Source organism: Pseudomonas sp. C1C7 (genome assembly GCF_013359595.1).
GTDB lineage: Bacteria > Pseudomonadota > Gammaproteobacteria > Pseudomonadales > Pseudomonadaceae > Aquipseudomonas.
In genome coordinates this window covers 112,630-168,373 of record NZ_JABFMP010000009.1, presented here as the reverse complement: position 1 = coordinate 168,373, position 55,744 = coordinate 112,630, and the positions used below count along the sequence as shown (strand labels likewise).

Below are 55,744 nucleotides of genomic sequence, written 5' to 3'. Positions count from 1 at the left end.
GTAAAGAGGCACAAAACCATGAGCAAAATGAGAGCAATCGAAGCCGCCGTTCTGGTGATGCGCCGTGAAGGGGTTGATACCGCTTTTGGCATCCCTGGTGCCGCCATCAACCCGCTGTACTCCGCCCTGCAGAAGGTCGGCGGCATCGATCACGTCCTCGCTCGCCACGTTGAAGGCGCGTCGCACATGGCCGAGGGCTACACCCGCACCAAGGCCGGCAACATCGGCGTGTGCATCGGCACCTCCGGCCCTGCCGGCACCGACATGGTCACCGGGCTCTACAGCGCCTCGGCCGACTCGATCCCTATCCTTTGCATTACCGGCCAGGCACCCCGCGCCCGTCTGCACAAGGAAGATTTCCAGGCTGTCGACATCACCAGCATCGTCAAGCCAGTCACCAAGTGGGCGACCACTGTTCTGGAGCCGGGCCAGGTGCCTTACGCGTTCCAGAAAGCTTTCCATGAAATGCGCTCCGGCCGTCCGGGCCCGGTGCTGATCGACCTGCCGTTCGACGTACAGATGGCGGAAATCGAATTCGATATCGACGCCTACCAGCCGCTGCCACTGGCCAAGCCGAGCGCGACCCGCGTTCAGGTGGAAAAGGCCCTGGCGATGCTCGATCAGGCCGAACGTCCATTGCTGGTGGCCGGTGGCGGCATCATCAATGCCGATGCCAGCGAACTGCTGGTCGAGTTCGCCGAGCTGACCGGTATTCCAGTGATCCCGACCCTGATGGGCTGGGGCACCATTCCAGACGATCACCCGCAAATGGTCGGCATGGTCGGTCTGCAGACTTCGCACCGTTACGGCAACGCCACGATGCTCAAATCCGACGTCGTGCTGGGCATTGGTAACCGTTGGGCCAACCGTCACACCGGTTCGGTCGATGTCTACACCGAAGGCCGCAAGTTCATTCACGTCGACATCGAACCGACCCAGATCGGCCGCGTGTTCACCCCGGACCTGGGCATCGTTTCCGACGCCGCTGCCGCGCTGACCGTGTTCATCGAAGTCGCCCGCGAATGGCAAGCCGCCGGCAAGCTGAAGAACCGCAGCGCCTGGCTGCAGGATTGCCAGCAGCGCAAGTCCAGCCTGCAGCGCAAGACTCACTTCGACAACGTGCCGGTCAAGCCGCAGCGCGTTTATGAAGAGATGAACCAGGTGTTCGGCAAGGACACCTGCTACGTCAGCACCATCGGTCTGTCGCAGATTGCCGGCGCGCAGTTCCTGCACGTCTACAAGCCGCGTCACTGGATCAACTGCGGTCAGGCAGGCCCACTGGGCTGGACCATTCCGGCAGCGCTGGGCGTGGTCAAGGCCGATCCGAGCCGCAAGGTCGTCGCACTGTCGGGCGACTATGACTTCCAGTTCATGATCGAAGAGCTGGCAGTGGGCGCGCAGTTCAAGCTGCCGTACATCCACGTGGTGGTGAACAACTCGTACCTGGGTCTGATCCGTCAGGCGCAGCGCGGTTTTGAAATGGATTACTGCGTACAACTGTCCTTCGATAACCTGAACGCGCCGGAACTCAACGGTTATGGCGTTGACCACATTGCGGTCGCCGAAGGCCTGGGCTGCAAGGCACTGCGCGTGTTCGAGCCCTCTGAAATCGCCCCTGCCCTGCGCAAGGCCGAGCAGATGATCGAAGAGTTCAAGGTTCCGGTGATCGTCGAGGTTATTCTGGAGCGCGTGACCAACATTTCCATGGGCACCGAGATCAACGCCGTCAACGAATTCGAAGACCTGGCGCTGGTCGGCAACGACGCACCGACTGCGATTTCGTTGCTTGATTGATCTGCCAAGATTGATGGTTCGGGTTTGACCCTGTAGGAGCTGACGAAGGCTGCGATCTTTTGATCTTTGTTTTTGAAGATCAAGATCAAAAGATCGCAGCCTTCGGCAGCTCCTACACAGAGCCATCATCACTAATTCGCAACAGGAGACCACCATGCCGCGTTTCGCAGCCAACCTGTCCATGCTGTTCACCGAGCAGGATTTCCTCGCCCGTTTCGAAGCGGCCGCCAAGGCCGGCTTCAGTGGTGTCGAATACCTGTTCCCCTACGACTTCAGCTCGGCCGAAATCAAGGCCAAGCTCGATGCCAACGGTCTGACCCAAGTGCTGTTCAACCTGCCGGCCGGTGACTGGGCCAAGGGCGAGCGCGGCATTGCCTGCCTGCCGGACCGTGTCGAAGAGTTCCGCGCCGGTGTCGATCTGGCGATCGCCTACGCGCAAGTGCTGGGCAACACCCAGGTCAACTGCCTGGCCGGTATCCGTCCACAGGGCGTGGACGATGCCACCGTGGAAAAAACTTTCGTCGCCAACCTCAAGTACGCGGCCGACAAGCTGCAGGCGGCGGGCATCAAGCTGGTGATGGAAGCGATCAACACCCGCGACATCCCGGGCTTCTACCTGAACAACACGGCGCAAGCCCTGTCGATTCGCGAGCAGGTCGGCAGCGCCAACCTGTTCCTGCAATACGACATCTATCACATGCAAATCATGGAGGGCGACCTGGCCCGCACCATGGCTGCGCACCTGGGCGAGATCAACCATATCCAGTTGGCCGACAACCCTGGGCGCAACGAACCGGGCACCGGTGAAATCAACTACCGCTTCCTGTTCGAACACTTGGATCGCATCGGTTATCAGGGTTGGGTCGGCTGCGAATACAAGCCACTGACCACCACCGAAGCGGGTCTGGGCTGGCTGAAGACCCATAACGCGATCTGATCAGGCACCGCGTGATCGTTTTTCGCGGGCAAGCCTCGCTCCCACAGGGGCCGGGTTGTCTGTAGGAGCGAGGCTTGCCCGCGAAGGCATCCTCGCTGACACCCCAAGAATTTTGCGAACAGAGCAATAAAAACAAGAGGATTTTCTCATGGCTAAAATCGGATTCATCGGCACCGGCATCATGGGCCACCCAATGGCGGCGAACCTGCAGAAAGCCGGTCACAGCCTGTTCCTGTCCGCCCATCACGACGCGGCCCCTGCCGATCTGGTCGCCGCTGGCGCCGTCGCCCTGGCGAACCCGAAAGAAGTGGCGCAGGAAGCCGAATTCATCATCGTCATGGTCCCGGATACCCCGCAGGTCGATGACGTTCTGTTCCGCGCCGACGGCGTTGCCGCCGGTATCGGCAAAGGCAAAGTGGTGATCGACATGAGCTCGATCTCGCCCACCGCGACCAAAGCATTCGCCGCGAAAATCAATGAAAAAGGCGCCCAGTACCTCGACGCGCCAGTGTCCGGCGGCGAAGTTGGTGCCAAGGCCGCGACCCTGAGCATCATGGTCGGCGGCGATGCCGATGCCTTCGAACGCGCCCTGCCGCTGTTCCAGGCCATGGGCAAGAACATCACCCTGGTCGGTGGCAACGGCGACGGTCAGACCGCGAAAGTGGCCAACCAGATCATTGTGGCGCTGAACATCCAGGCCGTGGCCGAAGCCCTGCTGTTCGCTTCGAAAAACGGTGCTGATCCGGCCAAGGTGCGTGAAGCACTGATGGGCGGTTTCGCTTCGTCGAAGATCCTTGAAGTACACGGCGAGCGCATGATCAAGGGCACCTTCGATCCAGGCTTCCGCATCAGCCTGCACCAGAAGGACCTGAACCTGGCCCTGCAAGGCGCCAAGGAACTGAACATCAACCTGCCCAACACCGCCAACGCCCAGCAAGTGTTCAGCACCTGCGCGGCCATCGGTGGCAGCAACTGGGACCACTCGGCGCTGATCAAGGGCCTGGAACACATGGCGAACTTCTCGATTCGCGGGTAGGAGCTGCCGAAGGCTGCGATCTTTTGATTTTGATCTTGCCTGAACTCCATCCGTACACCGTGTTGTCCGCTAAAAGATCGCAGCCTGCGGCAGCTCCTACAGAATCGGGGTCATCCTTTCTAACAGGGTGAATCCTGAAGAGCTGTCGCAGGCGGCGTTCCCCCAATAACAAGAATCCCGGGAGCCCGCCATGTCGGTCGATCCGCAACAATTCCTGCGCGAGCTGTTCGCCACAGCCATCGACGCGGCCCATCCGCAGCAAGTCCTCGAAGCCCATCTGCCTGCCGACCGCACCGGTCGAGTGATCGTCATCGGCGCCGGCAAGGCCGCGGCCGCCATGGCCCAGGTGGTCGAGCGCTGCTGGCAGGGTGAAGTGTCCGGTCTGGTGGTGACCCGTTACGGTCACGGCGCGCCCTGCGAAAAAATCGAAGTGGTCGAGGCCGCGCACCCAGTGCCCGACGCCGCAGGCCAGACCGTTGCCAAGCGTGTGTTCGAGCTGGTCAGCGGCCTGAGCGAAAGCGACCGCGTGATCTTCCTGCTGTCCGGTGGCGGTTCGGCATTGCTGGCGCTTCCGGCGGCCGGCATCACCCTGGCCGACAAGCAGTCGATCAACAAAGCCCTGCTCAAATCCGGCGCCACCATCGGCGAGATGAACTGCGTGCGCAAGCACCTCTCGGCGATCAAGGGCGGACGCCTGGGCAAGGCCTGCTGGCCTGCCACTGTTTATACCTACGCGATTTCCGATGTGCCGGGCGACCTCGCCACGGTCATCGCCTCCGGTCCCACCGTGGCCGACCCGAGCACCTCGGCCGAGGCGCTGGCGATCCTCAAGCGCTACAACATCGAAGTGCCGGCCTCCGTACGCACCTGGCTGCAGAGCCCGGAATCGGAAACCGTCAAACCCGGCGATCCGAGCCTGGCCCGCAGTCACTTCCAGTTGATCGCCCGCCCGCAGCAGTCGCTGGAAGCGGCCGCGGTGAAATGCCGCCAGGCCGGGTTCAGCCCACTGATCCTCGGCGATCTGGAAGGCGAATCCCGCGAGGTGGCGAAAGTCCACGCCGGCATCGCCCGTCAGGTGGTGCAGCACGGTCAGCCACTGGCGGCGCCGTGCGTGATCCTTTCCGGTGGCGAAACCACCGTGACCGTGCGCGGCAACGGCCGTGGCGGGCGCAACGCGGAGTTTCTGCTGAGCCTGACCGACAGCCTCAAGGGCCTGCCCGGCGTCTACGCGCTGGCCGGTGACACCGATGGCATCGACGGTTCCGAAGACAACGCCGGCGCCATCATGACCCCGGACAGCTACGCCCGCGCCGCCGCCCTGGGCCTGAGCGCCAGCGACGAGTTGGACAACAACAATGGCTACGGCTACTTCCAGGCGCTGGACGCGCTGATCGTCACCGAGCCGACCCGCACCAACGTCAACGACTTCCGTGCCATCCTGATTCTCGAGAGCACCCAACATGACGCCTGACAAGAAGGTAAAAATCCTCGCCACCCTGGGGCCGGCCATCGACGGCATCGACGATATCCGTGAGCTGGTGCAGGCCGGGGTCAACATCTTTCGCCTGAACTTCAGCCACGGCGATCACGCCGACCACGCCAAGCGCTACCAGTGGATTCGTGAAGTCGAGCGCCAGCTGAACTATCCGCTGGGCATCCTGATGGACCTGCAAGGCCCGAAACTGCGGGTCGGCAAGTTCGCCGAAGGCAAAGTGCAACTGGTGCGCGGCCAGGCCCTGCGCCTGGACCTCGACACCACGCCGGGCGATGAGCGCCGGGTCAACCTGCCGCACCCGGAAATCATCGCCGCCCTGGAGCCGGGCATGGACCTGCTGCTGGACGACGGCAAGCTGCGTCTGCGGGTGGTCAGCAAGTACGACGACGCCATCGACACCACGGTGCTCAACGGCGGTGAACTGTCGGACCGCAAGGGCGTGAATGTGCCGCAAGCGGTGCTCGACTTGAGCCCGCTGACCGCCAAGGACCGCCGCGACCTGAGTTTCGGCCTGGAACTGGGTGTGGACTGGGTGGCGCTGTCGTTCGTGCAGCGTCCGGAAGATATCCGCGAGGCCCGCGCGCTGATCGGCGACCGGGCGTTTCTGATGGCCAAGATCGAGAAACCGTCGGCGGTGACCCAACTGCGGGAAATCGCCGAACTGAGCGACGCGATCATGGTTGCCCGTGGCGATCTGGGCGTGGAAGTGCCGGCCGAAAGCGTGCCGCAGATCCAGAAGAACATCATCGGCACCTGCCGCCAGCTGGGCAAACCGGTGGTGGTGGCCACGCAGATGCTCGAATCGATGCGCTTCTCTCCGGCGCCGACCCGCGCCGAAGTCACTGACGTGGCCAACGCCGTGGCCGAAGGCGCCGACGCGGTGATGCTGTCGGCGGAAACCGCGTCCGGTGAATACCCGCTGGAAGCCGTGCAGATGATGAGCAAGATCATCCGCCAGGTGGAAAACGGCCCGGATTACCAGGCCCAGCTCGACGTCAGCCGTCCAAAAGCCGAAGCCACTGTGTCCGACGCGATCAGCTGCGCGATCCGCCGCATCAGCAACGTGCTGCCAGTGGCGGTGCTGGTCAATTACAGCGAATCGGGCACGTCGAGTTTGCGCGCCGCGCGGGAACGGCCGACGGTGCCGATCCTCAACCTGACGCCGAATCTTTCGACCGCTCGCCGCCTGACCGTGGCGTGGGGTGTGCATTCGGTGGTCAACGATCGCCTGCGCCAGGTAGATGAGGTGTGTTCGACGGCACTGGAAATTGCCCAGGCCCAAGGCATGGCCGAGCGTGGCGACACGCTATTGATCACGGCGGGTGTGCCCTTTGGGCAGCCGGGGTCGACTAACTCTCTGCGTATCGAGACGTTGATCTAGAACGCCCATACCGGCCTCTTCGCCAGCAAGCCCGCTCCCACATTGGTTTTGTGTCGCTCACAGAACCAAGACTGAACGCAGATTCAGTGTGGGAGCGGGCTTGCTCGCGAAGCAGGCGACACGGTTTAACTGACTTTTAGAACTGCCATGCCTGCCAACCATTTCAACACCCACTGCCCTGACTGGGCCGAGGCTTTGCTCAACGGCTTCAGTCAAATATTCCTCCAGCGCCATCCGCTCTGCGGCCTGCTGTGTCTGTCGGCCATCCTGTTCACTGCGCCCGCGCTACTCGGCGGTGCACTGCTCGGAGGTCTCGCCGGCTTGCTCACCGCACAACGGCGCAACTATGCAAAGGCTGATCGCCAGGCTGGATTGTTCAGCTACAACGGCGTGCTGCTCGGCCTGTTGCTGAGCCTGTATTTCCCCTGGTCGGCCATGATGCCGCCGCTGATTCTGGCGGCCGGCGGCCTGAGTGCGATCATCACAGAGCAGTGGCTCAAGCGCGCCCGGGTCAATCAATGCGTACCCGCCTACACCGCGCCGTTCGTGGGCCTGAGCTGGTTGCTGCTGTGCTTTGCCGAGCCTTCGGCTGCCACCGCCCCGATTGAACTGGACACCGCAAACCTGTTTGCCGCGCTGCTCAAAGGATTCGGCCAGGTGATGTTCCTCGACCATCCGCTGGCCGGGGCGATGATTGCCGCCGGTTTGCTGATCGCCGATCGCCGCGCCTTCTGCTGGGCGCTGCTGGCTTCTGCCATCGGCCTGGGTTCCAGCCTGCTGCATCACGAAACCGGCACGGCCCTGCTGGGTCTGGGCGGTTACAACGCCGTATTGGCCGCCCTCGCCTTCAGTGCGCAACGCGAGCATCCGTGGTTGCCGCTGCTCGGCATCGTCCTGGCGCTGCTGCTGACGCCACTGTTCGCCGCCTTGGGTCTCGCCACCCTCACCGCGCCGTTCATCCTCGCCTGCTGGCTGATCCGCGCCGGCATTCAGATGCTCGGCAAAACCGCTATCGATAACGCGCCTTGCGCTCACGGGGACAATCAACCTAGGCTGCGCTGATCTTCGTTTCAGGCGTTATCCATGGACAGCAGCAAAAACTGGCGTGAACAGCTTTACGTCATGATTTTCCAGACCGACACCAAGGCTGGCAGGCGCTTCGACGGCATCTTGCTGTTGATCATCCTCGCCAGCCTTGTGATCGTGATGCTCGACAGCATCGACACCGTTCACCGCAATTACGCCGATGTGCTGGCGTACATCGAGTGGGGCTTCACGGTGATCTTCCTCGGCGAGTACATCCTGCGCCTGTATTGCTCACCCAAGCCCCTGCGTTATGCCTTCAGCTTTTACGGGCTGGTGGATTTGCTGGCCATCGTGCCCGGCATCATTGCCCTCTACTATTCCGATGCCCAGTACCTGCTGATTATCCGGATCATCCGGATGCTGCGGATTTTCCGCGTGCTCAAGCTCAGCCCGTATCTGAAACAAGCCAACTATTTGATGTCGGCCCTACGCGGCAGCAAGCAGAAAATCGTGGTGTTCCTGGTCAGCGTCTGCACCCTGGTGACGGTATTCGGCACCCTGATGTACGTGATCGAAGGCCCGGAACATGGCTTCACCAGCATCCCCAAGGGCATCTATTGGGCGATCGTGACCCTGACCACCGTGGGCTTTGGCGACATCGTGCCGAAGACTCCGCTGGGCCAGGTGATTTCCTCGCTGGTGATGATCACCGGTTACTCGATCATCGCCGTGCCCACCGGGATTTTCACCGCCGAACTGGCCAACGCCCTGCGCGGCGAGCAACTTCAACATGACTGCCCGGTGTGCCGCAAAAACAGCCACGAACACGACGCCGCGTTCTGCTCGCGTTGTGGCAATGCATTGTTCAAGAAATTGGAATAAGCAAAGTTCTTTTTAATCTTTAAGGGACTATAAAAGCCCCGCTATAGTCGCGAGCCTTGATCCTCCAAAATCCCCTTGTGGGAGCTGCCGAAGGCTGCGATCTTTTCGCTTTCAAAGCGCAAGATCAAAAGATCGCAGCCTTCGGCAGCTTCTACCCATAGATAAGGAATTCGCAGTGAAAAAAATCTTTGGCGCCTCACTCCTGGCCGCTGGCCTGGCTCTGTCCAGCATGGCTCAGGCCGCACCGACCCTGCTCAACGTTTCCTACGACGTGATGCGCGATTTCTACAAGGACTACAACACTGCGTTCCAGAAACACTGGCAGGCCGAGCACAACGAGAACATCACCCTGCAGATGTCCTTCGGCGGCTCCAGCAAACAGGCGCGCTCGGTCATCGACGGCCTGCCCGCCGATGTGATCACCATGAACATGGCCACCGACATCAACGCCCTGGCCGACAACGGCAAACTGGTCCCGGACAACTGGGTCACCCGCCTGCCAAACAACAGCGCGCCATTCACTTCGGCCACCGTGTTCATCGTCCGCAAGGGCAACCCGAAAGCCTTGAAAGACTGGCCGGACCTGCTCAAGGACGGCGTGCAAGTGGTCGTGCCAAACCCGAAAACCTCCGGTAACGGCCGCTACACCTACCTGTCCGCCTGGGGCTACGTGCTGAAAAACGGCGGAGACGAGAACAAGGCCAAGGCATTCGTCGGCAAACTGTTCAAGCAGGCACCGGTGCTCGATACCGGTGGCCGCGCCGCTACCACCACGTTCATGACCAACCAGATCGGCGACGTACTGGTGACCTTCGAAAACGAAGCGGAAATGATTGCCCGCGAGTTCGGTCGCGACCAGTTCGAAGTGATCTACCCAAGCGTCTCCGCCGAAGCCGAGCCGCCGGTGTCGGTGGTCGACAAATCGGTCGACAAGAAAGGCACCCGCGCCGCCGCCGAGGAATACCTGAAGTACCTGTGGTCGCCGGAAGGCCAGGAAATCGCCGCCGCCAACTACCTGCGTCCGCGGGACCCAGCGGTGCTGGCCAAGTACACCGACCGCTTCCCGAAAGTTGACTTCCTGTCGGTGGAGAAGACCTTCGGTGACTGGCGCACCGTGCAGAAGACTCACTTCAATGATGGTGGGGTTTTCGATCAGATCTATACGCAGTAAGACCTGAGCGGTAATGGAAAAGGCGACCTCATGAGGTCGCCTTTTTTGTCGGTACCCATTGCCCCTGCGGCAGCTCCTGCATTGGACCGGGTCCACCGTGTCAGGTCAGGTTTCCGCAGAAGATGGCCTGATGCCCATCCGCCGGGCTTTCCTTCACCACCAGCGCATAGCCACCCGCGCGAAGGGTGTCGTAGGCGACCGGTGCGCTCTTCCAGAAATACTGATACGAGGATTGCGAATAGAACCGCGCATTCGGCCCCTCGTTCATGTCATAGACCGGCTTGGCACCCAGGCTCGAGCAGCTGCCCGGATAGATGTAGGCCATCAAACGACCCGGTAACGCACTGCCCATGCTTTCGCCACTGAGCGCAAACCAGAACACCGTTGAGTTTCCTTCGGACATCATGATGGGCCGGGCGATTTTCCCGGCATTGATTGGCGTAGCGTTCAGGGGAACGTTGGTGACCTGGCGATCAGGCACCGTAGAGCATCCGGAGATCGTCCCAACCGCTACCACCAACGCCAGCGAAGATACGATTTTCATCGTGATACTCCCGCTTGTAAGGACGCGTTGAAGTGATCCCCCCGGTTGATTCTAGTCGTCGGGCAGATCCGGGCTTTTCTTCGGATGGTCGGTCGTCTCGCGCGTGTTACATCGGTGGCGTCACACCGTCCTTGCCCGCCGAGATCGATTGCGCGGTGAGCGTACCGTCGGCACTTTGGGTCACGAAGGTGACGAAGCATCGCCTTCATGGACGTGTCCTCTGCAATGAAACCGGAAAGAGAACATAAGCACGCTATCGAACAAGATGTAAGTGAATGTATCATCGGCCCCATAACTTTCGACGCGACGCCCACCGGCAAATCGTCACTCATTCCGCAACGGAATGACTGCTATCACTCCAATCCCTCTTCTGCCGCACCGGTCGGGCCATTAGCCTGCACGCATTCTCTCAAGCCTAGCGAGACACGTTATGAATCCAGCGACCCAGGTGCCCCACGGCACCGTGACAATGACCCGAGCCATGGTGCTGCTGTTCGCCTTCTGCTGCGGTGCGATCGTGGGCAATCTCTATTACGCGCAGCCGATCATCGGCCTGATCGCGCCGGACCTCGGCCTGAGCGACAGCCTGGCCAGTTTCATCGTTTCGCTGACCCAGATCGGCTATGCCCTGGGCCTGTTCTTCCTGGTGCCGCTGGGCGACCTGCTGGAAAACCGCCGCCTGATGATCATCACCAACCTGGTGGCGATCGCCAGCCTGCTGGGTGCGGCGTTCACCGATCAGCCGAATGTGTTCCTGCTGGTTTCGCTGCTGGTGGGCTTCAGCTCGGTGTCGGTGCAGATCCTGATTCCGCTGGCCGCGCATCTGGCGCCGGAAGAGTCCCGTGGCCGGGTGGTCGGCGGGATCATGGGCGGGCTGCTGCTGGGCATTCTGCTGGCGCGGCCGGTGTCCAGCGTGATCGCCGACCACTTCGGCTGGCGTGCGATGTTTATCGTCGCGGCGCTGTTGATGGTGGCAATCAGCATCGTGGTGGCGGTGACCATTCCCAAGCGCCAGCCTGATCACAGTGCGTCCTATGGCCAATTGCTCGGCTCGCTCTGGACCCTGCTGCGCAAGCAACCGGTACTGCGTCAGCGGGCGTTCTACCAGGGCTGCATGTTCGCCACCTTCAGCCTGTTCTGGACCGTCGTGCCGCTGGAGCTGGCGCGCAACCATGGCTTGTCGCAATCGCAGATCGCGATCTTTGCCCTGGTCGGTGCCATTGGTGCCGTCGCCGCCCCCATCGCAGGGCGCCTGGCGGATGCCGGCCACACCCGCATCGCGTCGTTGCTGGCCCTGCTGTTCGCCAGCCTGAGCTTTCTGCCCGCCTTCATTCATCCGGCCTACAGCGTCATTGGTCTCGCGGTGACCGGCGTGGTACTGGATTTCTGCGTGCAGATGAACATGGTCCTCGGCCAGCGCGCGGTCTATGCCCTCGACGCCAAGAGCCGCAGCCGCCTGAATGCGCTGTACATGACCAGCATCTTCATCGGTGGCGCGTTCGGCTCTTCGGTGGCCAGCGCGGTGTATGAGCATGGCGGCTGGTTGTGGATCGTGGTGGTGGGTAGTGCGTTCCCGCTGGTGGCGTTGGTGCGGTTCTTGAGTGTTTCAGAAAAGCGTTCGCTGGCGACCGCTTAAACCGCCAAATGCATCGCGGGCAAGCCCGCTCCCACAGGGTTAGTGATTACCTGTGGGAGCGGGCTTGCCCGCGATGACGGTGTAACTGACACCACTCAGTTGCGAACCAGCTTCTCCATTGCCGCATCCGCCAAGAACGACGAGCGGCTTTTGACATTGTGCTCGCGCACATACCGGTCGATGCGCTGAATCACATACCCCGGCAGCGTCACGTTGACTTTCTCGGTCTTGCCCAGATAGGGCGAGATATCCAGCTCCAGCATCCCCCACCCCATGTCGGCAAACTCCGGATTGCCACGATGATCGGCTGCGGATGTCGGCATCGGAATCACCGTCCCGTCCGCTGCAATCTCCTGCAGCATGATGTGGGCAATCTCGACCGCCGCGTTATAGGCCTCTTCAAAGGTATCCCCGGCGGTGACCGCGCCAGGAATATCGGGGATCTGGATACCGATGGCGGTGGATTCGTCGCCCCATTCGATACAGATTGGATATTGCATTATGGATCTCCTGTGTAACTGGCTGGCGGGCAATACAGCCCGGCTCGCCTCCTGATGCTCTTGACTGTCCCGATCGGCAGATCCTTTTTCGGATGAGGGACGGGAATCGTGTGTGGGCGATAACGGTGAATAAAGATGTGATGACTGCCAGTGATCCGGTCCAGCGTCCAACCTTCTTCCATCAATTCCTTGATCAGTAGCCTGCTTTGCACCATCAGCCTCCTTGCTCCGGCCCGAATAAAAGTAACCCTAGGGTTATATTTACTCAAGCACAAAAAACCGCAACTCGACGCTCGGTTGTTTTACCGCGTGTGATTGAATACTGCCCTGTCCCCACAATGTCATTTGCAAAAGGACCCACGATGGACCGCCTCGCCGCAATGGAAACCTTCGTCTACGTGGTGGAAACCGGCTCCTTTTCCGCCGCCGCCCGGCGCCTGAACATCGGCCAGCCCGCCGTGTCGAAAACCATCGCCCAGCTCGAATCGCGGCTGGCGGTGCGCCTGTTGTTGCGCTCCACCCGTGGCCTCACGCCCACCGAAGCGGGCCTGGCGTTTTTCGAACGGGCCAAGCGGGCCATCGAGGAAGCCGACGAGGCCGATAACGCGGCGCGGGGATCGGCCAGCGGCCTGACCGGCAACCTGCGCATCTGCACCGCCGTGACCTTCGGCCGGCTACACATCGTCCCGCACCTGGGGCCGTTCCTGGAGCAGAACCCGGAACTGAACATCGACCTGATGCTCGACGATCGCAACGTCAACCTGGTGGAGGAAGGCGTCGACATCGCCCTGCGCATGGGAGCGCTCAGCGACTCCGGCCTCACCGCGCGCAAAATCGCCGAATGTCAGCGCGTGGTGCTGGGCACACCGGCCTACTTCGAAAAGCACGGCGAACCCACCTGCCCCGCCGACCTGAACAAACACCCGGCCATCGTCTACAACCTTGGCGGCGGCGCGCACTGGTCCTTCAGCAAAGACGGTGAGGAGCAATCGGTCATCATCAACGGCCGCATCCGTGTCAACGCCGCCGAAGGCCTGCGCGCAGCGGTCCTCTCCCACCAAGGCCTGACCATGGCCTCAGAGTGGATGTTCGCCCCGGAACTGGCCGACGGTTCGGTCAGGGCCGTGATGACCGATTGGACGCTGCCGATCATGGACCTGTGGGCGGTGTTCCCCACGGGCAGGATGGCGAGCGCCAAGGCACGGGCGTTCGTGGAGTATGTGCAGGGGGTGTTGAGGTAGCGTTGAATCAAGATCAAAAGATCGCAGCCTTCGGCAGCTCCTACAAAAACACACACCCATCAAACCCGACACTGACATTCCCCGGCAGCTCCCCACCATGCTCCATCAGCCACGCATCCAGCGTATGCCCCACATGCGTCAGCACGGCCGCCTTCGGTTGCAGCGCTTCGATGCATTGCAGGGCCAGGTTGAGGTCGTTGTGGTTGCGGGGGGCCTGGGGTTGGGGGGGGATTGAGCAGTCGAGGACCAGTAGGTCCAGAGGTTGGCGTTGCAGGTAGGCGGTGGTGGCGGGTGGCAGGCCGACGGTGTCGGTCAGGTAGGCGATGCGGCGTCCTTCGCCTTGCAGCAGGTAACCGAGGGTCGGTTTGGAGTGCAGCAGCGGCAACGGGGTGACGTTCAGGGTGCCGAAGGTGCGGGTTTCGAAGGGCTCGAACGGCTGGCTGAAATCCAGGATGCCCGGGTGTTTGTAGAGGTCGGCCAGACCCTCCGGGTCCGCCGGGCCGTGAACGGGGACGGTCAGGCCCTGGCCCCAGCGCAGGTGCAGCAAACCCTGGGCGTGATCGGCGTGGTAGTGGGTCTGCAAGATGCCATTGAAACTGCGCGGCGCAAAGCGTTCGGTGAGGTCGGGCAAGCCGCTGTCGATCAGCCAGCGCTGCTCGCCGCATTCGATCAATGCGCAGCAGGGTCGTCGTCGCCAGCGTTCATTGATGCGCGCGCGAGCGCAGGCCTGACATTCGCAACCATAGACCGGCACCTGTCGGGCATCGCCGGTGCCCAGCAGCGTCAGGCGCACAGGGGCGGCTCGTCGATGCAGGCCAGCAGGGCGTCGACGGTGCCTTGCAGCGGTCCGGAGTTGTCGAGCCGAAGCACATCCGGATACTCCGCCAGCAAACGCTCGCCAAAACGCTGGTTACGCGCCAGCCGCTGTTCGATCTCGACCTCCGACTCCCGTCCCCGCGCCAGCAGCCGCTGGCGCAACACCGCCTGATCGACGGTCAGCAGCACCACCCGCGCCTGCGGATAGCGCTGACGGGCCTGGGGCAGATACCCGCGCGATCCATTGACCAGCACGTCCTCCCCCACCGCCAGCCAATGGTCAATCTCCCGCGGGATGCCGTAGGCCAGTCCATTGGCCTGCCAGCTCATGGCAAACGCGCCCTGAGCCTGCATCTCGGTGAACTGCTGCATGCTCACCCCCAGCGCCGCCTCGCCCACCGCTTCCGCCGAACGGGTGATGACCCGCCGCACGATGCGGCAACCACGTTCGGCCAGTCGCGCTCGTGCGGCATCCAGCAGGCTGTCCTTGCCCGAACCTGAAGGCCCGATGAGATAGATCAACCTGCCTGACATCAAAACACCCTCTTCGCTTGTCGCCATACTTGCTGGACCACCGGCAAACCGTCCTGACTGCGCGCCTGCACCAGATCGGCACGCAACCCCTGGGCGATCTGCCCGCGATCGTTCAACCCGGCAGCGCTGGCCGGGGCCAGGCTGACCATGCGCATGGCCTGGGCCAGATCGATGCTCTCGCTCTGCGCCGCCAGGGCGAACGCCGCTTGCAGCAGGCTGGCCGGATAGTAATCGCTGGACAGAATATCCAGCAGCCCCTGCGCCGCCAGCTCGGCGGCCGCCACGTTACCCGAGTGCGATCCACCGCGCACGATGTTCGGTGCGCCCATCAACACTTTCATGTTGCGCTCCTTGCAACCGCGCGCCGCTTCGACCGTGGTCGGGAACTCGGCGATGGTCATGCCGTAGCGCGCCGACTCCTCGACGTGGGCCAGGGTCGCGTCGTCGTGGCTGGCCACCGACAGCCCGCGAGCCAGGCAATGCTCGACGATCGCCGCCCGATAGCGGTCGCTGTACTGGCGGGAGTTGGCCATTTGCAGGGTGATGAATTCGTCCATCTGCGTGGTCGTCAGGTGGTACTTGCCCATGTAGTACTCACGGTACTTGGACTCCAGCACAAATTGGCGCTGACCCGGCGAATGGTCCATCACCGACACCAGCTGCACCAGCGGATGCTCCACCAGATCGCGAAACACGCTCAGGGTGTCCGGGTGGCACAGCTCGCAGCGCAGGTGCAGGCGGTGCTCGGCGCGGGTCAGGCCGGCGTCGGAAGCGCTGGAGATCGCTTCGAGCATCGCCGGCAGTTTCTGCATGCGATTGCCCTTGGGGTTCACGTCGCCTATGGATACCGCGTCGAACACCGTGGTGATGCCCGCCGCGATGATCTGCGCGTCGTGGCTGAGCACCGCCGGGCGCGACGGCCAGTCCACGCCGGGACGCGGGGTCATGTGTTTTTCCAGGTTATCGGTGTGCAGCTCAACCAGGCCCGGCAGCAGGAAATCGCCATTGAGGTCCTGGGCCTGGGGCAAGCGGCTCGGGCCTTCGGCAACGTCGGCGACCAGGCCGTCGCGCAGCAGCACGGTGCCGTAGAACACGCGGTCAGCGGTGACCAGTTGGGCATTGCTGAGGATCTGTTCAACGGGCATCGGCATATTCCTTCTGGCTGGCAGCGGCGGCGGTCATGTCGAGTTGGCTCATGTCGAGATGGCGATCGGCAACCGCCTCGCGGGCGACGCGGTCGTGGAAGATGCCGATCAGCGCGGCACCGGCTTGCTTGGCTTCGTTCATCAGTTCCAGCACCACCTGACGGTTGCTGTCGTCGAGCGACGCCGTCGGTTCGTCGAGCAACATCACTGGCCACGCCACCATGAAGCCGCGGGCGATGTTGACCCGCTGCTGCTCGCCACCGGAAAAGGTCCCGGGGGCCAGCTGCCAGAGGCGTTGCGCAATGTTCAGGCGGGTGAGCAGCAGTTCGGCGCGCGACTGCGCCAGCTGTTTCGACCAACCACGGGCCAGCGCCGGCTCCATCACCACGTCCAGGCAGGCGACACGCGGGATCACCCGCAGGAACTGGCTGACATAACCCAGGGTACGCTGGCGCACCTGCAGGATGTCTCGGGGCTCGGCGCCCACCAGCTCCAGCCACTGGCCGTCATGCTGCACGCGAATGCTGCCGCCGGCCGGCAGGTAGTTGCCGTACAGCGTGCGCAGCAAGGTGCTTTTGCCCGCGCCGGATTGGCCGTGCAGTACGAGGCATTCGCCGCCCGCCACACTGAAATCCACTGCGCGCAACACGTTGAGGACCACGCCGTTCTGCTGGTGCAGGGTGAAGGTTTTCGAGAGGTCACGGACCTCGATCAAGGTATTCATCGCTCGGTTTCCACAGTTGGACGGGACTTCACGGCTGCAACACCGAAGACACCAGCAGTTGCGAATAAGGGTGTTGCGGGTCGTCGAGGATCTGGTCGGTCAGACCGGTCTCCACCACCCGCGAGCGACGCATCACCATCAGGCGGTCGGCCAGCAGCCGCGCCACCGCCAGATCGTGGGTGACGATCACCACCGCCAGGTCCAGCTCACGCACCAGCCCGCGCAACAGGTCGAGCAGGCGCGCCTGCACCGACACATCGAGGCCGCCGGTCGGCTCGTCCATGAACACCAGGCGCGGACTCGACACCAGGTTGCGGGCGATTTGCAGGCGCTGCTGCATGCCGCCGGAAAAGGTCCGGGGCAGATCGTCGATGCGCTGCGGGTCGATCTCCACCTGGTTCAACCAGTCCAGGCCCGCCCCGCGCAGCTGTTGATAGTTGCGAACACCCTGGGCCATCAGTCGCTCGCCGATGTTGGCGCCGGCCGACACGCCCATGCGCAGACCGTCCCGCGGGTTCTGTTCGACAAACCCCCATTCGGTGCGCAGCAAGGTGCGGCGTTCGGCTTCGCTGGCGCTGTACAGGTCCAGCCACCGGTCTTTGCTGTCGCGATAACCGATGCGTCCGCGCTGTGGCGGCAAGCGGCCGCTGAGCAGCGACAGCAGAGTCGACTTGCCCGAGCCGGATTCGCCGACGATCCCCAGCACTTCGCCGGGATACAGGTCGAAGCTGACGTCCTGGCAGCCCTTTTCCGGGCCGTACAGCAGCGACAGGTCACTCACTTGCAACAAGGGCTCGGTGGACACGGACAGATCTTTTTTCAGCGCCTGGTTCATTGGCCCTGCTCCTGCTGGCTGACGCGCTGGGCGCAGTAATAGGTATCGGAACAGACGAAGCGCTGGGTGCCCGCGTCGTCGATGATCAGCTCGTCGAGGAACGAGTCATGGCTGCCGCAGATCGCGCAGTTCTCTTCCCACTTCTGCGCTTCGAAGGGGTGATCCTCGAAGTCGAGACTGGTGACGCGGGTGTACGGCGGTACCGCGTACAGGCGCTTCTCGCGGCCGGCGCCGAACAGCATCAGCGCCGGGCTCATGTCGAGTTTCGGGTTGTCGAATTTCGGAATGGGCGACGGGTCCATCACGTAGCGCTCGTCGACCATCACCGGATACGCATAAGCGGTAGCGATATGCCCGAAGGTGGCGATGTCCTCGTAGAGCTTGACGTGCATCACCCCGTAATCGTTGAGCGCGTGCATGGTCCGGGTCTCGGTTTCCGAGGGCTCGATAAAGCGCAGCGGCTCTGGAATCGGCACCTGATAGACCATGATCTGATCGGCGTGCAACGGGGTTTCCGGGATGCGGTGACGGGTCTGGATCACGGTCGCTTCCGGCGTCGCTTCAGTGGTGGCGACACCGGCGGTGCGGGCGAAGAAGCGGCGGATCGACACGGCGTTGGTGGTGTCGTCCGCACCCTGGTCGATCACCTTGAGCACGTCATCGTCACCGAGAATCGCCGCGGTCAGCTGCATGCCACCGGTGCCCCAACCGTAGGGCAGCGGCATCTCGCGGCCACCGAACGGCACCTGGTAACCGGGGATCGCCACCGCCTTGAGCAAGGCGCGGCGGATCATGCGTTTGGTCTGTTCATCGAGGTAGGCGAAGTTGTACGCGGCATCGCGGGCCGGCACCTGGCTCAAGTCATTCATTGGCGGTTCCCTCGGCAGGCTTGCGCAGTTTGCGGATCAGTTCCAGCTCAGCCTGGAAGTCCACGTAGTGAGGTAATTTGAGGTGCGAGACGAAACCCGACGCCTCGACGTTGTCGCAGTGCATCAGCACGAATTCTTCCTGCTGCGCCGGCGAAACGATCTCTTCGTTGTATTCCTTGGCCCGCAGTGCGCGGTCGACCAGGGCCATGCCCATGGCCTTGCGCTCGGCATGTCCGAAGGCCAGGCCGTAACCGCGGGTGAACTGCGCAAGTTCCGTGGCGGAACCGACGAACTGGTTGACCATCTCGCACTCGGTCACTTCGATGCTGCCCAGGCAGATCGGGAAGCCCAGCTCTTCGGGATCGATCCAGACCTCGACGTCGCCGATGCGGATTTCCCCGGCGAACGGGTGATTGCGGCCGTAACCGCGCTGGGTCGAGTAACCCAGCGCCAGCAGGAAACCTTCATCGCCACGGGCCAGGGCCTGCAGACGTTCGGCGCGGCTGGCCGGCAGCTCGAGCGGGTCGCGGGTGATGTCGGCCACGGTGTCGCCGTTGTCCGATTCGGTCTTGATCAGGCCTTCCTGCGCCAGCAGGCCGAGCACTCGCGGGCAGTCTTCGACGCGGGCGTTCTCGGTGGCTTGCGGCCCCGGGTATTCACCTTCGGCCAGCAGCGCGAAGTCGAGCAGGCGATGGGTGTAGTCAAAGGTCGGGCCCAGCAATTGCCCGCCGGGCAGGTCCTTGAACGTGGCGGAGATACGGCGGCTGAGCTGCATCTTCGCGGTGTCGATCGGCAGGCTCGGGCTCAAGCGCGGCAACGTGGTGCGATAGGCGCGCAGCAGGAAGATCGCCTCCACCAGGTCACCCGCCGCTTGCTTGATCGCCAGCGCCGCGAGTTCTTCGTCGAACAGCGTGCCTTCGCTCATCACACGTGCCACCGCCAGCGGCAGTTGCTGACGGATCTGCTCGACGCTCAGTTCGCTGACCGTGGTATCGCCCCGGCGTTTTTTCGCCAGCAGACGGTGGGCATTGTCGATGGCCTGTTCGCCACCCTTGACGGCTACGTACATCAGGCACGCTCCTGTGTGATGCGAGTGCTGCGTGGCAGGCCGATCAGGTCATGGCCGGCGGTGAAAAACAGGTCCAGTCCGCGGGGGAATTCATTGCGTCGTTCCCGCTCGTCCCAGAAGCCCTCGGCCACCGGCAGCGCGACCCGATGTTGGGTTTCGATCCCCGGTCCCTTCCAGGCCAGCATCGCCCCGTCCTCGAGGTTCGGCAGCTGGACCAACAAAGTGCAGGACTGATCCGGGTAGCGATCGTTGCCGTGATCGAAGCCGCCGAGGTCCAGCAGATCGTCGGCGCCGAGCAGGGCAAAGCGCGCCGCTTCGCGGTCGGTGGTCAGCGGGCAACCGCAGTGGAACGACAGGTTGGCGCGGATCAGCGGGGTGTCGAAGGACGGCGCCAGCCACAGCGGCGTGTCCACATCCAGCAGCGCCAGACACAGCGCGTAAGTCGCCGGCGCCAGGCCGTCGAGGCTCGGTGTGGCGTACAGGGTCTGGATCACACCGGGACCGGCCAGCGCTTTGAGCGCGGCGCGAAAGCCGCGCTGAGAGTCCACCACCGGATCGGCGAAGGCTGGTTGCAACAGCTGTGCGCTCATCAGTTTTCTCCTCGCACGAGGGTGAAGAATTCGACTTTGGTGGCGGCGGTGTCCGCCTCTTTCTGCGCCTGGTGTTCGGCCTGGGCGTTGGCCAGCGGGGTGATGACCTGATCGAGCCAATGGCGCTGCTGCGAGCCTTGCAGATGCGCATCGGCCAGGGCGGCCAGCTCGGCGTGGAGCTTGTCGCGACCGGCCAGGTAGCTGTAACCGGTACGGCCGTCGGCCAGGCGCACCACGCAGCGGGTCATGCTCATTTCGCCAACGTTGAACGGCGCACCGTTGCCGCCCATGCGGCCACGGACCAGGGTCATGCCGATTTCCGGGGCACGGATCAGCTGGTATTCGACGTCGCGCAAGGCGGCTTCGTGGGGCAGCAATTCACTGCGGCGGGCGCGGGCCAGCACGCCGATCCAGTGCTGGCGTTCGGCTTGAGGAACAGGGTTTTGCATCGGGTTCTCCATCAGGTGACGACCTGGTACTGGAAGCGATCGGAACGGCTGGTGGACTGGGCCAGCTCCACCGCGCGGCCATCGCGATCGCGGGAAAGGGTGAACACACTCAGGGCCGGCAGATGCCGGGGCATCATCAGCAGCGCGGCTTCTTCGCGGTTGGGCAAACGGGCGCCGATCAGGCTTTGAGTGCGGGTCAGCGGCAGGTCGCGTTCGCTCAGGTACTGGCGCAGGGAACCGCCGGTGTAGTCCGCCAGCAGGGCCGCGTGGCTGGCGCAGTAGCGATGACGGATCAGGCTGACCGGCTGGCCGTCGAGCTTGCGCAGGGTCTGCAGTTCGATCATCGGCGCCATCTCGGCGATGCCCAGGTGTTCGGCTTCTTCGCGGCTGGCAAAGCAGTAGCGGCGCTTGAGCAGGACCGCCTCGACCCCCAGGCCCTGGGCCGACAACGACTGGCTGTAGGCACTGTCGGCGGCCATCGGGTAGATCAGCGGGCGTTCCAGCACTTGCGTGCCCTTGCCCTGGCGCCGCAACAGGCTGCCTTCGAACACCAGCTCATCGATGGCGCGGCGCAGGGTGTGGCGGTTGACGCCGAAGCGTTCGGCCAGTTGCACTTCGGCCGGCAGGAAATCCCCGGCGCTGTAGCTGGCCAGCTCGCGACGCAGGATGTCGGCGAGTTCGCGGTACACCGGCTCATCTTGTCTAGACAACTGCATGCTTTAAAAAAAGCGCCCGTGGGCACCCCTCCGGGAAGTCAGATGTACTGCTTGCGCAGGCGTTGCGAGAAGATGTCGATCAGGCTGACCACCACGATGATCACCATCAGCACGGCGCAGGTCTGAACGAACTGGAAGGCGCGGATGTTTTCCCAGAGGATCACCCCGATACCGCCGGCACCGACCATCCCCACCACCGTCGCCGAGCGCACGTTGGCCTCGAAGCGGTACAGCGCGTAGGACACCCACAGCGGCATCACTTGCGGGATCACGCCGTAGATCACTTCCTGCAAGGCACTGGCGCCAGTAGCGCGAACCCCTTCGACCGGGCCTGGATCAATCGCTTCCACGGCTTCGGCGAACAGCTTGGCCAGCACACCGGTGGTGCTGATCCACAGCGCCAGGACACCGGCGAAAGGCCCCAGGCCCACGGCCACCACGAACAACATGGCGAAGACCATTTCGTTGATCGAACGGAAGGCATCCATCACCCGGCGCAGCGGCTGGTGAATCCACCAGGGGGTGATGTTTTCCGAGCAGAGAATGCCCAGCGGCACCGAGCAGACAATCGCCAGCACCGTGCCCCAGAGGGCGATTTGTACGGTGATGAGCATTTCCTTGAGGTAGGCGCGCCATTCATGGAAATCAGGCGGGAAAAAGTCCGCGGCGAACGTCGCCATGTTTCCCGAGTCGCGGTACAGCGCCATCGGATTCATCTCGGCGCCGTGCCAGGCCCAGGCCAGCAGGACCAGGAACAGGCCCCAACCGGCGTATTGCGGCCAGGTGCGCTTGCCGACAGCTTCAGCGTGCAGAGTGGTCATGAGTACCTCGAATGTAGACCTGCCCCTGTAGGAGCCGAGCTTGCTCGCGAGGGTGGCCAACGATGACGCTGGCCGCCTGACACCCCGCGGCGTTCTCGGGTTCATCGCGAGCAAGCTCGCTCCTGCAAAGGGTGAGCGTGTGGCTTAGCCGTTAGCGGCAGTCTTCGGTTCCAGTTCGCTGATGCGCTGTTGCAGCTTGGCCAGGTCAGCATCGATCTCGGCCAGCTTCCTGGCCTTGTCGGCCGCTTCCAGCTTGGTGTCGGCGCTGATGGTGGTGCGTTGCTTGAACAGCTCCAGCTGGCGGATCGGCAGCAACTGGTCGTCGCTGGATTTGAGGAACTTGCCCAGCTGCATGCCCTTGAGCACGGCCTTCTCCGAGTCGGTGTCGCCGTAACTGAAGATGAAATCGCGGATCTTCTGCTTCTCGCTGTCGCCCAGGGCCTTGCTCCACACCAGCGGGTCGGCCGGGATCAGTGGCGATTTCCAGATCACCTTGAGCATGGCCGCCTTGTCCGGCTGGGTGACTTCCAGGCGGTCCCAGCTTTCAGTGTTGAAAGTCGCCACGTCCAGTTGCCCTTTGGCCACGCTCAAAGCGTTGACTTCATGGCTGGAGTTGAGCGTGCGTTTGAAGGCAGTGGCAGCGTCGACGTTGTTCTTGGCGAACACGTAATAGCCCGGCACCAGGTAGCCGGAGGTGGAGTTCGGGTCACCGTTGCCAAAGGTCAGGGTCTTGGCGTTTTTCAGCATGTCATCGACGGAGTTGATCGGGCTGTCCTTGCGCGCGATCAACACGCTCCAGTAACCGGCGGCGCCGCTGGCGGCAGCGGTCTGGGCAAAGATTTCGCCGTTGGAACGGTCCACGGCCTCGATGGCGGCCTTGTTGCCCAGCCACGCGACGTCGACCTTGTTGAAGCGCATGCCCTGGATCAGGCCGGCATAGTCGGAGGCGAAGGTGGCGTTGACCTTCAGCCCGGTTTTCTTTTGCATGTCATCGAGGAACGGCTGCCAGATGCTCTTGAGATTCTGCGACGACTCGGTGGACATGATGCCGAAGTTGATGGCTTTTTCTTCGGCCTGGGCGGTGCCCAGTACACAGCTTGCAACCAGGGTTGCACTCGCAAAAACGCGACCGATACGGTTCAACATGGAAAGGCTTCCTGAGGGTGAACGGCTTGGGAATTGGGCAAAGGCTTATGCGCGGGCCATGACCAGCCGGGGGAGTGCTTCGGCGGGGCGAATCTGGTCGGCGCACATCAGGCTGGTGTCGATGTCGGCACCGTACAAATCGTTGAGGAACTGGCTGCTCAGCTCGGCGGCGCGGCCGTCGAAATGAATGCGTCCGCCCTTGAGCGCCACGGCGCGCGGGCAATAGCGGGTGGCGTAGTCCACTTGATGCAGGGTCACGACGACGGTCTTGCCGTCGCGGCGATTGATGTCGGCAAGAATCTCCATGACCTTGCGCGCCGACTCGGGGTCGAGCGAGGCAATCGGTTCATCGGCCAGGATCACTTCGGCCCGCTGGGTCAGCGCCCGGGCAATCGCCACGCGCTGCTGCTGGCCGCCGGACAGGGTCGAGGCGCGCTGCGCCGCCAGATCGGCCAGACCGACGCGGTCCAGGGATTGCAGGGCGAATCGTTTTTCCTCGGCATTGAACAGGCTGAGGTTGCCGCGCCAGCGCGGCATGCGCCCCAGGCAACCGAGCAGCACGTTGTCGAGCACGCTCAGGCGATTGACCAGGTTGAACTGCTGGAAGATGTAGCCGATGTCGGCACGCAGGCGCCGCACCTTGCCATTGAGCCGTCCACTGGCCTGCACCTCCCGCCCCAGCACCTTGACGCTGCCGCCGTTGTTGCGATCGCAACAGGCCAGGCCCGCCAGATGGCGCAACAGGGTGGATTTGCCGGAGCCGGAAGCGCCAATCAGCGCGACCATCTCACCGGCCGCGATAGTCAGTTCGAGGTCAACCAGTGCGGTTTTACGCGCAAAGGTCTTGTTCAGATGATCGACATGGATAGCTGCGTTCATGGGCTTCTCTGTCTGGTTGAACGACCGTCCATGGCCGCATTTGATTTCAACCGACTTTAGGCACGGGCTGTGTCAGCCCTATGACTCGCACATGTCGCTGGATTAACCATTTGATGAAGGTTTTGTGAAAGGTTGAGAAAAGATCTTTTTAAGCCCCCATGCGAACCCGCAATCTCGGCGCCACAAAGTCGAGGAACGCCCGCAGCTTCAACGGCAGCGGAGCCTGCCCCTTGTGCACGAGGCTGACCGGCAATGGCGACGACTCAAAAGGTTCAAGCACCACCTTCAGGGCGTTTTTGCTCAGGGCGTGCGCGACCTGATAGGACAGCACCCGAATCACCCCGACCCCGAGCATCGCCGCGTCGATGGCCGCTTCCGCCGTGTTGACGGCAAATCGTGAATGCACAGGCACGGATAACTCGGATTTGCCCGCCTCGAACACCCAGGCGTCCACGGATGCCAGAACTTCGAAGGTGATGCAGGCATGCCCGGTGAGGTCCAGCGGTGTGGCGGGCACACCATGGCTCGCCAGGTAATCGGGACTCGCACAAACGACCCGGCGCACGGCGCCCACCTGCGTGGCCATGAGCGAACTGTCGGGCAAGTCGCCAATGCGCAACGCGGCATCACAATGCTCTTCCATCAGATGCACGACCCGATCAGTGAGCATCAGGTTGATCTCGATCTCGGGGTAGTGGGCGAGAAATTCGGCCACCACCGGCACCAGATGCAATCGCCCGAACACCACCGGCGCCGTGACCACAAGCTGCCCTTTGGGCGAGGCGTATTCGCCGGTCGCCGCGCGCTCGGCCTCGCCAATCTCTTCGAGAATTCGCCGGCACGCCGCCACATAGGAGGCCCCAGCCTCGGTCAGCGACAGTTGCCGGGTGGTACGGTGCAGCAGGCGTGTCTTGAGGTGGGATTCGAGTTCCGCCACCTTGCGGCTGACGGTGGCAAGCGGCATGCCCAAGTGCCGCGCGGCGGCGGACAGGCTGCCAGCATCCACCACCGCGATCAGCACAGACATGGATTCGAGACGGTTCATGGTGCCCTATCAAATATTGGAAGGATGATTCCCGATCCTAGGGGATTATCCAGATTCAGGCGAGTGCGTAAGGTGGCCCCACATCTCCCGCGCGCGATATCCCATCGCAAATGCCGGAAGCCAACCTCAAAGGAGAGTGCCGTGAGCGCCCTGCCCCTGACCTCAGAAACTGCCTCCGCGCCAGCGGTAGCCTCTCGCGGCAAAATCATCATGATGGCGGTCATCGCCGGCGCGGTGATCACCAACATTTACTGCACCCAGCCGATCCTGCCGTTGATTGCGGCGGACCTGGGCCTCGATTTGACCACGGTCGACCTGGTGGCCGGCGCAGCCCTGCTGGGTTTTGCCACGGGCTTGGCGTTGCTTCTGCCCATGGGTGACCGATTCGACCGGCGCAAGCTGGTACTCGGCCAGATTGCCCTGGCCTTCTGCTTTGCCATAGCGGCGGCCATCTCGCCCAGCGTCGGCACCTTGATCGCCGCGTCGTTCGGCCTCGGCATCGTCAGTTGCGTGCCCCAACAACTGGTGCCGTTCGCCGCCGTCATGTCCAAACCCAGCGAACGTGGACGAAACGTCGGTACGGTGGTCAGCGGCATCATGGTCGGCATCCTGCTCGGGCGAACCATCGCCGGCGTGGTAGGTGATACCTGGGGTTGGCGCGCGGTGTATGGCGTGGAAGCGGCGTTCATGATTCCGGTGTGGATCGCCGCGGCGTCACTGCTGCCGCAAGGCGTGCCGAGCACCAACCTGTCCTACCCGCGCCTGCTCGCTTCGCTGTGGCCGCTGATGCGCGACAACGCGCCGATCCGCCAATCGATGATTGTCCAGGCGCTGCTGTGGGCCTGCTTCAATGCCTTTTGGGTGAATCTGGCGGCGCTGCTGGCCAATGGTCCTTTCCAGTTGGGCAGTGCCTGGGCCGGTGGCTTCGGCATCATCGGCGCGGCCGGTGCGCTCGCGGCCTCCCTCGGTGGCCGGGCCACGGACCGGTTGGGTTCACGCAGCGTGATTGGCGCCAGCATCGGCATTGTCACGCTGGCCTATCTGCTGCTGGCCGGTGCTCAGACGTCGCTGGCGTTGCTGGTGCTCGGGGTGATCGTGCTGGATATCGGCGTGCAGTCGGGGCTGGTGTCGAACCAGACCCGGGCGTTTGCGGTCGACCCGAAGGCGCAGGGGCGGATCAACAGTCTGTACATGACGGCGACCTTCTTCGGTGGCGCGGTGGGTGCGGTGGTCAGTGGCTGGTTGATGACGCGCTATGGCTGGTCCGGGATTGTGGTGTTGGGTGTTGCGCTTGGGTTGTTGGCCCTGTTGATCCATTGGATCGGCAGACCACATAAGACCGCCTGACCCATAAAACTGTAGGAGCCGAGCTTGCTCGCGATGGTCGTGAACGATAACGCGGGGAATCTGATGCCCAGCGGCGTTCTTCAGACCATCGCGAGCAAGCTCGGCTCCTACAGGATCGGGATCGGGGTTACTGGCCGAACTGCCGCCCCAGTCCGCCCGGTACGCCGTGGATATCGGTGTCTTCCCACGGCCCTTTCGGGCTGATCGAGCGGCTCCAGCCGTTGTTCCAGCGGTAGTAGGTGCGCTGGCGGTAGAAGGTGTTGGGCTGATCCTCCAGCACATAGACACCCAGCTTCGGATCCCAATGGCTGTTGCCCCCCGGCGGTGGCGCGAAGCTCGCCGAGGTGCGCGGCAGCGGCTTGGCGGGCTTGGCCGGGGTCGTCGGCGTGGTCGGTTTGCTCGGCACCGTCGAAGGAGCCGGCTTGGTGCCCGGTTGCGATGGCGGGATCGGCGGCGGTGTCGGCTGCTCGGGTCGCTGGACCGCACAAGCGCTCAGCCCGAGAACGACGCTGAGCAGGGTGATACGAGCGATGGCGGTCATGGCGATGCTTCCTGTTGGTTCCCGGGGGTTATTTGTCCGGGCTGTCGATGGTCAGTGTCTGCGGCGCGGTGGTGCTGCTGGCCAGAGGCTGGCTGCGTCCGATCCACTCGCCTGCCGTCGGTTGGCCGGCGCGGGAGATGCGCGCAACCAGTTGGACTTCAGGGAAGTTCGACAGTTTCAACTGCGGCATCATTGCGTCAGCATCGCCCAGCTCGACGGTCGCCGGCAGGTCGGCCACGGTCAGGCGCTTGGCCGCCAGCGGAGCGGGCGGGCCAGAGGTGGCGCGGGCAAAAATGAACACGCTGTCACCCGGCTGCACCTTGCCTTTCAGCTCCGCTGCCAGGTCCACCTGGACCTTGAGCAACGCGCCAGTCTTGGCCACCGCGGCAGGTGCCGGAGCAGGCACCGCAGCTACCTTGCCGCCGCTGGCCTCCAGCTTCTCGGTGGCGCGGGTAATGCCACCCTGCAAGGCGATGCGCGACTTGTCTTCCGGCGGCAACTGCACCATCAGCCGATTCCAGTAATCGATGGCGTCCTGATAACGCTGCGCTTCGAACGCGGCAATGCCCAACAGCCCCAGGCTGGTGACTTCGTCAGGATCAGCTTTGAGCGCTTCATCGGTCAGGGCCTGGATCTGCTCCGACCACTTCTTGCCCTGGGCGAAATACAGGGCCTGGGCCCATTGCCCCAGCAGTTCCGGCTGGCGTCCGGCGAGGTTCACCGTGCGCTCGAAGATCTTCGCCGCATCGGCAGGACGTTCTTCAGTCATGTAGGTACGACCGAGGAAGTACAGCGCTTCGGCGGATTCCGGCTGTGCCGCAACGGCGCGCTCAAGACGCTGGGTCATTTCTTCCATCGATTTAGGTGCGTGGGAGAACTCCCGGGTCAGCTCGACTTTGTCGCTGGCACCGAAATGCAAGTACAAACCCAGGCCCAGCACCGGTACCAGGATCGCCGCCAGCAACGGCGCCGGCTTGCCCAGGCGCGAGGCCCGCGGCGCGGCAGCACCTTCGGTGTCGGCCAGCAGTTCGCGCGCGGCTTCGGCGCGACCGGCTTCCATCTGCGTGGCATCGAGCACGCCTTCATCCTGCTGAGTCTGCAACTCAGCCACGCGCTCCTGATACAGCGCCACGTTCAGGGCGGTACGATCCTCTTCGAGCTGGGCGCGACGGTGGCGCAGGACGGGGATCAGCAGAAAACTCAGGGCTACCAGAAGCAGCAGACCTGCAGCGAGCCAGAAATCAATCATTCTTGGTTTTTATCCAACAGTTGGTCGAGGCGCTTGCGCTCCTCGGCAGAAAGCGAGTCCGGGGTTTCGGTGCGCTGCGCGCGACGGCGGCGGACGATCACGGCGATGACCACCAGACCACCCAGCAACAGGCCGGCGGGGCCGAACCAGAGCAAGGCGGTCTTGGCGTTCAGGGCAGGCTTGTAGCGGACGAAGTCACCGTAGCGGTCGACCATGAAATCGATGATCTGCTGGTTGTCCTTGCCCTCGCCGAGCATGCGGAAAATCTCTTTGCGCAGGTCGGCGGCGATCGGTGCGTTGGAATCGGCGATGTCCTGGTTCTGGCACTTGGGGCAGCGCAGTTCCTTGGTCAGCTCGCGAAAGCGCTCGCGATCCCCTTCCTTGGCGAACTCGTAGGTGTCGATGGCGGCATGGGCCACGCCGGCCATGCTCAAGCCCAGGACCATCGCGGCGAGCCAGCGCTTCATGGCTTGGCCTCATCGACCAGCGCCTGGTACTTGGCCGCCAGTTTTTCGCGCCAGACCTGCTCGTCGATCACCCCGACGAACTTGTCGCGAATGATGCCCTTGGCGTCGATGAAGAAGGTTTCCGGCGCGCCGTACACACCCAGGTTAAGGCCCAGGGTGCCGGCGTCGTCGCGGATGTCCAGCTGATAGGGGTTGTGGAATTCGTTCAGCCACTTCAAGGCGTCGGCGTTGACGTCCTTGTAGTTGATGCCGTAGATCACCACGCCCTTCTCGGCCAGCTTGTTCAGCACCGGGTGCTCGACCCGGCAGGAAATGCACCAGGTGCCCCACACGTTGACCAGCGCCGGTTTACCGACGATATCGGCGCGGGTCAGGGTCTTGTCGCCCTGCACCGTCGGCAGGGAAAACTCCGGGAAAGGCTTGCCGATCATCGCCGAAGGCAACTCGGCCGGGTCCAGGTACAGACCGCGATACAGGAAAACAGCGACCACCAGAAAAATCGCCAGTGGCAACAGCATCAACCAACGTTTCATGCAGTGGCTCCATCCATGCCCAGTACTTCACGCACCCGGCTTTTTACCTTGACCCGATAACGTCGATCCAGCGCCGCCAGCAATCCACCCAAACCTGTGAGCAAACCGCCGAACCAGATCCAGCGTACGAACGGTTTGACGTGTACGCGAACGGCCCAGGCGCCATCGCCCAGCGGTTCGCCCAGCGCGACGTAGAGGTCACGGGTGAAACCGGCGTCGATCCCGGCTTCGGTCATCACCGAGTTCTGTACGGTGTACAGGCGTTTCTCCGGATGCAGCACGCTGATTTCCTTGCCATCGCGAATCACGCGGATGGTGCCCTTGTCGGAAGTGAAGTTCGGGCCTTCGAAGTGCTTGGCACCTTCGAACACGAAGTGGTAACCGGCCAGGTCCATGGACTCGCCCGGCGCCAGGCGCAGGTCGCGCTCGGCACTGTTCTGGCTCGACAGCACCACGCCCAGGGCGCAGACCGCGATGCCCAGGTGCGCCAGTTGCATGCCCCAGTAGCTGCGGGTCAGGGTCGGCAGGCCTTTGATCAGGCCTTTGTGGCGGGTCTTGTCGAAGATGTCGCGCACGCCGGCCAGCAACACCCAGGCCGCAAGCAGGAAGGTCGCGAGCACCGCCCAGTTGAAATCGCCGTAAGCGACGCCGGCCACCACGGCCATGGCGACGCTGCCGAGCAGTACCGGGGTGAGCATGCTCATCAGCCATTTCACCGGGGTGTCCTTCCAGCGCACGATCACGCCGACTGCCATCACCAGCATCAACAAGGCCATCAACGGAATGAACAGCGCGTTGAAATATGGCGGGCCGACCGACAGCTTGGCGCCGGTCATGGCATCGAGAATCAGTGGGTACAGGGTGCCGAGCAGGATCATCGACGCCGCCACCACCAGCACCAGGTTGTTACCCAGCAGCAGGGTTTCCCGGGACCAGAGGTTGAAGCCGACCTGGCTCTTGACCACCGGCGCGCGCAGGGCGAACAGCGTCAGCGAACCGCCGACCACGAACAGCAGGAATATCAGGATGAACACGCCGCGCTCCGGGTCGGAGGCGAACGCGTGAACCGAGGTCAGCACGCCGGAACGCACGAGGAAGGTGCCCAGCAGGCTCAACGAGAACGCGGCGATGGCCAGTAGCACGGTCCAGCTCTTGAACACGCCACGTTTTTCCGTGACCGCCAGCGAGTGAATCAGCGCGGTGCCCACCAGCCAGGGCATGAAGGAGGCGTTTTCCACCGGGTCCCAGAACCACCAGCCGCCCCAGCCGAGTTCGTAGTAGGCCCACCAGGAGCCGAGGGTGATGCCGATGCCGAGGAAGGCCCAGGCGACGATGGTCCATGGCCGCGACCAGCGTGCCCATGCCGCATCCAGGCGACCGCCCAGCAGTGCGGCAATGGCGAAGGCGAAGGCCACGGAGAAACCGACGTAACCCATGTACAGCATCGGTGGATGCACGATCAGGCCGATGTCTTGCAGCAGCGGGTTGAGGTCGCGACCGTCTCCCGGAATCTGCGGCAGGATGCGCGAGAAAGGGTTAGAGGTGAGGATCAGGAACAACAGGAAACCGGTGCTGATCATGCCCATCACCGCCAGCACCCGCGCCAGCATCACCTGCGGCAACTGCCGGGAGAACACCGACACGGCGAAGGTCCAGCCACCGAGGATCAGGGCCCACAACAGCAACGAACCCTCGTGGGCACCCCACACGGCGCTGAACTTGTAGTACCACGGCAGTGCGCTGTTGGAGTTGCTGGCGACATAGGCGACGGAGAAATCGTCGGTCATGAACGCGTAGGTCAGGACACCGAAGGCGAACAGCAGAAAGGCGAACTGGCCCCAAGCGGCGGGCTGGGCCAGGCTCATCCACAAACGGTCACCGCGCCAGGCACCCAGCAGCGGCACCACGGCCTGAACCAGCGCGAAACACAGCGCCAGAATCATCGCCAGATGGCCCAGTTCTGGAATGAAAAGACCGGAAACAAGAAGATCGGAATTCATCAATCAACCCTCCTTCGCTGGAGCAGGAGCGGACTGACCACTGTCTTTGAGCGCCTTGGTCACTTCCGGTGGCATGTACTTCTCGTCGTGCTTGGCCAGCACTTCGTCGGCCACCACCACACCATCGGCGTTGAGCTTGCCCAGGGCAACGATGCCCTGCCCTTCGCGGAACAGATCCGGAAGGATGCCGCGATAGGTGATGGTCACGGATTTGTTGAAGTCGGTGACGACGAATTTCACGTCCAGCGAATCGCTGGAGCGTTGCAGCGAACCCTTCTCGACCATGCCGCCAGCGCGAATGCGCGTGTCATGGGGCGCTTCGCCGTTGGCGATCTGGGTCGGTGTGTAAAACAGATTGATGTTTTGCTGCAGGGCGCTCAGGGCCAGGCCGACAGCAGCGCCGACCCCGACCAGAATCGCGAGAATGATGGTAAGACGCTTTTTACGCAGCGGATTCACTTGCCGTTCTCCCGGCGCAGACGACGCGCCTCTTGTTGCAGATAACGCTTGCGGGCCAGGATCGGCGCCGCCACGTTGAGGGCCAGCACTGCCAGGCAGATGCCATAGGCCGACCAGACATACAGGCCGTGATGGCCCATGGCGAGGAAATCGCCGAATGACGCAAAACTCATCGAACGACCTCCAGGCTGTTTTCCACTTCGGCCTTGACCCAACTGGCCCGCGCCTCGCGCTTGAGCACTTCCAGACGCATGCGCAGCAGCAGGACCGCGCCGAAGAAACAGTAGAAGCCCAGGGCCGTCAGCAGCAGCGGCAGCCACATTTCGGCGGGCATCGCCGGCTTTTCGGTCAGGGTGAAGGTCGCGCCCTGGTGCAGGGTGTTCCACCACTCCACCGAGTACTTGATGATCGGAATGTTGATCACGCCGACAATCGCCAGCACCGCGCAGGCCTTGGCCGCGCTGTCACGATTGCTGATGGCGTTGCCCAGCGCGATGACACCGAAGTACAGAAACAGCAGGATCAGCATGGACGTCAGGCGCGCATCCCAGACCCACCACGAACCCCAGGTCGGCTTGCCCCAGATCGCGCCGGTGACCAGCGCCACCGCAGTCATCCAGGCGCCGATGGGCGCCGCGCATTGCAGGGCGACGTCAGCCAGTTTCATTTTCCATACCAGCCCGACGACGCCGCACACCGCCAGCATCACGTAGATGGACTGCGCCAGCATGGCGGCCGGAACGTGGATATAGATGATGCGAAAGCTGTTGCCCTGCTGATAGTCGGGCGGCGCGAAGGCCAGGCCCCAGACCACGCCAACGCCAATCAGCAGCAACGCTGCGATGCTCAGCCACGGCAGCATTTTGCCGCTGATGCCATAAAACCACTTGGGTGAGCCGAGCTTATGAAACCAGGTCCAGTTCATTACTGTTTCCATCACGGTTGCCGCTCGCTTCCACGAGTCGGTCAAAGGGTCTGCCTTACTTCAAAAGAAGTGATCAAAAATTGATCAGACCTCATTATTATTCGCCGACGCTGATCTTCAGGCCAGCAGCTATTGCAAAGGGTGTCAGGGTTATCGCCAGGGCGGTCAGGCTGCCAAGCCATAACAGATAACCGGTCGCCGGCATGCCCTGCAAGGCCGCCTGCAAGGCGCCACTGCCAAGGATCAGTACCGGGATGTACAACGGCAGAATCAGCAACGCCAGCAACAGGCCACCGCGCTTCAAACCGACGGTCAACGCCGCGCCCACCGCACCGAGCAGGCTCAGCACCGGTGTACCGAGCAACAACGAAAGCAGCAACACCGGCAGACAGGCGGCGGGCAAACCGAGCATCAACGCCAGCAAGGGCGCGAGCAAAACCAGTGCCAGCCCGGAAAAAGCCCAGTGTGCCAGCACCTTTGCCAAAACCAGAAGAGCCAGGGGGTGCGGCGAAAGGACCCACTGTTCCAGCGATCCATCCTCGAAATCACTGCGGAAAAGCCCGTCCAGCGAGAGCAGGACCGATAAAAGCGCCGCCACCCAGACCAGGCCCGGAGACAAGGTTTGCAACAATTGAGACTCGGGGCCGACCGCCAGCGGGAACAGCGATACCACGATCGCGAAGAACACCAGCGGATTGGCCAGCTCCGCCGGACGACGGAACAGCAAACGGGCCTCACGGGCGACCAACAGGCCAAACACACTCATACGGCCCATTTCCCCAGATCGATGTCGCGATAACCGGCCGGCATCCGGCTCAGCGTGTGGTGAGTGGTCAAGACCACCATGCCGCCCCGTTCGCAGTGGCCGGCGAGGTGTTCCTCGAGCTGCGCCACGCCCTGTTTGTCCAGGGCAGTGAACGGCTCGTCGAGAATCCACAGCGGCGGGCTGTCCAGATACAGGCGCGCCAGGGCAACGCGGCGCTGCTGGCCGGCGGACAGGGTATGACAGGGAACGTCTTCGAAACCGCGCAATCCGACCGCCGCCAGGGCTTGCCAGATCGCCTCATGGGAGGCCGGTTGATGCAGGGCGCACAGCCAGCTCAGGTTCTCTTCGGGGGTAAGCAAGTCCTTGATCCCCGCAGCATGGCCGATCCACAACAGATTGCGCGCCAGCTCCGTGCGCTGATCGTGCAGCGGCTGGCCATTGAGCAGCACTTCACCGGCGGTCGGCTGCATCAATCCGGACAGCAGGCGCAACAGGCTGGTCTTGCCGCTGCCGTTGGGGCCGCTGATTTGAATCATTTCGCCACTGGCCAGTCTCAAATCGAGATTTTCAAAAAGCAGCCGAAGGTCTCGCTCGCAGGCAAGGGCAACGGTTTGCAGGACAGGACTGGTCAAGGGTTCACGGGCCTTATACGGTTCAAGTCGGCTCTGACGCGGCCGTTAAAGAGATGCACAATAGTTGAATTGGCGGCCCGGGCGCGCGACCTGAGTCAAATAATTGCAATGTTTCGGGCAGCCTGTATACAACCGCGCGGCATTATACATGCCATTTCCTACTCCAAAGAGCGCATTTTCCCAAGGTTGTGACCGCGTATGACAGGCGAAATGAACATCCTCCCGCTACCGCAACCGACTCCCGCGACCTCGCGTGCGCAGGCGGTCAGCGGCGAGTTGCTCAAACTGCTGACGCCCATCGAGGGCCTGATCAACGCCGGTCAGACCGCCAAGGCCGAAGTGCTGTCGCTCAAGCAGGCGGACCAGACCTTTCAACTGCTGCTCAAGGTCACCCTCGACAGCGGTCGCCAGACCACGGTTTCGGCCACCAGCAACCAGCCGCTGGCCCAGGGCACCAGCATCGCGGTGACCCAGCCTTCGGCCGGCAACCTGGCCATCACCGTGCAACAGGCCATCGCCTCCAGCGTCGCTACCCTCACCCGCCTCGACACCGCGCAACTGCCGGTGGGCACCCTGTTGCAGGGCAAAGTGCTGACCTCCCAGGTGCTGCCGCAAGTGCCGGGGCAACCGACGGTGTTTCGCTCGATGGTGAGCCTGCTCAATACCGCCCTGAGCGGCAGCACCTTGAGCATCGACAGCCCGCAGCCCCTGCGCATCGGCACCCTGCTCAGCGCCCAGGTGCAAGACACCCAGACCCTGAAGTTCGTGCCCTTGAGCAGCCGTCAGGAACAATTGGCGGTGACCCAGCAACTGGTCAGCCAGACCAGCCGCCAGGGTTCGCTGGATGGCTTGCTCAAACTCCTGCAGAACCTGCCACCCTCGAACCAGACCTCCAGCGACCTGCGCGCCGTCGTGGACAAACTGCTGGCCGGTCTGCCGGACGTACAGCAATTGAGTACGCCCAAGGGGCTGCTTCAAGCCCTGGTCGGCAGCGGTGCGTTCCTCGAAACCAAGCTGCTGGCCGGACAGAGCCCGACGCTGGCCCCGGACATGAAAGCCGATCTGCTCAAGCTGATCGCACAGTTGACGCCGAACCTGCCGGCCAGCACCAACCTCAGCGCGATCATCGCCGCCAACACCCTGGCCCAGGCCATGCCAAGCTTCGTGCGCAATGCCTTGGGCATGCTCGGGCAAGTCAGCGCCAAACCGTCGCCCACCACCTTCCCGCTGCCCGAACGCCTGCTGCAAAGCGCCGAAGGCGAAGACGACCTCGAACACCTGCTGCGCCTGGCCGCCGCCGCGGTATCGCGCCTGCAAAGCCATCAGCTGTCGAGCCTGGAGCAGACCGGCGTGACCAGCGACGGTCGACTGGTGAGCACCTGGCAACTGGAAATCCCGATGCGCAACCTGCAGGACATCGTGCCCCTGCAGATCAAATTCCAGCGCGAAGAAGTCCCCGACCGGGAACAGCCCCAGGAACGTCGCGACGAGCGCGAGCCCAAGCAGCAACTGTGGCGCGTCGAACTGGCGTTCGACCTGGAACCCTTGGGACCGATGCAGGTTCAGGCGCAATTGATCCGCGGCAGCCTGTCCAGCCAACTGTGGGCCGAACGCCCCTACACCGCCGAGCTGATCGAAAACAACCTGGCCGCCCTGCGCCAACGCCTGCTGGCTTCGGGCCTGAACGTCAGCGACCTCGACTGCCACCAGGGCAAACCGCCCCAAGGCCCACAAACCCGCCTCGAACAACGCTGGGTCGACGAAACCGCATGAACCACTCCAACGCCCCACGCCAGGCCATCGCCCTCCAATACGACGGCCACCACGCCCCTACCCTCACCGCCAAGGGCGACGAAGAATTGGCGGAAGAAATCCTGCGAATCGCCCGTGAATACGAAGTACCGATCTACGAAAACCCGGAACTGGTCCGATTGCTGGCGAGGATGGAGTTGGGAGACAGCATTCCGGAAGAGCTGTACCGCACGATCGCGGAGATCATCGCGTTTGCCTGGAACCTGAAGGGCAAGTATCCGGCGGGGCAGGATCCGAATGCGACGATGGTGGAGAAGGACATTACTGATCGCGGGGATGATTACTGAGGTTTCGAGGACGCTATTGCGGGCAAGCCCGCTCCCACAGTGATTGATGGTGTACACACAATCCGAGTACGACTCTAAACCCGTGGGAGCGGGCTTGCCCGCGATGATGCGGGCACATTCGACATCAGCGGTGCCTGATACATCGCCATCGCGAGCAGGCTCGCTCCTACAGGGGATTAGCGGTGATCACATATTCAGTGTCCACCCCGATCCTTTGTAGGAGCTAGCCTGCTCGCGATGGCGATTTCAGCCGAACCGCAAAACTCAGTTCTTGTGCAACTTGCTCATCAACTCCGCCTCGGCCTGGGTCAGGCCGCAGGACTGGGTGAGTTCGTCGACGCTGGCACCCATGCCGACCAGTCGGGCCGCCTGGGCGAACGAGAGGCTGGAGGGGTCGCGCTGTTCGACCTGGGCGAGTTTGTCCGGCAGGGGCGCGACGATGGCACGCAGTTCGTGCAGATCCTCGCCCATGCGGACGTTGCCGTTCTGGTAATTATCGACGCGCTTGCCCAGATCCTTGATGCGCTGATCACGCAGCGCATCGCCCTGGGCCTGTTGCGCAGCGATCTGCTTTTGACTGCGTATGTACGCCAGAAACATTGCCAGCGTGCCTGCCCAAAACAGGAACAGGACAATGACCGCTACCTCGAGAATCAATCAGATACTCTCCAGTTCCGACCATTCTTCTTCGCTCATCATCTTGTCCAGTTCGACGAGGATCAGCAGTTCATTGTTCTTGTTGCACACGCCTTGGATGAACTTGGCGGACTCTTCGTTACCGACATTCGGTGCGGTTTCGATTTCCGACTGACGCAGGTAAACCACTTCGGCCACGCTGTCGACCATGATCCCGACGACTTGCTTGTCGGCTTCGATGATGACGATACGGGTGTTGTCGCTGATTTCGGCGTTCATCAGGCCGAAGCGCTGGCGGGTGTCGATCACGGTGACCACGTTGCCGCGCAGGTTGATGATGCCCAGCACGTAGCTTGGCGCACCCGGAACCGGAGCGATTTCGGTGTAGCGCAGGACTTCCTGAACGCGCATCACGTTGATGCCGTAGGTTTCATTGTCCAGCTTGAAGGTCACCCATTGCAGGATCGGATCTTCGGATCCCTTTGCCGCCGTCGCCTTGTCATTCATAGCCTTTCCCCTCGAAAAACCGCTCTGGCGGTATGTGTACGGTGCTGCGGCATTTGAATGCCGTCGCCTGTTTGTCGTGCAGATTTCATTTCAATTTCTGGACCGGTTTGCTGCCGCCCATGTGCTTTGCTCCGCCACTGGCGATCAACGCGGCCAGTTCGGAAACATCCAGCAGCGCGCACATGTGTTCGATCACAGTGCCGGCCAGCCACGGTCGCTGACCGCGATGGCTGCGCCATTTGATTTCGTTCGGGTCCAGGCGCAACGAGCGGCTGACCTGGTGGACCGCCAGCCCCCATTCGTAGCCCTGGACCGAAATCACGTATTGCAGGCCCTGCTTGAAGTCGTCGCGATAGCGGTCCGGCATCACCCAGCGCGCGGTGTCGAGCACCTTCAGGTTGCCGGCCTGGCTCGGCAGGATGCCGAGGAACCATTCCGGCTGACCGAACAATGGCGTCAGGTCGTGACCGGCCAGCGGGTAGATCGAGCCCAGGCAGACCAGAGGCACCGCCAGGGTCAGACCTGCGACGTCGAACAGCAGGCATTCGAAAGGCTCGGCCGCCCAGCTCGGACGTCCATCGGTTTCCACCGGAGGCGGCGTGTTGCTAGGCGGCAGGTGGACTTCGACCACTGGCGGGACGAGGGTCTGCGTCACTTCGATGACCGCTGGCTGCGGCGTCTCGACGACGGGCTCCTGAAGCGGCGGAACCTCGACTGGCGGCGGCACCAGGGCCTTGAGCAACGGGGCGATGGTGGATATCGGGGCCATGACCGGTGGCGCGGCTTCCAGCACTGGAGCCTTGATCGCTGGCGCTACCGGAGCCGGCGCAGCCGTAACCGCAGCAGTGCGGGCATCACGGACCTGCTCTTCGAGTACCGCCGCCTGGAATTCGTCCAGCACGGTTTCAGACGCGGTCTCTTCGGGCAAAACCTCGACAGGCAGCGTCAGTTCCTCGGGCACATCCTCCAGCAAACTGTCCAGATAGGACTGCAAGGCCAGTTGCGGACGCGACGTGATCTTCAACGGCCGATTCATTGGCATGCCCCCAGACGGATCGGGTTCATCTCACGCCACCTGCGAAACAAGCTGCGCCGCCAGCAATTGCTTGAGCAGCGCACGGTAGGCGAGAACTCCACGGCTCTTGCCGTCGAATTGCGAAGGCGTCAGACCGGCACGGCTGGCATCGCGCAAGCGCGTATCCACCGGGATGTAACCCTGCCAGATCTCTTCGGGGAACTTGTCGCGCAAGACCCGCAGCGTACCGAGGGACGCCTGGGTGCGACGGTCGAACAGGGTCGGCACGATGGTGAACGGCAAGGTCTGCTTGCGCGAGCGATTGATCATCGTCAGCGTATTGACCATGCGCTCCAGGCCTTTGACGGCCAGGTGTTCGGTCTGCACCGGGATCACCAACTGCTGGCTCGCCGCCAAGGCGTTGACCATCAGCACACCGAGCAGCGGCGGGCTGTCGATGATCGCGTAGTCGAAGTCCTGCCACAGCTGCGCCAGGCTCTTGGCGATCACCAGGCCCAGGCCGCTCTGGCCCGGCGACTGACGCTCAAGGGTCGCCAGCGCGGTACTGGACGGCAAAAGGGAAATGCGTTCGTCGCTGGTGGACAGCAGCAATTGCCCGGGCAGGCCCTGGGGCACGGTGCCCTTGTGCAGGAACAGGTCGTAGTTGCTGTGTTCCAGACTGTCGGGGTCGTAACCGAAGTAGCTGGTCATGGAGCCGTGGGGGTCGAGGTCGACCACGACCACACGCTTGCCCGCCTCGGCCAGCAAGCCGGCTAAAGCGATGGAGGAAGTGGTTTTACCGACACCACCCTTTTGATTGGCGATTGCCCAGACTCTCATTCGGAATGTTCCTCCCGGTCGAACGGATCGACCGAGAAATAGCTCAACGTGTTAATGCGGGTGACGGAGAATTGACGGAGCTCTCGCGTACCGGCGACTTGACCGGGGTCGGTGCAGTTTGTGTGCCAGCCCGCTTCAATGCCGCATCGGGAGTGGTATGAGCGGTACCGGTCCCCGTCAGGCTGCGGCGTACGTCCAGGTTGCGCGACACCACCAGCACCACGCGCCGGTTGCGCGCCCGCCCCTCGGCCGTGGCGTTGTTGGCCACCGGCTGGAACTCGCCGTAACCCACCGACGCCAGACGACCGGGGTTGACCCCCTGCATCGCCAGCATGCGCACGATGCTCGCCGAACGGGCCGACGACAGTTCCCAGTTGGTCGGATACTGCGCGGTACGGATCGGTTGATCGTCGGTGAAGCCTTCGACGTGAATCGGGTTGTCGAACGGCTTCAGGATCGCCGCGACCTTGTCGATGATGTTGAACGCGATGTCGCTGGGCATCGCATCGCCACTGCCGAACAACAGGCTGGAATTGAGTTCGATCTCGACCCACAACTCGTTGCCGCGCACGGTCATCTGGTTGGAGCTGATCAGGTCGCCGAACGCCGCGCTGATGTCATCGGCGATGCTCTTGAGCGGATCGCTGGCACCGGCCACCCCGGCATCGACCTGATCGCTGTCCTTGACCAGAGGCTTGGCCGGCGTCACGGTCTTGGGCCGCTCATCGCCGATGGGGATCGGCTTGAGGGCGCGATCGGTATCGGTGAAGACCCCGATCAGCGCCTCGGAAATGATCTTGTACTTGCCTTCGTTGACCGAAGAAATGGAGTACATCACCACGAAAAATGCGAACAGCAAGGTGATGAAGTCGGCATAGGAAACCAGCCAACGTTCATGGTTTACATGCTCTTCATGCTGGCGACGACGGGCCATGAGGTTATTCCCTTATTCCCTTAATCCATGAAGCCTTGAAGCTTCAACTCAATGGAGCGAGGGTTTTCACCTTCGGCGATCGACAGAATGCCTTCCAGCAACATTTCGCGATAACGCGACTGACGCAATGCGATGGATTTGAGTTTGGCGGCAATCGGCAGCAGCACCAGGTTGGCGCTGGCCACACCGTAGATGGTGGCAACGAAGGCCACGGCGATGCCGTTACCCAGTTGCGACGGATCGCCCAGGTTGCCCATGACGTGAATCAGGCCCATCACCGCGCCGATGATCCCGATGGTCGGCGCGTAGCCGCCCATGCTCTCGAAGACCTTGGCCGCCTCGATGTCGCGGCTTTCCTGGGTGTAGAAATCCACTTCCAGAATGCTGCGAATGGCTTCCGGCTCGGCACCATCGACCAGCAGTTGCAGGCCTTTGCGCGAGTAGCTGTCAGGTTCGGTATCGGCCACGCCTTCAAGACCCAGCAGGCCTTCCTTGCGAGCGGTCAGGCTCCAGTTGACGACGCGGTCGATACCGCCGGCCAGATCGACCCGAGGCGGAAACAGAATCCACGCCAGAATCTGCATGGCGCGCTTGAAGGCGCTCATCGGCGATTGCAGCAACGCCGCGCCGATGGTCCCGCCCAATACGATCAACGCCGCCGGGCCGTTGGCCAGGGCGCCCAGGTGACCGCCTTCCAGGTAGTTGCCGCCGATGATGGCGACAAAGGCCATGATGATGCCGATAAGGCTGAGAACGTCCATCAGATACAGGCCTCGACCAGGTGCTTGCCGATGTCGTCCAGGCTGTACACCGCGTCGGCGAGCTCGGCTTTGACGATGGCCATCGGCATACCGTAGATCACGCAACTGGCCTCATCCTGGGCCCAGATCGAACTGCCGCCCTGCTTGAGCAGACGCGCGCCTTCGCGACCGTCGGCGCCCATGCCGGTCAGCACCACCGCCAGAACTTTGTCACCGTAGGATTTGGCTGCCGAACCGAAGGTGATGTCCACGCACGGTTTGTAGTTCAGACGCTCGTCGCCCGGCAGGATTTTCACCGCGCCACGGCCGTCGATCATCATTTGCTTGCCGCCAGGGGCCAGCAACGCCAGGCCCGGACGCAGGATGTCACCATCCTCGGCTTCCTTGACGGTGATGCGGCACAACTTGTCCAGACGCTCGGCAAAAGCCTTGGTGAAGGCCGCCGGCATGTGCTGGATCAGCACGATTGGCGCCGGGAAACCGGCCGGCAACTGGGTCAGAACCCGCTGCAGGGCAACCGGGCCGCCGGTGGAGGTACCGATGGCGACCAGCTTGTAGGCCTTGCGCTTGGGCGCTGGCGATGCAGGCGCATGAGAGTGCGCAGGCGCAGGTGCCCGGCTCGGGATGGTCGAGGTGCGTGCAGGCGCGCTGCTGCCGTAGCTGCCAATGCTCGATGGCGCAGGCGAAGGCGAAGGCGCAGAGGTGGAGGTGTGCGAAGGAGCGGCCGCGGGCGCCGGCGCGCTGTAGCTGCTCAGGCGACGGTTACTGCGCGAGATGCTGTGGATCTTCTCGCACAGCAGTTGCTTGACCTTCTCGGGATTGCGCGAGATGTCTTCGAAATTCTTCGGCAGGAAGTCCACCGCACCGGCATCCAGCGCATCCAGGGTTACCCGGGCGCCTTCATGGGTCAGCGAGGAGAACATCAAGACCGGGGTCGGGCAGCGCTGCATGATGTGCCGCACCGCCGTGATGCCATCCATCATCGGCATCTCGTAGTCCATGGTGATCACGTCCGGCTTGAGGGCCAGCGCCTGATCGATCGCCTCCTTTCCGTTGGTCGCCGTACCGACGACCTGGATATTGGAATCCGCTGAAAGAATTTCCGAGACGCGGCGGCGGAAAAACCCCGAATCATCCACCACCAGGACTTTAACTGCCATAAACACTCCGTTAGGACGGAGCGAGGCTCAGTCGCCCCGCTCCACCAGAATCAAATACGCCGCGTGGCGTAACGCTTGAGCATGCTCGGTACATCGAGAATCAGCGCGATGCGACCGTCACCGGTGATGGTGGCGCCCGACATGCCCGGGGTTCCCTGGAGCATCTTGCCCAATGGCTTGATGACCACTTCTTCCTGGCCCACCAGTTGATCGACGACGAAGCCGATCCGCTGGGTGCCCACCGAAAGGATCACCACATGGCCTTCGCGCTGCTCTTCGTGAGCGGCGGAGCTGACCAGCCAGCGTTTGAGGTAGAACAATGGCAGCGCCTTGTCCCGCACGATCACCACTTCCTGGCCGTCCACCACGTTGGTGGTCGAGAGGTCCAGGTGGAAGATTTCGTTGACGTTCACCAGCGGGAACGCGAACGCCTGGTTGCCGAGCATGACCATCAGCGTCGGCATGATCGCCAGGGTCAGCGGCACCTTGATGACGATCTTCGATCCCTGGCCCTTGGCCGAGTAGATATTGATCGAGCCGTTGAGCTGGGAAATCTTGGTCTTCACCACGTCCATGCCCACACCGCGGCCGGACACGTCGGAGATCTCGGTCTTGGTCGAGAAGCCCGGGGCGAAAATCAGGTTGTAGCACTCGGTGTCGCTCAGGCGCTCGGCCGCATCCTTGTCCATCACGCCGCGTTTCACCGCGATGGAACGCAGGACGTTGGGGTCCATGCCCTTGCCGTCATCGGAGATCGACAACAGGATGTGGTCGCCTTCCTGCTCGGCAGCCAGGACCACCTTGCCGCCACGGGCCTTGCCCGAGGCTTCGCGTTCTTCCGGCGACTCGATGCCGTGGTCGACCGCGTTGCGCACCAAGTGCACCAGCGGGTCGGCCAGGGCCTCGACCAGGTTCTTGTCCAGGTCGGTGTCTTCGCCGACCAGTTCCAGGTTGATCTCTTTCTTGAGCTGGCGAGCCAGGTCGCGAACCAGTCGCGGGAAGCGCCCGAAGACCTTCTTGATCGGTTGCATCCGGGTCTTCATGACCGCGGTCTGCAGATCGGCGGTGACCACGTCGAGGTTCGACACGGCCTTGGACATGGCTTCGTCGCCGCTGTTGAGGCCCAGGCGCACCAGGCGGTTACGCACCAGCACCAGTTCGCCGACCATGTTCATGATCTCGTCCAGACGCGCGGTGTCGACCCGCACGGTGGTCTCGGCTTCGCTGGCCGGCTTTTCAGGCGGTGGCGAGGCCGGAGCACGGGCTGGCGCCGGTGCGGCAGCGGCGGCTGGTACAGGCGTTTCGGCTTTCGGCTCGGGCGCCTTGGCCGCAGGTTTTGGCGCTGGTGCCTTGGCCGCTGGCGTTGCTGCTGGTGTGCTGGCGCCAGTAGCGGTGCCGGCTTTCGCCGCCACGTCAGTGAATTTGCCCTTGCCGTGCAAATCGTCGAGCAGTGCTTCGAATTCGTGATCGGTGATCAGGTCGCTGCCGGCCGCCGCAGCGGTGGGGGCAGCAGGCGGCGTCGCCGAAGCGATGGCCGATTCCAGTGCTTCGACGGCGAAGTTGCCCTTGCCGTGCAGCTGGTCGAGCAGTGCTTCGAACTCGTCGTCGGTAATGTCGGAGCTGTCGCCTTCGGCTTTCGGCTCCTGAGGCGCGGCAGGCGTCGCTGGCAACGAATCGACGGCGAACTGGCCCTTGCCATGCAGCTGGTCGAGCAACGACTCGAACTCGGCATCGGTGATTTCGTCGCTGGCCGCGTCATCAGCGGCGGCAGCCGGGGCAGGCGCTGGAGCAGCCGTCGGTGCCTCGGCCTGCGCCTTGACGGCGTTGAGCGAGTCCAGCAGCTGTTCGAATTCACTGTCGGTGATGTCAGCCGATTCGCTTTCGGCCACAGGCTCTTCAACCACTTCGGCGACAGGCGCAGCAGCGACCTCGTCTGCGCTTTGCGGTTCGGCAAGGCGCGACAGGGCAGCGAGCAATTCGGGTGTGGCGGCCGTGATCGGGCTGCGGTCACGGACTTCGCCGAACATGCTGTTGACCGAGTCCAGTGCTTCGAGAACCACGTCCATCAGTTCCGAGTCGACGCGACGCTCACCCTTGCGCAGGATGTCGAACACGTTCTCGGCGATGTGACAGCACTCCACCAGCTCGTTGAGCTGAAGGAAGCCGGCGCCCCCTTTTACAGTGTGAAAACCGCGAAAAATTGCATTGAGCAGGTCCGCATCGTCCGGCCGGCTTTCCAGCTCGACCAGTTGCTCGGACAGTTGCTCTAGAATCTCGCCGGCCTCAACCAGGAAATCCTGAAGGATCTCTTCATCGGCGCCGAAGCTCATTAATGGTGTGCTCCTAACAGAACAGGTCTAAAAAAGAACCTAAAAACCAAGGCTGGATAACAAGTCGTCCACATCATCCTGACCGGATACAACGTCTTCTCTTTTATCGGCATGAATCTGCGGACCTTCACCCTGAGAGAGATGTTTTTGTGGATCTTTTTCTGCAAGCATCGCCGCACGGTCATGTTCGATACCCGCAAAGCGGTCTACCTGGCTGGCCATGAGTACGAGCTTGAGCAGGTTGCTTTCTACTTCGGTGACCAGTTGGGTCACACGCTTGATCACTTGACCTGTGAGGTCCTGGTAATCCTGAGCCAGCAGGATGTCGTTGAGATTGCTCGACACCGTGCGGCCGTCTTCGCTGCTGCGCGCCAGGAAAGCGTCGACGCGCCGCGCCAGCTCGCGGAACTCTTCAGCCCCGACTTCGCGGCGCATGAAACGTCCCCAGTCCGTGCTCAGCGCCTGGGCTTCTTCGCTCAGGCGGTTGACCACGGGCGTGGCGCTTTCCACCAGGTCCATGGTGCGGTTGGCCGCAGCTTCGGTCAGCTTGACCACATACCCCAGACGCTCGGTGGCGTCGGTGATCTGCGACACTTCCTCGGCCTGCGGCATGTGCGGGTCAATCTGGAAATTGACGATCGCGCTGTGCAGCTCGCGGGTGAGCTTGCCCACTTCCTGATACAGGCCGCGGTCACGGGTCTGATTGAGCTCATGGATCAATTGCACAGCATCGCCGAATCGGCCTTTTTCAAGGCTCGCGACCAGTTCGACGGCGTGTTTTTTCAGGGTCGATTCAAAATCGCCCTGCGAAGATTCGTTATGTCCCATAGCTTCCCCGTGACGCCGATCAACCGATGCGTTCGAAAATCTTCTCGATTTTTTCTTTCAGCGCCTGAGCGGTGAAGGGTTTGACGACATAGCCGTTGACGCCGGCCTGGGCCGCTTCGATGATCTGCTCGCGCTTGGCTTCGGCAGTCACCATCAGTACCGGCAGGTGCTTGAGTTTTTCATCGGCGCGCACGTGGCGCAGCAGATCGATACCGGTCATGCCGGGCATGTTCCAGTCAGTTACCAGAAAGTCGATGCTCCCGCTGTTGAGAACCGGAATGGCGGTAGTGCCATCGTCGGCCTCGACCGTGTTGGTGAACCCAAGGTCACGCAACAGGTTTTTAATGATCCGCCGCATCGTTGAGAAGTCATCAACGATGAGGATTTTCATGTTCTTGTCCAATTCGACCTCCAAGCAGACTTAAACGCGCCCAGCACCTGGACGCGCCATTTCAATCAATCTGGCAAACACTCGATGACTGTCGGGGATACAACGGATCGAGACCGGCGCGGTTCATCACCCCGCCAGCCAACTCGCAGTGCCCCCACACTGCCTTCAGCGCGCTCGCCACTCTCCCAAACGCCCCCGCAAACGGGCCGCGCACTGGCTGTGTAACTGGCTGACCCGAGACTCGCTGACTCCCAGGACCTCGCCGATTTCCTTGAGATTCAACTCTTCGTCGTAGTACAGCGCCAACACCAGTCGCTCACGCTCCGGCAAATTGGCAATCGCATCCGCCAGCGCCGCCTGGAAGCGTTCATCTTCCAGATCGCGTGACGGCTCGAGATGAGCACTGGCGCCATCCTCGTGCAGCCCTTCGTGTTCGCCGTCCTGCAACAGGTCGTCGAAACTGAATAAACGGCTACCCAGGGTGTCGTTCAGAATCGCGTAGTAATCGTCGAGACTCAACTGGAGTTCGGCCGCAACCTCGTGATCTTTAGCGTCACGTCCGGTTTTAGCTTCAATCGCGCGAATGGCATCGCTGACCATCCGGGTATTGCGATGGACCGAACGTGGCGCCCAGTCCCCTTTACGTACCTCGTCGAGCATGGCCCCGCGGATGCGGATGCCGGCGTAGGTTTCGAAACTCGCGCCCTTGCTGGCGTCGTATTTGGTCGAGACTTCGAGCAGGCCGATCATGCCGGCCTGGATCAGGTCTTCGACCTGCACACTGGCCGGCAGACGCGCCAGCAAGTGGTAGGCAATGCGTTTGACCAGTGGCGCGTAACGCTCGATCAGCTCGTACTGCGCGTCACGCGCCGACTTTTTGTAAAGGTTGTAACCACTGGCTGTCATAGCACGGGTCCTGCCGTTTGTTGCACGAGGCGCTCGACGAAAAACTCCAGATGGCCACGTGGGTTCGCAGGCAGCGGCCAGGTATCGACCTTCTGCGCGATGGCCTTGAACGCCAGCGAACACTTGGAACGCGGGAAAGCTTCGTAGACGGCGCGCTGTTTCTGCACGGCCTTGCGCACGCTTTCGTCGTACGGCACGGCGCCGACGTATTGCAGGGCGACGTCGAGGAAACGGTCGGTCACCTTGGTCAGCTTGGCGAACAGGTTGCGCCCTTCCTGCGGGCTCTGGGCCATGTTGGCCAGCACGCGGAAACGATTCATGCCGTAATCGCGGTTAAGCAGTTTGATCAGGGCGTAGGCGTCGGTGATGGAGGTTGGCTCGTCGCAGACCACCAGCAACACTTCCTGCGCGGCGCGCACAAAACTGACTACCGAGTCACCGATACCCGCAGCGGTGTCGATCACCAGCACATCGAGGTTGTCGCCAATGTCGCTGAAGGCCTGGATCAGGCCGGCGTGCTGGGCCGGGCTCAGATGAACCATGCTCTGGGTGCCGGACGCGGCCGGAACGATGCGGATGCCGCCAGGCCCCTGCAACAGGACGTCGCGCAGCTCGCAGCGGCCTTCGATCACGTCGGCCAGGGTGCGTTTGGGGGTCAGCCCCAGCAGAACGTCGACGTTCGCCAGCCCAAGGTCGGCGTCCAGCAGCATGACGCGACGGCCAAGCTCTGCCAAAGCCAGGGACAAGTTCACTGACACGTTAGTTTTCCCGACGCCACCTTTGCCGCCGGTCACCGCGATCACCTGTACGGGATGCATGCTGCCCATGTTATTTCTTTACCTTGTCTTGCATAGACGGAGGCCACATTACTGGCTGCGCGTTCACAACCGGAACAATGCGTGGCAGACCATCGATGTAGGTACAAAAACTATTCATTTTTACCTCAGCCTACCTGCTTGGTCGGGCTGTGGTAGATATCAGCGAACATGTCGGCCATGGCTTCTTCGCTGGGCTCTTCCTGCATTTGCACGCTGACGGCGCGACTGACCAGTTGATGACGGCGCGGCAGATGCAGATCATCCGGAATCCGCGGGCCATCGGTCAGGTAGGCCACCGGCAGTTCATGGCTGATGGCAAGGCTCAACACCTCGCCCAGACTGGCGGTTTCATCCAGTTTAGTCAGGATGCAGCCCGCCAGCCCGCAGCGCTTGTAACTGTGGTAGGCAGCCGTTAGAACCTGCTTCTGGCTGGTGGTTGCCAGAACCAGATAATTTTTCGACCGAATGCCGCGTCCGGCCAGGCTTTCAAGCTGCATGCGCAGCGCTGGATCGCTGGCCTGAAGGCCTGCGGTGTCGATCAGCACCACGCGCTTGCGCAGCAGTGGATCCAGTGCCTGCACCAGCGATTGACCCGGATCGACGTGGGTAACCGAGACGTTGAGAATCCGACCGAGGGTCTTCAATTGCTCCTGCGCACCAATACGGTAGCTGTCCATGCTCACCAGCGCGATGTTCTGCGCGCCGTATTTGAGTACGTAGCGGGCAGCCAGCTTGGCCAGGGTGGTGGTCTTGCCCATGCCGGCAGGGCCGACCATGGCAATCACCCCGCCCTCCTCCAGCGGCTCGATTTCCGGTGTGGCAATCATGCGCGCCAGATGCGCCAGCAACATGCGCCAGGCCTGACGGGGCTCTTCGATGTCGGTGATCATCGCCAGCAGGTCGCGAGACAGCGGACCGGACAGGCCGATACGCTGCAGGCGGCGCCACAGGTTGGCCTGATCGGGACGGCGGCCTTGCAGCTGGTTCCACGCCAGCGAACCCAGTTGCACTTCCAGCAGCTCGCGCAGGCCGTTGAGTTCCGAACGCATCGAGTCGAACGCGCGCTGGTCGATTGCCGGCGCCGCGGCAGGCGCTGGCGCCGGGCGACGTGGCTCGGCGTAGGTTGGCTCGATCAGCGGCTCGGCAGCGGTCAGCGGCAGGCCGGCGAACAATTGGCGATTGACCGCATTGTCGCTCTCGCCTTCGCTGCGCAGGCTCAATTCGGCCTGGGCGGTGACGATCCGCGACTGGGTCTTGCGCAGCTCGTCTTCGAGCTCCATGTTCGGAACCCGTGGAGCCAGCGCCGACAGCTTGTAATCCAGGGCAGCCGTCAGCTCGACACCGCCGGCGATCCGGCGGTTGCCAATAATGGCGGCCTCAGCGCCCAGCTCATCACGAACCAGCTTCATGGCCTGACGCATATCGGCGGCGAAAAAACGCTTAACTTGCATGAATCACTACCTCAGCCGTTGGGCCCTACTGTCGCAACGATGGTCACTTGCTTGTTGTCCGGAATTTCCTGGTAGGCCAATACATGGATGCCCGGTACTGCCAGCCGGCCAAAACGCGAGAGCATCGCGCGAACCGGACCGGCCACCAGCAGAATCACCGGTTGACCTTGCATCTCCTGACGCTGTGCTGCTTCGATCAGCGAACGTTGCAGCTTCTCAGCCATGCTTGGCTCCAGCAGAACGCCCTCTTCCGAGCCTTGTCCTGCCTTCTGCAGACTATTGAGCAAAATCTGTTCCAACCTTGGCTCCAGCGTGATGACTGGGAGCTCCGAGTCAGTCCCTACAATGCTTTGCACGATGGCGCGGGATACGCCGACGCGAACGGCGGCCACCAACGCGGCGGTATCTTGACTCTTGGAAGCGTTGTTCGCGATGGCTTCGGCGATGCTGCGGATGTCGCGCACCGGCACCTGTTCGGCCAGCAGCGCCTGCAGCACCTTGAGCAGTTGCGACAGCGACAGCACGCCCGGCACCAGTTCCTCGGCAAGCTTGGGCGAGTTTTTCGCCAGCAACTGCATCAACTGCTGAACTTCCTCATGGCCGATCAGCTCGCTGGAGTGCTTGTACAGAATCTGGTTCAAGTGGGTCGCGACCACCGTACTGGCATCCACCACCGTGTAGCCCAGCGATTGCGCTTGTGCGCGCTGACTGACTTCGATCCACACCGCCTCCAGGCCGAAAGCCGGATCTTTGGCGGTAATGCCATTGAGCGTACCGTAGACCTGACCGGGGTTGATCGCCAGCTCGCGATCCGGATAGATCTCCGCCTCGGCCAGAATCACCCCCATCAGGGTCAGGCGATAGGCACTGGGCGCCAGGTCGAGGTTGTCGCGGATGTGCACGGTCGGCATCAAAAAGCCCAGGTCCTGGGACAGCTTCTTGCGCACGCCCTTGATCCGCGCCAGCAACTGACCACCCTGATTGCGGTCCACCAGCGGAATCAGGCGGTAGCCCACTTCCAGGCCGATCATGTCGATCGGCGTCACGTCGTCCCAGCCCAGCTCCTTGGTTTCCTGGGCGCGGGCCGGCGATGGCAGCAGTTCCTGCTGACGCTTGACCTCTTCCAGCGCCTGGACCTTGACCATGTTCTGCTTGCGCCAGAACAGGTACGCGCCACCGGCCGCCAGGGCCGCCATGCTGAGGAATGAGAGGTGCGGCATGCCCGGCACCAGTCCCATCACCGCCATCAGACCAGCGGATACGGCCAGGGCCTTGGGCGATGCGAACATCTGCCGATTGATTTGCTTGCCCATGTCTTCCGAACCGGAAGCACGGGTCACCATGATCGCGGCAGCTGTAGATAACAACAGTGATGGCAATTGCGCCACCAAACCGTCACCGATGGTCAACAGCGCGTAAACCTTGCCGGCATCGGCGAAGGTCATGTTGTGCTGGAAGATACCGACCGCCATGCCGCCGATCAGGTTGATGAACAGAATCAGCAGGCCGGCGATGGCGTCACCGCGCACGAACTTGCTGGCACCGTCCATGGAACCGTAGAACTCGGCTTCCTGGGCGACTTCCGCACGACGGGCCTTGGCCTGGTTCTGATCGATGAGACCGGCGTTGAGGTCGGCGTCGATCGCCATCTGTTTGCCGGGCATCGCATCGAGGGTGAAACGCGCGCTCACCTCGGAAATACGCCCGGCACCCTTGGTCACCACGACGAAGTTGATGATCATCAGGATCGCGAAGACCACGATACCGACCACGTAGTTACCGCCGATCACCACCTCGCCGAAGGCCTGGATCACCTTACCGGCGGCGGCGTGACCGTCCTGGCCGTGGAGCATTACCACGCGGGTGGACGCCACGTTCAGCGCCAGTCGCAACAGGGTTGCCACCAGCAGAATGGTCGGGAACACCGCGAAGTCCAGCGGCCGCAGGGCGTACACGCAGACCAGCAGCACGACAATCGACAGGGCGATGTTGAAGGTGAAGAACACGTCCAGCAGGAACGGCGGCACCGGCAGCATCATCATCGCCAGCATGACCAGCAACAACAGCGGCACACCCAGATTGCCGCGACTGAGCTCTGCCATGTTGCTGCGGGCACTGCTGATTAATTGAGACCGATCCACCGAAATACCCCGTGACGTGAAGCAAACTTTTGACGCCGAAACAAGCGCACGGAGGTTAGTGCAAAAAGCTTTCCAACTTTTGCACGGACCGGGAATTGGGGGCTTTCAGGGGATTTTTTGTTGTTCGCAAATGTTTTTTCGCGGGCAAGCCTCGCTCCTACGGAATGCGATTACCTGCAGGAGCGAGGCTTGTCCGCGAAGAGTCCGGCATTACCAACTCAAAAATCAGGAATCGCGCCGCAAATCCGGCGGAATCGGCAAGTCATCCTTGAGCGGCTCCGGCCGCTTGCCCTTGCCCGCCTTGTACTGGCGAATCTGATAGACATACGCCAGCACCTGGGCCACCGCCAGGTACAGACCGCCGGGGATTTCCTGTTCCAGTTCGGTGGAGTAGTAGATCGACCGCGCCAGTGCCGGCGATTCCAGCAGGAGGACTTCGTTGGCAGCGGCGATTTCACGGATTTTCAGCGCCAGGAAGTCGCTGCCCTTGGCAATCAGCACCGGTGCGCCGCCTTTGTCCGCGTCGTATTTGAGCGCCACGGCGTAGTGGGTCGGGTTGGTGATGACCACGTCGGCCTGGGGCACCGCGGCCATCATCCGGCGCTGGGAGATTTCGCGCTGCACCTGGCGAATCCGTTGCTTGACCTCCGGCCGCCCTTCCTGGTCCTTGTGCTCGTCGCGCACCTCCTGCTTGGTCATCTTCAGTTTCTTGATGCTTTCCCACAGCTGGATCGGTACGTCGACGGCGGCGATGATGATCAGCCCGCAAGCCATCCACAGCGTGCTCCAGCCGACCACTTGCAGGCTGTGGGTGATCGCCCGGTCCAGCGGTTCGTGGGCGATGCGCAGCAGGTCGTCAATGTCTGACGACAGCACGATCAGAGCCACGAACAGAACGATGAAGAACTTCGCCAAAGCCTTCAGCAGCTCGGCCACGGACTTGGTGGAGAACATGCGCTTGAGACCTGCGCCGGGGTTCATGCGGCTGAACTTGGGCGCCATGGTGCCGGCGGAGAACAGCCAGCCACCCAGGGCAATCGGGCCGATCAGCGCGGCCAGCATCAGGGTTATCATCACCGGCTGAATCGCCAGCAAGGCAATTTTCCCGGAATGCAGCAGAAAGATGCCCATGGAGCGCTGATCCAGCACCACTTCCCGGGACAGGGAGAAATTCAGGCGCATCAGCTCCATCATTTCCTGGGCCAGCATGCCTCCGAAAATCAGCAATGCGCTGGCACCGGCGAGCATGATCGCCAGGGTGTTGAGCTCCTTGGAACGGGCGATCTCGCCCTTCTCACGGGCGTCCTTTTTCTTTTTCTCCGTGGGGTCTTCCGTTTTGTCTTCGTTATCACTCTCGGACATGGCTCAGCTCGCTCTCGCCAGTTCGCGTAAAAACTGCAGGGCCTCGGTGGCCAGCGGTTGATACTGATTGAGAATGTCCGCCAGCCCGACCCAGAGGATGAACATCCCCAGCACCAGGGTCAGCGGGAAACCGATGGAGAAAATGTTCAATTGCGGCGCCGCCCGGGTCATCACGCCAAACGCGATGTTGACCACCAGCAGCGCGGTGATCGCCGGCAGCACCAGCACCAGCGCCGCGCCGAGCACCCAGCCCAGCTTGCCGGCCAGCTCCCAGTAATGATTGGTCATCAGGCCGCTGCCCACCGGCAGCGTAGTGAAGCTCTCGGTGAGCACTTCGAACACCACCAGGTGGCCGTTCATCGCCAGGAACATCAGGGTCACCAGCATGGTGAAGAACTGCCCGATCACCGCCACCGACACCCCGTTGGTCGGGTCGACCATCGAGGCGAAGCCCATGCCCATCTGGATCGCGAGGATCTGCCCGGCGATCACGAACGCCTGAAAGAACAATTGCAGGGAGAAACCAAGGAGCGCGCCGATCAGGATCTGTTCGCCGATCAGCAGCCAGCCGCTCAGATCAAGCGCATTGACCGGCGGCATGGGCGGCAGGTTCGGCGCGAGGACCACGGTGATGGCCAGGGCGAAGTAGAGACGAATGCGCTTGGGCACCAGCGAAGTGCCGAACACCGGCATGACCATCAGCAAGGCGCCGATGCGGAACAGCGGCAACATGAAAGCCGCCACCCAGGTACTGATCTGGGTATCCGTCAGTTGCAGCAAGGAAGACATGGCTTAGCCGATGACCTGCGGAATGCTGTGATAGAGCTGCAGGATGTATTCCATGAAGGTCTGCACCAGCCACGGGCCGGCGACGATCAGGGTCACCAGCATCACCAGCAGACGCGGCAGGAAGCTCAGGGTCTGCTCGTTGATCTGGGTGGCGGCCTGGAACATCGCCACCACCAGGCCCACCAGCAGGCTCGGGATCACCAGCACCGCGACCATCAGCGTGGTCAGCCACAGGGCATCACGGAATATGTCGACGGCGACTTCAGGCGTCATGGCGATACACCCCCGAAACTGCTGGCCAGGGTACCGATGATCAGCGCCCAGCCGTCCACCAGCACGAACAGCATGATCTTGAACGGCAGGGAAATGATCAGCGGCGACAGCATCATCATACCCATGGCCATCAGCACACTGGCCACCACCAGGTCGATGATCAGGAACGGAATGAAGATCATGAAGCCGATCTGGAACGCGGTTTTGAGTTCAGAGGTCACGAACGCCGGCACCAGGATGGTCAGCGGCGCCTGATCGGGCGAGGCGATGTCGGTGCGCTTGGACAGGCGCATGAACAGCTCCAGATCGCTGGTGCGAGTCTGGGCGAGCATGAAGTCCTTGATCGGCACCTGGGCCTTGGCGATCGCGTCCTGGGCGGTCATCTTTTCCGCCAGGTACGGTTGCAGGGCGTCCTGGTTCACCCGGTCGAACACCGGGGCCATGATGAACAGGGTCAGGAACAGCGCCATGCCGGTGAGGATCTGGTTCGACGGCGTCTGCTGCAGGCCCAGGGCCTGACGCAGGATCGAGAAGACGATGATGATCCGGGTGAAGCTGGTCATCAGCATGACGAACGCCGGAATGAAACTCAGCGCGGTCATGATCAGCAGGATTTGCAGGCTGACCGAATATTCCTGGGCGCCCTGGGCATTGGTGCCCAGGGTGATTGCCGGAATCGACAACGGATCGGCGGCAAACGCCAGCGGCGCGGCCAGCATCAGGGCCAGCGTCAAGACGATGCGTAGCGCACCCATCACTTCTTATCCTTCTGATCCTTGCCCAACAGCTCCATCAGGCGCTGGGCAAACTCGGGGGTCGATTTTTCAGCGTTGCCCGGCACCTGCACCGGCTCCTTGAGCACGTGCAGCGCGGTGATGGTGCCGGGGCTCAGGCCGAGCAGAATCTGCTCGTTGCCCACCTGCACCAGCACCAGACGATCACGCGGGCCGAGCGCTCGGGTGCCGACGATGTCGATCACCTGCCCCTTGCCCGCAGGACCTGCCTGCTGAACCCGGCGCAACAGCCAGGCGAGGAAGAAAATCAACCCCACCACCAGCAGCAAGCCGAGCACCAGTTGCGTCAATTGCCCGGCAACCCCGCTGCTGGCCACAGGCGCGGCAGCGGTCGCGGCGGTCGGCTCGGCGGCCAGCGCACAGAACGGCAACATCAGCGCCGCCAGAACACCCAGGAGCTTTTTCACTCAGCGCAGCTTCTTGATACGTTCGCTTGGGCTGATCACGTCAGTCAGGCGGATGCCGAACTTCTCGTTGACCACTACCACTTCGCCGTGGGCGATGAGGGTGCCGTTGACCAGCACGTCCAGCGGCTCACCGGCCAGGCGATCCAGCTCGATCACCGAACCCTGGTTGAGTTGCAGCAGGTTGCGGATGTTGATGTCGGTGCTGCCCACTTCCATGGAGATCGACACCGGAATGTCGAGGATCACGTCCAGGTTCGGACCGTCCATGCTCACCGGCTCATTGTTTTTCGGCGCGCTGCCGAACTCTTCCATGGGCACGCGGTTGGAGCTGGAAATACCCGCATCGGCCGCCAGCAGCGCGTCGATGTCGGCCTGACCACCATCACCGGACTCTTCCAGGGCTGCAGCCCACTCGTCAGCCAGCGCCTGGTCGTTGTTCATATCGTCAGTCATCAATGTGTCCTCGGCAGGCCACCTTTCAAGGGGAAGCCGTCAGTTAAATACGAAGGTGTGATGCGCCTCAGCGACGCTCGATCGGCTCGATCACCTGCAACGCCAGGTTGCCTTTGTGCGAACCCATCTTGACCTTGAAGGCCGGCACGCCGTTGGCGCGCATGATCATGTCTTCAGGCATTTCCACCGGGATGATGTCCCCCGGCTGCATGTGCAGGATGTCGCGCAGTTTCAGCTGGCGACGGGCGACGGTCGCACCGATCGGCACGTCGACGTCCATGACGTCCTGGCGCAGGGCATTGACCCAGCGTTCGTCCTGATCGTCGAGATCGGACTGGAAGCCGGCGTCGAGCATTTCGCGCACCGGCTCGATCATCGAGTACGGCATGGTCACATGCAGGTCGCCGCCACCGCCATCGAGTTCGATGTGGAAGGTCGACACCACAATGGCCTCGCTCGGGCCGACGATGTTGGCCATGGCCGGGTTCACTTCCGAGTTGATGTACTCGAAGTTCACTTCCATGATCGCCTGCCAGGCTTCCTTCAGGTCGATGAAGGCCTGTTCGAGCACCATGCGCACCACACGCAGTTCGGTCGGGGTGAATTCACGCCCTTCGATCTTCGCGTGACGGCCGTCGCCGCCGAAGAA

At 62.5% G+C, this 55,744-nt stretch carries 61 protein-coding genes (1 of these 61 cut by a window edge); 13 read left to right on the top strand and 48 right to left on the bottom strand.

Features of this window, described 5'->3' with window-relative positions:
* Positions 1 to 18 precede the first annotated feature (18 nt).
* From gcl to HNO86_RS10335, 8 genes are all read left to right on the top strand, one after another.
* A complete protein-coding gene (gene gcl, locus HNO86_RS10370; RefSeq protein WP_175376901.1) occupies positions 19 to 1,794 on the top strand; it encodes a glyoxylate carboligase in 1,776 nt (591 codons plus the stop codon).
* Positions 1,795 to 1,948: 154 nt separating this feature from the next.
* A complete protein-coding gene (gene hyi / locus HNO86_RS10365) occupies positions 1,949 to 2,731 on the top strand; it encodes a hydroxypyruvate isomerase (RefSeq protein ID WP_131061573.1) in 783 nt (260 codons plus the stop codon).
* Positions 2,732 to 2,879: 148 nt separating this feature from the next.
* Complete coding sequence (locus tag HNO86_RS10360) at positions 2,880 to 3,767, top strand: 2-hydroxy-3-oxopropionate reductase (RefSeq protein ID WP_175376900.1); 888 nt, start codon at positions 2,880 to 2,882, stop codon at positions 3,765 to 3,767.
* A 190-nt stretch (positions 3,768 to 3,957) separates the two neighbouring features.
* A complete protein-coding gene (locus HNO86_RS10355; RefSeq protein WP_175376899.1) occupies positions 3,958 to 5,238 on the top strand; it encodes a glycerate kinase in 1,281 nt (426 codons plus the stop codon).
* A complete protein-coding gene (pyk, locus tag HNO86_RS10350; RefSeq protein WP_175376898.1) occupies positions 5,228 to 6,643 on the top strand; it encodes a pyruvate kinase in 1,416 nt (471 codons plus the stop codon). The genes HNO86_RS10355 and pyk overlap by 11 nt, the downstream gene beginning before the upstream one ends.
* 147 nt (positions 6,644 to 6,790) lie before the next feature.
* Positions 6,791 to 7,705 carry an urea transporter gene (locus tag HNO86_RS10345; protein WP_175376897.1) on the top strand — a complete coding sequence of 305 codons (915 nt, stop codon included), beginning with the start codon at positions 6,791 to 6,793 and terminating at the stop codon, positions 7,703 to 7,705.
* Positions 7,706 to 7,726: 21 nt separating this feature from the next.
* Complete coding sequence (locus HNO86_RS10340) at positions 7,727 to 8,551, top strand: ion transporter (protein ID WP_175376896.1); 825 nt, start codon at positions 7,727 to 7,729, stop codon at positions 8,549 to 8,551.
* Positions 8,552 to 8,726: 175 nt separating this feature from the next.
* Positions 8,727 to 9,722, top strand: a complete 996-nt coding sequence (locus HNO86_RS10335) for a sulfate ABC transporter substrate-binding protein (protein ID WP_175376895.1) — start codon at positions 8,727 to 8,729, stop codon at positions 9,720 to 9,722.
* 100 nt (positions 9,723 to 9,822) lie between these two features.
* Here HNO86_RS10335 and HNO86_RS10330 read toward each other — a convergent pair whose 3' ends face one another.
* A complete protein-coding gene (locus HNO86_RS10330; RefSeq protein ID WP_175376894.1) occupies positions 9,823 to 10,266 on the bottom strand; it encodes a hypothetical protein in 444 nt (147 codons plus the stop codon).
* Positions 10,267 to 10,696: 430 nt separating this feature from the next.
* Between HNO86_RS10330 and HNO86_RS10325 the strand changes: the two genes are divergently transcribed.
* Entirely contained in the window at positions 10,697 to 11,902 is a 1,206-nt protein-coding gene (locus tag HNO86_RS10325) for an MFS transporter (RefSeq protein ID WP_175376893.1), read from the top strand.
* A 95-nt stretch (positions 11,903 to 11,997) separates the two neighbouring features.
* Here the strand turns inward: HNO86_RS10325 and HNO86_RS10320 are convergent, their stop codons facing one another.
* Both HNO86_RS10320 and HNO86_RS10315 read right to left on the bottom strand, forming a co-directional pair.
* On the bottom strand, positions 11,998 to 12,402 hold the full coding sequence (locus HNO86_RS10320; RefSeq protein WP_175376892.1) for a type II toxin-antitoxin system HicB family antitoxin: 405 nt from the start codon (positions 12,400 to 12,402) through the stop codon (positions 11,998 to 12,000).
* Positions 12,402 to 12,614 (bottom strand): type II toxin-antitoxin system HicA family toxin, encoded by a 213-nt coding sequence (locus HNO86_RS10315; protein WP_175376915.1) that lies wholly within the window; start codon positions 12,612 to 12,614, stop codon positions 12,402 to 12,404. The genes HNO86_RS10320 and HNO86_RS10315 overlap by 1 nt, the downstream gene beginning before the upstream one ends.
* Before the next feature lie 150 nt (positions 12,615 to 12,764).
* Between HNO86_RS10315 and HNO86_RS10310 the strand changes: the two genes are divergently transcribed.
* A complete protein-coding gene (locus tag HNO86_RS10310; protein WP_175376891.1) occupies positions 12,765 to 13,643 on the top strand; it encodes a LysR family transcriptional regulator in 879 nt (292 codons plus the stop codon).
* Between the two features lie 40 nt (positions 13,644 to 13,683).
* Here HNO86_RS10310 and phnP read toward each other — a convergent pair whose 3' ends face one another.
* From phnP to HNO86_RS10240, 14 genes are all read right to left on the bottom strand, one after another.
* Positions 13,684 to 14,436 (bottom strand): phosphonate metabolism protein PhnP, encoded by a 753-nt coding sequence (phnP, locus tag HNO86_RS10305; RefSeq protein WP_175376890.1) that lies wholly within the window; start codon positions 14,434 to 14,436, stop codon positions 13,684 to 13,686.
* Entirely contained in the window at positions 14,427 to 14,993 is a 567-nt protein-coding gene (gene phnN, locus HNO86_RS10300) for a phosphonate metabolism protein/1,5-bisphosphokinase (PRPP-forming) PhnN (protein ID WP_175376889.1), read from the bottom strand. The genes phnP and phnN overlap by 10 nt, the downstream gene beginning before the upstream one ends.
* Positions 14,993 to 16,138, bottom strand: coding sequence for an alpha-D-ribose 1-methylphosphonate 5-triphosphate diphosphatase (locus HNO86_RS10295; RefSeq protein ID WP_175376888.1), 1,146 nt, complete (start codon positions 16,136 to 16,138; stop codon positions 14,993 to 14,995). Before HNO86_RS10295 ends, phnN begins: the two co-directional genes overlap by 1 nt.
* The gene (gene phnL, locus HNO86_RS10290) at positions 16,128 to 16,862 is read right to left on the bottom strand and encodes a phosphonate C-P lyase system protein PhnL (protein WP_175376887.1); all 735 of its coding nucleotides are present in this window, start codon (positions 16,860 to 16,862) and stop codon (positions 16,128 to 16,130) included. Before phnL ends, HNO86_RS10295 begins: the two co-directional genes overlap by 11 nt.
* Before the next feature lie 28 nt (positions 16,863 to 16,890).
* A complete protein-coding gene (gene phnK / locus HNO86_RS10285; protein ID WP_175376886.1) occupies positions 16,891 to 17,697 on the bottom strand; it encodes a phosphonate C-P lyase system protein PhnK in 807 nt (268 codons plus the stop codon).
* Complete coding sequence (locus HNO86_RS10280; RefSeq protein ID WP_175376885.1) at positions 17,694 to 18,566, bottom strand: alpha-D-ribose 1-methylphosphonate 5-phosphate C-P-lyase PhnJ; 873 nt, start codon at positions 18,564 to 18,566, stop codon at positions 17,694 to 17,696. The genes phnK and HNO86_RS10280 overlap by 4 nt, the downstream gene beginning before the upstream one ends.
* The gene (locus HNO86_RS10275) at positions 18,559 to 19,635 is read right to left on the bottom strand and encodes a carbon-phosphorus lyase complex subunit PhnI (protein WP_175376884.1); all 1,077 of its coding nucleotides are present in this window, start codon (positions 19,633 to 19,635) and stop codon (positions 18,559 to 18,561) included. Before HNO86_RS10275 ends, HNO86_RS10280 begins: the two co-directional genes overlap by 8 nt.
* Positions 19,635 to 20,225, bottom strand: a complete 591-nt coding sequence (gene phnH / locus HNO86_RS10270) for a phosphonate C-P lyase system protein PhnH (protein ID WP_175376883.1) — start codon at positions 20,223 to 20,225, stop codon at positions 19,635 to 19,637. Before phnH ends, HNO86_RS10275 begins: the two co-directional genes overlap by 1 nt.
* The gene (gene phnG / locus HNO86_RS10265; protein WP_256672593.1) at positions 20,225 to 20,674 is read right to left on the bottom strand and encodes a phosphonate C-P lyase system protein PhnG; all 450 of its coding nucleotides are present in this window, start codon (positions 20,672 to 20,674) and stop codon (positions 20,225 to 20,227) included. Before phnG ends, phnH begins: the two co-directional genes overlap by 1 nt.
* Before the next feature lie 11 nt (positions 20,675 to 20,685).
* Entirely contained in the window at positions 20,686 to 21,390 is a 705-nt protein-coding gene (phnF, locus tag HNO86_RS10260) for a phosphonate metabolism transcriptional regulator PhnF (protein WP_175376881.1), read from the bottom strand.
* A 38-nt stretch (positions 21,391 to 21,428) separates the two neighbouring features.
* Positions 21,429 to 22,211 (bottom strand): phosphonate ABC transporter, permease protein PhnE, encoded by a 783-nt coding sequence (gene phnE, locus HNO86_RS10255; protein WP_175376880.1) that lies wholly within the window; start codon positions 22,209 to 22,211, stop codon positions 21,429 to 21,431.
* A gap of 144 nt (positions 22,212 to 22,355) precedes the next feature.
* Positions 22,356 to 23,357, bottom strand: a complete 1,002-nt coding sequence (phnD, locus tag HNO86_RS10250; RefSeq protein ID WP_175376879.1) for a phosphonate ABC transporter substrate-binding protein — start codon at positions 23,355 to 23,357, stop codon at positions 22,356 to 22,358.
* A 45-nt stretch (positions 23,358 to 23,402) separates the two neighbouring features.
* A complete protein-coding gene (gene phnC / locus HNO86_RS10245) occupies positions 23,403 to 24,236 on the bottom strand; it encodes a phosphonate ABC transporter ATP-binding protein (protein WP_175376878.1) in 834 nt (277 codons plus the stop codon).
* Positions 24,237 to 24,384: 148 nt separating this feature from the next.
* Positions 24,385 to 25,281 carry a LysR family transcriptional regulator gene (locus HNO86_RS10240; protein ID WP_175376877.1) on the bottom strand — a complete coding sequence of 299 codons (897 nt, stop codon included), beginning with the start codon at positions 25,279 to 25,281 and terminating at the stop codon, positions 24,385 to 24,387.
* A gap of 141 nt (positions 25,282 to 25,422) precedes the next feature.
* On the opposite strand from HNO86_RS10240, the gene HNO86_RS10235 reads away from it, so the two are divergent.
* Positions 25,423 to 26,628, top strand: coding sequence for an MFS transporter (locus HNO86_RS10235; protein WP_372242524.1), 1,206 nt, complete (start codon positions 25,423 to 25,425; stop codon positions 26,626 to 26,628).
* A 127-nt stretch (positions 26,629 to 26,755) separates the two neighbouring features.
* Here the strand turns inward: HNO86_RS10235 and HNO86_RS10230 are convergent, their stop codons facing one another.
* The 10 genes from HNO86_RS10230 to ccmA form a co-directional block, all read right to left on the bottom strand.
* Positions 26,756 to 27,169 (bottom strand): hypothetical protein, encoded by a 414-nt coding sequence (locus HNO86_RS10230; RefSeq protein WP_175376875.1) that lies wholly within the window; start codon positions 27,167 to 27,169, stop codon positions 26,756 to 26,758.
* 28 nt (positions 27,170 to 27,197) lie between these two features.
* Positions 27,198 to 28,418 (bottom strand): c-type cytochrome biogenesis protein CcmI, encoded by a 1,221-nt coding sequence (gene ccmI, locus HNO86_RS10225; protein ID WP_175376874.1) that lies wholly within the window; start codon positions 28,416 to 28,418, stop codon positions 27,198 to 27,200.
* The gene (locus HNO86_RS10220; RefSeq protein ID WP_175376873.1) at positions 28,415 to 28,885 is read right to left on the bottom strand and encodes a cytochrome c-type biogenesis protein; all 471 of its coding nucleotides are present in this window, start codon (positions 28,883 to 28,885) and stop codon (positions 28,415 to 28,417) included. Before HNO86_RS10220 ends, ccmI begins: the two co-directional genes overlap by 4 nt.
* Positions 28,882 to 29,418, bottom strand: coding sequence for a DsbE family thiol:disulfide interchange protein (locus HNO86_RS10215; protein ID WP_175376872.1), 537 nt, complete (start codon positions 29,416 to 29,418; stop codon positions 28,882 to 28,884). The genes HNO86_RS10220 and HNO86_RS10215 overlap by 4 nt, the downstream gene beginning before the upstream one ends.
* Entirely contained in the window at positions 29,415 to 31,418 is a 2,004-nt protein-coding gene (locus HNO86_RS10210) for a heme lyase CcmF/NrfE family subunit (protein WP_175376871.1), read from the bottom strand. The genes HNO86_RS10215 and HNO86_RS10210 overlap by 4 nt, the downstream gene beginning before the upstream one ends.
* 3 nt (positions 31,419 to 31,421) lie before the next feature.
* On the bottom strand, positions 31,422 to 31,877 hold the full coding sequence (ccmE, locus tag HNO86_RS10205; RefSeq protein ID WP_175376870.1) for a cytochrome c maturation protein CcmE: 456 nt from the start codon (positions 31,875 to 31,877) through the stop codon (positions 31,422 to 31,424).
* Positions 31,874 to 32,050 carry a heme exporter protein CcmD gene (gene ccmD / locus HNO86_RS10200; protein ID WP_008055370.1) on the bottom strand — a complete coding sequence of 59 codons (177 nt, stop codon included), beginning with the start codon at positions 32,048 to 32,050 and terminating at the stop codon, positions 31,874 to 31,876. Before ccmD ends, ccmE begins: the two co-directional genes overlap by 4 nt.
* Positions 32,047 to 32,802 (bottom strand): heme ABC transporter permease, encoded by a 756-nt coding sequence (locus HNO86_RS10195; protein WP_175376869.1) that lies wholly within the window; start codon positions 32,800 to 32,802, stop codon positions 32,047 to 32,049. The genes ccmD and HNO86_RS10195 overlap by 4 nt, the downstream gene beginning before the upstream one ends.
* 97 nt (positions 32,803 to 32,899) lie before the next feature.
* The gene (gene ccmB, locus HNO86_RS10190; protein ID WP_007980754.1) at positions 32,900 to 33,568 is read right to left on the bottom strand and encodes a heme exporter protein CcmB; all 669 of its coding nucleotides are present in this window, start codon (positions 33,566 to 33,568) and stop codon (positions 32,900 to 32,902) included.
* Positions 33,565 to 34,200: a cytochrome c biogenesis heme-transporting ATPase CcmA gene (gene ccmA / locus HNO86_RS10185; protein WP_175376868.1), complete on the bottom strand. Its 636-nt coding sequence runs from the start codon at positions 34,198 to 34,200 to the stop codon at positions 33,565 to 33,567. The genes ccmB and ccmA overlap by 4 nt, the downstream gene beginning before the upstream one ends.
* Positions 34,201 to 34,398: 198 nt before the next feature.
* Here ccmA and HNO86_RS10180 point away from each other — a divergent pair, with 198 nt between their 5' ends.
* Positions 34,399 to 35,973: a flagellar hook-length control protein FliK gene (locus tag HNO86_RS10180; RefSeq protein ID WP_175376867.1), complete on the top strand. Its 1,575-nt coding sequence runs from the start codon at positions 34,399 to 34,401 to the stop codon at positions 35,971 to 35,973.
* Positions 35,970 to 36,299 carry an EscU/YscU/HrcU family type III secretion system export apparatus switch protein gene (locus tag HNO86_RS10175; RefSeq protein ID WP_175376866.1) on the top strand — a complete coding sequence of 110 codons (330 nt, stop codon included), beginning with the start codon at positions 35,970 to 35,972 and terminating at the stop codon, positions 36,297 to 36,299. The genes HNO86_RS10180 and HNO86_RS10175 overlap by 4 nt, the downstream gene beginning before the upstream one ends.
* A gap of 264 nt (positions 36,300 to 36,563) precedes the next feature.
* Here the strand turns inward: HNO86_RS10175 and HNO86_RS10170 are convergent, their stop codons facing one another.
* The 21 genes from HNO86_RS10170 to fliM form a co-directional block, all read right to left on the bottom strand.
* A complete protein-coding gene (locus tag HNO86_RS10170) occupies positions 36,564 to 36,956 on the bottom strand; it encodes a DUF2802 domain-containing protein (protein ID WP_175376865.1) in 393 nt (130 codons plus the stop codon).
* Positions 36,957 to 37,442 (bottom strand): chemotaxis protein CheW, encoded by a 486-nt coding sequence (locus HNO86_RS10165; RefSeq protein WP_007980742.1) that lies wholly within the window; start codon positions 37,440 to 37,442, stop codon positions 36,957 to 36,959.
* A gap of 85 nt (positions 37,443 to 37,527) precedes the next feature.
* A complete protein-coding gene (locus tag HNO86_RS10160; RefSeq protein ID WP_175376864.1) occupies positions 37,528 to 38,478 on the bottom strand; it encodes a CheW domain-containing protein in 951 nt (316 codons plus the stop codon).
* A 30-nt stretch (positions 38,479 to 38,508) separates the two neighbouring features.
* Positions 38,509 to 39,297 (bottom strand): ParA family protein, encoded by a 789-nt coding sequence (locus tag HNO86_RS10155; protein WP_175376863.1) that lies wholly within the window; start codon positions 39,295 to 39,297, stop codon positions 38,509 to 38,511.
* 43 nt (positions 39,298 to 39,340) lie between these two features.
* The gene (motD, locus tag HNO86_RS10150; protein WP_175376862.1) at positions 39,341 to 40,231 is read right to left on the bottom strand and encodes a flagellar motor protein MotD; all 891 of its coding nucleotides are present in this window, start codon (positions 40,229 to 40,231) and stop codon (positions 39,341 to 39,343) included.
* A gap of 20 nt (positions 40,232 to 40,251) precedes the next feature.
* A complete protein-coding gene (locus tag HNO86_RS10145; RefSeq protein ID WP_110964366.1) occupies positions 40,252 to 40,992 on the bottom strand; it encodes a flagellar motor protein in 741 nt (246 codons plus the stop codon).
* A complete protein-coding gene (locus HNO86_RS10140) occupies positions 40,992 to 42,152 on the bottom strand; it encodes a chemotaxis response regulator protein-glutamate methylesterase (RefSeq protein ID WP_175376861.1) in 1,161 nt (386 codons plus the stop codon). Before HNO86_RS10140 ends, HNO86_RS10145 begins: the two co-directional genes overlap by 1 nt.
* A gap of 50 nt (positions 42,153 to 42,202) precedes the next feature.
* A complete protein-coding gene (locus HNO86_RS10135) occupies positions 42,203 to 44,482 on the bottom strand; it encodes a chemotaxis protein CheA (RefSeq protein WP_175376860.1) in 2,280 nt (759 codons plus the stop codon).
* A 39-nt stretch (positions 44,483 to 44,521) separates the two neighbouring features.
* Complete coding sequence (locus HNO86_RS10130) at positions 44,522 to 45,310, bottom strand: protein phosphatase CheZ (RefSeq protein WP_175376859.1); 789 nt, start codon at positions 45,308 to 45,310, stop codon at positions 44,522 to 44,524.
* A 19-nt stretch (positions 45,311 to 45,329) separates the two neighbouring features.
* Positions 45,330 to 45,701, bottom strand: a complete 372-nt coding sequence (locus tag HNO86_RS10125) for a chemotaxis response regulator CheY (protein ID WP_003183998.1) — start codon at positions 45,699 to 45,701, stop codon at positions 45,330 to 45,332.
* 165 nt (positions 45,702 to 45,866) lie between these two features.
* Positions 45,867 to 46,607: an RNA polymerase sigma factor FliA gene (fliA, locus tag HNO86_RS10120; RefSeq protein WP_077045792.1), complete on the bottom strand. Its 741-nt coding sequence runs from the start codon at positions 46,605 to 46,607 to the stop codon at positions 45,867 to 45,869.
* On the bottom strand, positions 46,604 to 47,434 hold the full coding sequence (gene fleN / locus HNO86_RS10115; protein ID WP_008001746.1) for a flagellar synthesis regulator FleN: 831 nt from the start codon (positions 47,432 to 47,434) through the stop codon (positions 46,604 to 46,606). The genes fliA and fleN overlap by 4 nt, the downstream gene beginning before the upstream one ends.
* Positions 47,435 to 47,550: 116 nt before the next feature.
* Positions 47,551 to 48,876, bottom strand: a complete 1,326-nt coding sequence (gene flhF, locus HNO86_RS10110) for a flagellar biosynthesis protein FlhF (protein ID WP_175376858.1) — start codon at positions 48,874 to 48,876, stop codon at positions 47,551 to 47,553.
* An 11-nt stretch (positions 48,877 to 48,887) separates the two neighbouring features.
* Complete coding sequence (gene flhA / locus HNO86_RS10105; RefSeq protein ID WP_175376857.1) at positions 48,888 to 51,017, bottom strand: flagellar biosynthesis protein FlhA; 2,130 nt, start codon at positions 51,015 to 51,017, stop codon at positions 48,888 to 48,890.
* A gap of 225 nt (positions 51,018 to 51,242) precedes the next feature.
* Entirely contained in the window at positions 51,243 to 52,379 is a 1,137-nt protein-coding gene (gene flhB / locus HNO86_RS10100) for a flagellar biosynthesis protein FlhB (RefSeq protein WP_175376856.1), read from the bottom strand.
* Positions 52,380 to 52,382: 3 nt separating this feature from the next.
* Positions 52,383 to 53,159, bottom strand: a complete 777-nt coding sequence (gene fliR / locus HNO86_RS10095; RefSeq protein ID WP_175376914.1) for a flagellar biosynthetic protein FliR — start codon at positions 53,157 to 53,159, stop codon at positions 52,383 to 52,385.
* A gap of 12 nt (positions 53,160 to 53,171) precedes the next feature.
* Positions 53,172 to 53,441 (bottom strand): flagellar biosynthesis protein FliQ, encoded by a 270-nt coding sequence (gene fliQ, locus HNO86_RS10090; RefSeq protein ID WP_175376855.1) that lies wholly within the window; start codon positions 53,439 to 53,441, stop codon positions 53,172 to 53,174.
* Positions 53,438 to 54,196 carry a flagellar type III secretion system pore protein FliP gene (gene fliP, locus HNO86_RS10085; RefSeq protein ID WP_175376854.1) on the bottom strand — a complete coding sequence of 253 codons (759 nt, stop codon included), beginning with the start codon at positions 54,194 to 54,196 and terminating at the stop codon, positions 53,438 to 53,440. The genes fliQ and fliP overlap by 4 nt, the downstream gene beginning before the upstream one ends.
* A complete protein-coding gene (gene fliO / locus HNO86_RS10080; protein ID WP_175376853.1) occupies positions 54,196 to 54,642 on the bottom strand; it encodes a flagellar biosynthetic protein FliO in 447 nt (148 codons plus the stop codon). The genes fliP and fliO overlap by 1 nt, the downstream gene beginning before the upstream one ends.
* A complete protein-coding gene (fliN, locus tag HNO86_RS10075; RefSeq protein ID WP_175376852.1) occupies positions 54,643 to 55,095 on the bottom strand; it encodes a flagellar motor switch protein FliN in 453 nt (150 codons plus the stop codon).
* A 67-nt stretch (positions 55,096 to 55,162) separates the two neighbouring features.
* Positions 55,163 to 55,744, bottom strand: the 3' portion of a protein-coding gene (gene fliM / locus HNO86_RS10070; protein ID WP_110964387.1) for a flagellar motor switch protein FliM. It continues 387 nt past the right edge of the window; the window shows 582 of its 969 coding nt (coding positions 388-969); the start codon falls outside the window, past its right edge; it ends in the stop codon at positions 55,163 to 55,165.

Coding starts and splice junctions, on each gene's coding strand:
- gcl (WP_175376901.1), top strand. CDS start 19: ATGAGCAAAATGAGAGCAATCGAAGCCGCCGTTCTGGTGATGCGCCGT.
- hyi (WP_131061573.1), top strand. CDS start 1,949: ATGCCGCGTTTCGCAGCCAACCTGTCCATGCTGTTCACCGAGCAGGAT.
- HNO86_RS10360 (WP_175376900.1), top strand. CDS start 2,880: ATGGCTAAAATCGGATTCATCGGCACCGGCATCATGGGCCACCCAATG.
- HNO86_RS10355 (WP_175376899.1), top strand. CDS start 3,958: ATGTCGGTCGATCCGCAACAATTCCTGCGCGAGCTGTTCGCCACAGCC.
- pyk (WP_175376898.1), top strand. CDS start 5,228: ATGACGCCTGACAAGAAGGTAAAAATCCTCGCCACCCTGGGGCCGGCC.
- HNO86_RS10345 (WP_175376897.1), top strand. CDS start 6,791: ATGCCTGCCAACCATTTCAACACCCACTGCCCTGACTGGGCCGAGGCT.
- HNO86_RS10340 (WP_175376896.1), top strand. CDS start 7,727: ATGGACAGCAGCAAAAACTGGCGTGAACAGCTTTACGTCATGATTTTC.
- HNO86_RS10330 (WP_175376894.1), bottom strand. CDS start 10,266: ATGAAAATCGTATCTTCGCTGGCGTTGGTGGTAGCGGTTGGGACGATC.
- HNO86_RS10325 (WP_175376893.1), top strand. CDS start 10,697: ATGAATCCAGCGACCCAGGTGCCCCACGGCACCGTGACAATGACCCGA.
- HNO86_RS10320 (WP_175376892.1), bottom strand. CDS start 12,402: ATGCAATATCCAATCTGTATCGAATGGGGCGACGAATCCACCGCCATC.
- HNO86_RS10310 (WP_175376891.1), top strand. CDS start 12,765: ATGGACCGCCTCGCCGCAATGGAAACCTTCGTCTACGTGGTGGAAACC.
- phnN (WP_175376889.1), bottom strand. CDS start 14,993: ATGTCAGGCAGGTTGATCTATCTCATCGGGCCTTCAGGTTCGGGCAAG.
- HNO86_RS10295 (WP_175376888.1), bottom strand. CDS start 16,138: ATGCCCGTTGAACAGATCCTCAGCAATGCCCAACTGGTCACCGCTGAC.
- phnL (WP_175376887.1), bottom strand. CDS start 16,862: ATGAATACCTTGATCGAGGTCCGTGACCTCTCGAAAACCTTCACCCTG.
- phnK (WP_175376886.1), bottom strand. CDS start 17,697: ATGAACCAGGCGCTGAAAAAAGATCTGTCCGTGTCCACCGAGCCCTTG.
- HNO86_RS10280 (WP_175376885.1), bottom strand. CDS start 18,566: ATGAATGACTTGAGCCAGGTGCCGGCCCGCGATGCCGCGTACAACTTC.
- HNO86_RS10275 (WP_175376884.1), bottom strand. CDS start 19,635: ATGTACGTAGCCGTCAAGGGTGGCGAACAGGCCATCGACAATGCCCAC.
- phnH (WP_175376883.1), bottom strand. CDS start 20,225: ATGAGCGCACAGCTGTTGCAACCAGCCTTCGCCGATCCGGTGGTGGAC.
- phnG (WP_256672593.1), bottom strand. CDS start 20,674: ATGCAAAACCCTGTTCCTCAAGCCGAACGCCAGCACTGGATCGGCGTG.
- phnF (WP_175376881.1), bottom strand. CDS start 21,390: ATGCAGTTGTCTAGACAAGATGAGCCGGTGTACCGCGAACTCGCCGAC.
- phnE (WP_175376880.1), bottom strand. CDS start 22,211: ATGACCACTCTGCACGCTGAAGCTGTCGGCAAGCGCACCTGGCCGCAA.
- phnD (WP_175376879.1), bottom strand. CDS start 23,357: ATGTTGAACCGTATCGGTCGCGTTTTTGCGAGTGCAACCCTGGTTGCA.
- phnC (WP_175376878.1), bottom strand. CDS start 24,236: ATGAACGCAGCTATCCATGTCGATCATCTGAACAAGACCTTTGCGCGT.
- HNO86_RS10240 (WP_175376877.1), bottom strand. CDS start 25,281: ATGAACCGTCTCGAATCCATGTCTGTGCTGATCGCGGTGGTGGATGCT.
- HNO86_RS10230 (WP_175376875.1), bottom strand. CDS start 27,169: ATGACCGCCATCGCTCGTATCACCCTGCTCAGCGTCGTTCTCGGGCTG.
- ccmI (WP_175376874.1), bottom strand. CDS start 28,418: ATGATTGATTTCTGGCTCGCTGCAGGTCTGCTGCTTCTGGTAGCCCTG.
- HNO86_RS10220 (WP_175376873.1), bottom strand. CDS start 28,885: ATGAAGCGCTGGCTCGCCGCGATGGTCCTGGGCTTGAGCATGGCCGGC.
- HNO86_RS10215 (WP_175376872.1), bottom strand. CDS start 29,418: ATGAAACGTTGGTTGATGCTGTTGCCACTGGCGATTTTTCTGGTGGTC.
- HNO86_RS10210 (WP_175376871.1), bottom strand. CDS start 31,418: ATGAATTCCGATCTTCTTGTTTCCGGTCTTTTCATTCCAGAACTGGGC.
- ccmD (WP_008055370.1), bottom strand. CDS start 32,050: ATGAGTTTTGCGTCATTCGGCGATTTCCTCGCCATGGGCCATCACGGC.
- HNO86_RS10195 (WP_175376869.1), bottom strand. CDS start 32,802: ATGAACTGGACCTGGTTTCATAAGCTCGGCTCACCCAAGTGGTTTTAT.
- ccmB (WP_007980754.1), bottom strand. CDS start 33,568: ATGAGTGTGTTTGGCCTGTTGGTCGCCCGTGAGGCCCGTTTGCTGTTC.
- HNO86_RS10180 (WP_175376867.1), top strand. CDS start 34,399: ATGACAGGCGAAATGAACATCCTCCCGCTACCGCAACCGACTCCCGCG.
- HNO86_RS10175 (WP_175376866.1), top strand. CDS start 35,970: ATGAACCACTCCAACGCCCCACGCCAGGCCATCGCCCTCCAATACGAC.
- HNO86_RS10165 (WP_007980742.1), bottom strand. CDS start 37,442: ATGAATGACAAGGCGACGGCGGCAAAGGGATCCGAAGATCCGATCCTG.
- HNO86_RS10160 (WP_175376864.1), bottom strand. CDS start 38,478: ATGAATCGGCCGTTGAAGATCACGTCGCGTCCGCAACTGGCCTTGCAG.
- HNO86_RS10155 (WP_175376863.1), bottom strand. CDS start 39,297: ATGAGAGTCTGGGCAATCGCCAATCAAAAGGGTGGTGTCGGTAAAACC.
- motD (WP_175376862.1), bottom strand. CDS start 40,231: ATGGCCCGTCGTCGCCAGCATGAAGAGCATGTAAACCATGAACGTTGG.
- HNO86_RS10145 (WP_110964366.1), bottom strand. CDS start 40,992: ATGGACGTTCTCAGCCTTATCGGCATCATCATGGCCTTTGTCGCCATC.
- HNO86_RS10140 (WP_175376861.1), bottom strand. CDS start 42,152: ATGGCAGTTAAAGTCCTGGTGGTGGATGATTCGGGGTTTTTCCGCCGC.
- HNO86_RS10135 (WP_175376860.1), bottom strand. CDS start 44,482: ATGAGCTTCGGCGCCGATGAAGAGATCCTTCAGGATTTCCTGGTTGAG.
- HNO86_RS10130 (WP_175376859.1), bottom strand. CDS start 45,310: ATGGGACATAACGAATCTTCGCAGGGCGATTTTGAATCGACCCTGAAA.
- HNO86_RS10125 (WP_003183998.1), bottom strand. CDS start 45,701: ATGAAAATCCTCATCGTTGATGACTTCTCAACGATGCGGCGGATCATT.
- fliA (WP_077045792.1), bottom strand. CDS start 46,607: ATGACAGCCAGTGGTTACAACCTTTACAAAAAGTCGGCGCGTGACGCG.
- fleN (WP_008001746.1), bottom strand. CDS start 47,434: ATGGGCAGCATGCATCCCGTACAGGTGATCGCGGTGACCGGCGGCAAA.
- flhF (WP_175376858.1), bottom strand. CDS start 48,876: ATGCAAGTTAAGCGTTTTTTCGCCGCCGATATGCGTCAGGCCATGAAG.
- flhB (WP_175376856.1), bottom strand. CDS start 52,379: ATGTCCGAGAGTGATAACGAAGACAAAACGGAAGACCCCACGGAGAAA.
- fliQ (WP_175376855.1), bottom strand. CDS start 53,441: ATGACGCCTGAAGTCGCCGTCGACATATTCCGTGATGCCCTGTGGCTG.
- fliP (WP_175376854.1), bottom strand. CDS start 54,196: ATGGGTGCGCTACGCATCGTCTTGACGCTGGCCCTGATGCTGGCCGCG.
- fliN (WP_175376852.1), bottom strand. CDS start 55,095: ATGACTGACGATATGAACAACGACCAGGCGCTGGCTGACGAGTGGGCT.